The organism is uncultured Polaribacter sp. (assembly GCF_947503855.1).
In the GTDB taxonomy this organism is placed as follows: domain Bacteria; phylum Bacteroidota; class Bacteroidia; order Flavobacteriales; family Flavobacteriaceae; genus Polaribacter.
Genome location: NZ_CANNFF010000011.1, coordinates 57672 through 115342, shown reverse-complemented (window position 1 = coordinate 115342; position 57671 = coordinate 57672). Strand labels below are relative to the sequence as shown.

Below are 57671 nucleotides of genomic sequence, written 5' to 3'. Positions count from 1 at the left end.
AAAATTATCAATTTTTGTGGTATCTAAACCGATAAAACTAACATCTACATCAATTAAATCTTCAAAACGTTGTTTCTGTAAAATGGTATTAACTTTAATATTTACAGCAGAAAAAGCTTCAATGGTTTTATCTACTTGTACATTTACTTCTGTTGCTTTTATTGCAGGAATATCTTTTAAATCTGCCAACCTTAAGGTTTCATTATATAAAACATTTACTCTAGCCTTAAAAGACGCAATGTTAAATTTTTTTGGAATGCTATCATTTAAACTTTTTACCAAATCTTTTAATTCTACAGCATTATTTAAGGCTTCGTTAGGCGATATATTTCTGTAATTCACAAAAAAAGAATCTACCAATTTTAATTTTTGCCAACCTACAACATCGTTTAAGAACTTTGGAGCTACCGATTTTGTAGCATTGTGTTTGGTAACCAAACTCATTAAAGGCTTTGCAGTTTTAACCGCTACTTCTTTTTCTTGTTTATCTCCACAAGAAATTACAAGAAGTAATAACAATAAAATGTATAAATATTTCACAACTTTGTTTAAAAAAGTAAAAATACATAAATATCTTGCACCGTTTTCGTTTTTAAGAAAACCCTAACAAAACAAAAAAATAAAGCGTTAAAATTATTGAATGATTATTTATTTAAAATATAATTACGAATAATTAAATTAAGTACCTTTGTTTTTAATTTTAATTGAATTCAATATATGAACGAAACCATATTAGTTTTAGGTGCTAGTGGTCAAATAGGAACCGAGTTAACAGAAAAGCTACGTTCAGTGTATGGCAAAAAGCAAGTTATTGCCTCAGATATTAGAGGTGGAAATGCTGCTATAATGGCATCTGGCCCATTTGAAATTATAGATGCAACTGATAAAGAAACCATTTTAAAAACAGTTAAAAAATACAAAGTAACACAAGTATATTTATTAGCCGCAATGTTATCTGCAACTGCAGAAAAATATCCACAGAAAGCTTGGAACTTAAACATGAACTCTTTATTAGCTGTGTTAGATTTAGCAAAAGAAAACCACATAAAACAAGTATATTGGCCTAGTTCTATTGCGGTTTTTGGCCCAACAACTCCAAAAGAAAACACACCACAAAAAACAATTATGGAACCTTCTACAGTTTACGGTATTAGTAAACTTTCTGGAGAATTTTGGTGTAATTATTATCATAAAAAATATGGTGTAGATGTTAGAAGTTTACGCTTTCCTGGTATTATTTCTTGGAAATCAAAACCAGGAGGAGGTACTACAGATTATGCTGTAGATATTTATTTTAAAGCATTAGAAGATGGTAATTTTAATTGTTTTTTATCAGAAAATACACGTTTACCAATGATGTATATGGATGATGCTGTAAATGCAACCATCCAATTAATGCAAGCTAAATCAGAGGCTATTAAAGTTAGAACTTCTTACAATTTAGCTGCTATAGATTTTACACCAAAAGAAATTTTTGAAGAAATTAAAAAACATGTTCCAGATTTTACAATTACCTACAATCCAGATTTTAGACAGCAAATAGCAGATAGTTGGCCTTCTAACATTAACGATTCTGAAGCAAGAAAAGATTGGAATTGGAAACATCAATTTGATTTGGCAGCGATAACAAAAGATATTCTTATAAATCTTAAAAAATAAATTGTAAGAAATTAGTGTATATTTCGTCTTAATAAAAAACCCAATTGTAACAAAGGTTACCAAGAAAAATAAGTATAAAAATTACCTTTATTTAAAATAAAAAAGATGAAAAATAGTTTAGAAAAAAGTTTACAAAATGCTATTTCTTACGAAACTTACAGAACTTTAGTAAGTAATTTATTAGCAAATGGTAAAGCAACAGGTCCCCTACAATCAGAAGCCTTAACAAACTACAGCTTGTTAAACGATAGAAGAATGAAACGCCTAGATAAAACGCTTCAAATTTCTGAAGATACAATTACTACTATAAATAGCATAAAAGAACCACAAACTTGGTTAACAATAACAGAGGGTTGGTGTGGAGATGCCGCACAAAATTTACCTGTAATTAACAAAATTGCTGCTATAAACCCAAACATCAATTTAAAAGTAGTTTTAAGAGACGAAAATTTAGAACTCATGGATTTATTTTTAACCAACGGTGGTAGAGCAATTCCAAAATTAATTGCATTAGATACAGAACATAATGTGATATTTACTTGGGGACCAAGGCCTTCTGTAGCCACAAAAATGGTGGCAGACTACAAAGCAAAAAACGGTAATTTAGATGCTCAATTTAAGCAAGACCTACAAGTTTGGTACAATAAAGATAAAGGTAAAAGCGTACAAGAAGATATTGTTAGTTTGCTAATACATCGCTTTTCAGAAAAAAAAATAATCTTTTAAAACTCGACATTTATAAAACCGTAAGTTTATATAAGCTTACGGTTTTTCTTTTGGTTATATTTGTATTTTAAAAGAAACAAATGTTTGTAGAATTCCATTCCATTCCAGAAGATGCTAAAATTTGGATTTATCCATCTAGTAGAAAGTTTTATCCTAATGAAATAGAAGAAGTAACACAAAGTGTAAAAGATTTTGTAACACAATGGAAATCTGAAGATGAAGATTTTAAAGCATCTTTTAAAATACTTTACAACAGGTTTATAGTTTTAGCTGCAGATGATGTTTCTACAAAATTATTAAGTGTAGATATAGATGCTAGTGTTTCTTTTATATTAGAGTTACAACAAATTTATAAAGTAGCGCTTTTAGATAAAATGAATGTTTGCTTTAAACAAGGCGAATATGTACAATACAAAGATTTAAAAGACTTTAAAAAGTTATTAAAAAATAAAGCTGTTACTGCAAAAACCATTGTTTTTGACAACCTTATAACTACCAAACAAGATTTTGATAATTTTTGGGAAATTCCTATTGAAGACAGTTGGTATAGTAGATTTTTAAAATAAAATGAAAACATACGATTATATTATTGCAGGTTCTGGTTGTGCTGGTTTAAGCTTACTTTATGCTATTTTAAAAGAACCAACATTGCAAGATGCTACTATTTTAGTAATTGATAAAGACCACAAAAATAATAATGACAGAACTTGGTGTTACTGGGAAAAAGAAGCAGGTATTTTTGAAGAAATTGTATACGCAAAATGGAACACTTTAGAATTTTTATCTACCAATTTTGAAAAAAAATTAGACTTAGGTACTTATACCTACAAAATGATTCAAGGAATTGATTTTTATAATTTTGTAATCAGTTTTGCCAAAAATTTTAGCAATGTTACGTTTTTAAAAGAGACTGTTTTAGAGATAACTTCTACAAAGAATGAGGCCTCTGTAAAAACAGAAAAAAATAGTTATAGAGCTAAAACAGTATTTAACTCTACACCTATTTTTAACCCTAAAATTACTGAAGAAAACTCGCTTTTACAACATTTTAAAGGTTGGGTTATTAAAACAGAACAACCTTTTTTTAATACAAAAGTTGGTAGGTTGATGGATTTTAGGCTATCGCAAGAAAATGGAGCTACTTTTATGTATGTTTTACCCACATCTAGTACAGAAGCTTTAGTTGAATATACCTTATTTAGCCCAAAAATACTTCCAAAAGAAAAATATACTGCAGCACTTAAAAAATATATTTCAGACGAGTTACAACTAGAAAATTATACGATTGTACATAAAGAATTTGGTATTATACCAATGTCTTTAGCTGCATTTAAAAATTATCCATTAGAAAATGTAATCAACCTAGGCACTTCTGGAGGTTTTACCAAAGCTAGTAGTGGTTATACATTTCAGTTTATACAAAAAAATGTTTCAGAAATTGTAAATCAAATAAAATTGGGCAAAAAGCCCCATTTAAAAACAAGTTTTAGAGACAAGATTTATCATTGGTATGACAGAACCTTAATCGCAGTTATTTTATCAGAAAAACTTAGTGGAAAAGAAATTTTTACCAGAATGTTTCAAAAAATATCTGCCCAAAAAATCTTAGCATTTTTAGGCAACCAAAGTACTTTTCTAGAGGATATTTATATTATGAAAAGCTTGCCTATAAAAACTTTTTTTATTGCTGCTATTAGACAACTTTTTTATAAAAATAATGGATAAATTACCTTATAACAATCATTTACAAGTATATTTAATTTTTATTCAACATTGAGTTATTTGCAAGATTTTTCTACTGATATTTCTAAAATTAAACTTCCTAAAAAGTTTACATTTCCTTTTTATTACAAACCCCATAAATTGGCTAAAATTGCAACTTCTGAGCTTCAAGAATATTTAAAAACTCAAACCGATTTTACTCATAATTTTGGATTAGAAAACCAGAAGGAAAATGCAATCGGAAAAATGTTTGGTGTTTTAGTGGTTAAAAATAAAGAAGGGAAAATTGGTTATTTAGCTGCTTTTTCTGGGAAATTAAACGACCATAGTTTGCCAAAAAAATTTGTTCCTCCTGTATTTAATATGCGTGCAGAAAACAGTTTTTATGTAAAAGGTGAAGCTGAGTTAGATGCCATAAATTTAGCATTGGATCAATTGGTAAACAATGAAAATTACATTGCTTTAAAAAAATATTTTACAATTTTAACTACAAAGATTCAAAACGACTTAAAAGCACAAAAATTAAAATTAAAACAAGCTAAGCTTGCTAGAAAGCAGAAAAAACAAGAAGCAATAAAGGTTTTAAATAATGATGATTTTAAAAAACTAACTACTCAATTAAAACAAGAAAGTTACAATCAGCAATTTTTTTTAAAAGAATTACAGTTGTATTATGATGCGAAAATTGATAAAATTAAGCAACAAATTACTGTTTTTGAAGACGAAATTACATCACTAAAAAAAGAAAGAAAAGCAACATCTAACTATTTGCAACAAACCTTATTTAGCAAATACGCTTTTTTAAATGTTGCTAAAGAAGAAAAAAGTTTGTTAGATATTTTTAATAATCCTGCTGTAAAACCTCCTGCAGGTTCAGGTGAATGTGCTGCACCCAAATTATTGCAATATGCTTTTCTAAATAACTTAACACCAGTGACAATGGCAGAATTTTGGTGGGGAATTTCGCCTAACTCGGCTATTAGAAAACATAAAAATTACTATCCTGCTTGCCAAAGCAGATGTAAACCCATTTTAACACATATGTTACAGGGTTTAGATGTAGAAGAAAATTTGTTGATTAAAAACTTATCTAAAAATAAAGAATTAAAAATTATTTTTGAGGATGACGTGTTGCTTGTCGTAAATAAACCAGCAGAGTTTTTATCGGTACCAGGTAAAAGTATTTCAGACTCTGTATACACGAGAATACAACAACAATACCCAAATGCAACTGGGCCTTTAATTGTGCATAGATTAGACATGTCTACTTCTGGTATTTTAGTATTAACAAAAACGAAAGAAGCTAATAAAGCGTTACAAAGTCAGTTTATAAATAGGACTGTAAAAAAACGCTATATAGCCTTATTAGATGGTGTTTTAACTGACAAAAAAGGCTCTATACAATTGCCTTTACGTGTAGATTTAGATGACAGACCCAAACAATTAGTAGATTTTACATATGGTAAAAATGCAGAAACTAATTGGGAAGTTATTGATATTGAAAAAGACAAAACACGTGTCTATTTTTATCCTGTAACTGGTAGAACGCATCAATTAAGAGTGCATGCTGCTCATAAAAACGGACTAAACACACCTATTATTGGCGATGATTTGTATGGTAAAAAAGCAAACAGATTACATTTACATGCAGAATTTATCGAATTTTTACATCCGAAGACTAACGAGAAAATTAGTTTTTGTGTTCCTGCAGATTTTTAATAATGATAAGTTACCGATATAAATACGCAGATAAGGATAACCACACAAACTAACAGCGTTAAATAATTCACCTGAAACAAAAAGCTTAATTAATTATCTTTTAATTGTTGAATAAATTCCTCCACAGAAAGTGCATTATCCACAGAAAAATCACCAATTTTTGTTCTTCTAAGTGCAGATAAATGAGCTCCAGATTTTAGGGCATTTCCAAAATCGAAAGCTAAAGAACGAATATAAGTTCCCTTACTACAAACTACTCTAAAATCTACTTTTGGCAAATGGGTTTTTGTAATTTCAAATTCAAAAATAGTAACTGCTCTTGTTTTAATTTCTGTAGTTTCTCCTTTTCTTGCTAATTCGTATAAGCGTTTACCGTCTTTTTTAATTGCAGAAAAAATGGGTGGTTTTTGCTGAATTTCTCCAATAAATTGTTGGGTAGTTTCTTTTAAAAGCGATTCAGAAATATGCGCTGTTGGATATGTTTTATCTACTTCTGTTTCTAAATCGTAACTTGGTGTAGTTGCCCCAATTGTAAAAGTACCTGTATATTCTTTAATTTGCCCCTGATAGGTATTTATTTGTTTGGTTTGTTTGCCTGTACAAATAATTAATAAACCCGTTGCTAAAGGATCTAAAGTACCTGCATGACCCACTTTTATCTTTTTAAGATTAAATTGTTGTTTAATTTCCCAACGCAGTTTATTTACAACTTGAAAAGAGGTCCAAGTAAGTGGTTTATCAATTAATAAAACTTGTCCGTTTTTGTAGTCTTCTTCTGTCATTTATAAAATTCTTTCAGTAGGTTTAATTAAAGAGGCTGCTTAATAGTAGAGCTAGTTCAAACATCAATTTTAATACTATTAAAAATTGAATTTTATTAATTTAAAAGCGCATAACCTATAGCCATAGCACCAACAATACCACAGTAAATGGAAAAGTAAGAAAGTTTACTATTTTTTACTAATGAAATCATCCATTTACACGCTAATAAACCCGCTACAAAAGCAGCTACAAAGCCTGCCATAATTGGGGTAGTTTCTGACGCTTGGAAATTTAAATCGCCACTTAAAACATCTTTACCAATTTTACCAAAAATTAACGGAACCACCATTAAAAATGAAAAACGGGCTGCTTTAGTTCTATCAATACCTAATAAAACCGATGTAGAAATGGTAGCACCAGATCTAGAAATACCTGGTAGCATAGCAATGGCTTGAGAAATACCAATAATTACAGAATTACTAAATGAAACTTTTTTATTGGTATTTTTTGCTTTATCTGCTAGCAACAATAATAGTGCTGTAACCCACAACATGACACCTACTAATAATATTTTTCCGCCAAAAAAAGATTCTAATTCGTCTTCAAAAAGTAAGCCTATAATCACTGCAGGTATCATAGAAATGATAATTTTTAATGAAAACTTAAATTCATCATTCCATTTAAATTGAAACAAACCTTTTATAATGTCAAAAATTTCTTTTCTAAAAATTAGGATGGTACTTAATGCTGTTGCAAAATGTAAAACCACTGTAAATGTTAAACTTTCTTCTGGTAGAGAAGTATCGCCTAAAATGGCTTTTGCTAACTCTAAATGACCACTAGAGGAGACTGGTAAAAATTCTGTTACACCCTGAATAATACCAAGAATAATGGCTTCTAAAATATCCATATTTATTTTTTAGGATTTAGTAAAATAGCATAAATTTCTATACCTAAACCAACAATTACTAGGGTGGGTGCTAAACGTATTCTTTGCCAATTGTAAATTTCTTTATTAAAAAAATTGGGGTCGTTACTACCACCACCTGCCATAAAAATAAATCCTAAAGCAATACATAGGATACCAATAATCATGAAAATATAATTCTTTTTTCCAAAAATAAATGCTGGTTTTTGTAGTTGTTCTTCTTTCATGTTTTTAATAATAAAGTTCGTCTGTTCGTAAATTTAAAAAACGTTGTGTGGCAAAAAAGGTACTTAACCAAGTTATAATAAATGCTGTTAAAAGTACACCACCTGTTAAATATGCTAAAGAAATATAGTCTTTTAAAAAGCCTAAACTAGGTGCAAATTTATCTGCATAATAAATTACAACTGCTAAACCTAAAAGTGCAATAATTGCAGCAACCAACCCTAATTTTATACTTTGCCAAATAAAAGGTTTTCTAATAAAACCTTTTGTAGCACCAACCATTTGCATGGTTTTTATGTTAAATCTTTTAGAGTAAATAGATAACCTAATAGAGCTATTTATTAAAATAATGGCTATAAAACCCACAAAACCACTTAATATTAACAACCAAAAACTAATTTTTTTAATATTTTTTGTTAGTAAGTTTATCAATAATTTATCGTAAGATACATCTGCAACAAATGCATTTTTTAGAAATTTTGTTTCTAATTCTTCTATTTTTCCTGGAGTAACAAAATCTGCTTTTAAGTAAATATCTATTCCGTTTTTAAGCGGATTTTCTCCCAAAAAATTTAAAAAATCTTCGCCAATTTCTTTACTGTATTGTTTTGCTGCTTGTTTTTTAGAGGTGTAAATAATTCGTTTTGTAAAATTTTCTTTTTGTAAAGAAGCTTTAAAACCATTTATTTGTTTGCTAGTTACCTTATCTTTTAAAAATAAAGTAATGGCTACTTTTTCTTTTACTCTATTTGCTACCAAGGCAGATTTTAAAAGCATGAGTCCTAAAATACCTACCATAAAGAGCACCAAAGCAATACTAATTACAACAGAAATATAAGAAGATGCTAAACGTCTTTTTTGGTATGTTTCAAACTTTGAAGGCATTTTTATGGTAACTTTTAAACTGTTGGCAAGATAATAATAAGAAATTAGTTGACAGTGCGTCTTTGCAGTATTTTAACTAATTGATTTCTTGGCACAGCTCAATTAAAACACCATTAGTAGTTTTTGGATGTAAAAAAGCCACTAATTTATTATCGGCTCCTTTTTTTGGTTCTTCATTTAACACAACAAAACCTTCGTTTTTTAATCTTTTAATTTCAGTTTTAATATCAGAAACTGCAAAGGCAATATGATGAATGCCTTCTCCTTTTTTTTCTATAAATTTTGCAATGGGACTATCTACATTTGTAGCTTGTAATAATTCTATTTTATTAGGGCCTGTGTTAAAGAAAGAGGTTTTAACACCTTCTGAAGCCACTTCTTCTACTTTGTAATGTGTTTTACCAAATAATGATGCAAATAGCTTGTTAGATTCCTCTAAGTTTTTAACTGCAATACCAATGTGTTCTATTTTATCCATAGTGTAAAAATAGAAAAAACCAGTAAAGAAAAATCTTTACTGGTTTTAATAAGTTATTATTTTGCGTTAATTACTACATTATCTATCTCATAAGTTCCATCAAAATCTTCATCTCCACTCCCTATATATTTAAATGCGATGTAAACTGTACCTGTATAATTTGATAAATTAATGTAAGTTGAGTTAATAAAAGTTCTAAAGTCATCACTATTTGATGCTATTCTTGCAGGTAGTTTTTCCCAATTAGCACTCGTAATTGTTGTTTCTAAACCATCCCAGTTAGATGATATTAAAACCTCTAAAGTACTACTATCTGCAAAAGATGTAGAAGTATCAAAAGAAAAATATTCTTCTGATGTTGTATCTAAATCTATACCTTTTGTAATTAACCACGATATTGTTGAAGCATTTCCAGATCTAAAAGAACCAATATTTGCAGCTCTACTTTGTACATCATTATCAAAATAAGAACGCCAAAGTTTAGTGCCTTTTTCACTGTAATTTGTCCAACCAGCAATATTTATATCTCCAGAAGTTGTCTCAAAATTTTCATTTAATAAAATTGTTGAAAAATCTGATAGTGATTCAGGAGTACACTTTGTTCCGTTCATATTTACACCATCTGCTGAATTTAAAACTAGTACTGTAAAATCTCCAGGAAAATCTTTAGAAACAACCGCATTTAAAAAACCTCCTCCTTTTGGTAACGCTAAATTAGCAAAGTCTGCAAAAGAACTTGTTTCTACAAAAGCCTCTACAATGCCAGGACCTTGGCAAGTTTCTATAGTTCTTTTGGTATCAAAATCTTCTGTAGGATCTATATATGTCTTACCTTCTGTATTTCCAGCAAAATAAGCATTTTCTACACTAACATAGGTACAAAGATTTTCTGGATTGTTTATATCTCCTAGGGTTACAATTTTAGGAATAATTTCAGCTATAGTTTTTGATCTAAAAAATTGATTTAAAGATTTATTTACAGTAATATTATCTATCTCTCTATTATCTACTAATTTTACTTTACCCCCAATTGTAGTTACACCATCACCAGAATTTGTTTCTCCAATATATAAACCTTTTAATCTTACATAAACTTCCCTTCCAAAATTAAATTTGGTATTAATATTAGTTAAATTTATAGCTACTTTAATTCCAGAAGTTGGGTTTTCTGGTTGGTCTTGTATATAAAATTCTCTAAAGAAATTACCATTTTCATCTGAAGAAATAACATATCCTTTTACAGCGATATTAGACACTATTTCTATAGGGTTACTACCAGAAATATAGATTTTTTTTAAATCTTTTATAGACTTTAATTCTACGAAACCTTGATTTATGCTATCTAAAAGTGCATTTAAATTTTCATTTTCTTCTACTCCTAAATTTTGGGGTACTGTAAAGTATCCATCTTCTACACAAGAGGTAAAAGAAATGCTAGATACAAAGGCTAGTAATATGATGATTATTTTATTTGTTTTCATTTTAATTATTTTTTTTTAGAATGATATATTTAAATTTAAAAAGTAGGTTGTACCTCTTCCGTACCAATATTTATTACCAAAAACGGGTGTATCTAGTGCTTTGTCGTCTCTTAATTGTCTAAAGTTGGCATTTCTACCTTGTTCAAAACCACCAGACTTGTACTCTTCTCCTAATAAGTTATTTACTGTTGCAAATAGACTAATATATTTATCGCCTATTTTCCATGATTTACCACCAATTAAATTTACAACCGTATAATCGTCAAATTTTTCTTGTTGCAATAATTCTCTTGCTAAATCTGGATCGTAATCTGCAAATGGTAAACCATCTGCGTCTTCAAAAAAGTTTGAAGACCTATTTAATGGAGCAACATCAACATAAATATTTGAAAAGAAATTTGTGGTAGCACCAACCCACCAATAATCTGGATCTCTGTACTCGAAACCAACAGAATAAGCATTTTGTGGACCAGAAGCCAATTTGTAGTTTTTTAAATTTGACACATAATCTTTAGATCTAAAGTCTGCATCAAAACCACCATTATTAGCTACATCTGATGTTAAATATAAATCTGGATTATTGCTGTAAGTATGTTGCCCAATAGCTGCTGCACCTTTTAACTTTATAGTTGGTGTAACTTGCGCCTCTATACCTAGTTCTAAACCTATGTGTTGTTTGTTGATACCAGAAAGTATTTCTTGTACAAAAGCTGTATTATCGCCACCAATACCATCTGCAAAATAAAAAGATATTTCTGTTGCATCTTGTACATTGGTATAGTAACCAGTTAATCTAGAGGTAATTATTGGGCTTCTAACAATATAACTTATATCTGATGAAAATACTTTTTCGCTAACCAAATCATCTACCACAAAATTATTTTCTCTAGAATTTGCAAAAGAGTTTCTAATTGTAGGTGCATTGGTTACATAAGCTACATTTGCATCTATTAAATGGCGTCCTGTAATTTTATAAGTTGCACCTGCTTTTGCACCAAAGTTTATAAAGTCTAATTTTTTAGATTTTCCTAAAGAATTATTTTCAAATCTACCATTTTGGTATAAACCTTCTCTTTGATGTGTAGTATTGGAAACACTAAATGCGGTAAAAAAATCTACTTTTTTATACTTAAATTGTGCTTGTAAAAAAGCACTTGCCATATTTGAATTTAAATTGTAGTTGTATCTAAAAGCATCTCTTTCTCCAACAACTCTATTAGGATTTAAGATATCATTTTGTTGTTGGATTTCTGTATCTGCAAAAGGGTTGATATCTAAATAACCTTTACCACCTAATAAATCTATAACTTCTGCAAAACTATTAGAACGTAATCTTCTGTATTCTAATTTACCACTTAAAGTAATGTTGTTTGTAATGTCTGAGTTAAAAATAGTGTTTACTGTTAATTGCTTATCATCACTTCTATCTTCATAAAGTACATAAGCATTTTCTATACCTGCATTTGCATTTGTAATGTTTGCATCAAAAATTCTATTCCAATCTAATTGACCATCTTCTTGAAAATTTTCTCTTGATGTGTAAGCTCCTGCTAAATCCTCATTTCTAAGTTGAAAACTTGGTAAATATTGATAATAAGTTGGGCTTGGGTTTGCACCACCATTAAAATCTAAACGACTGTTACCTATTTTACCAAATTGATAAGATATATTAGTTTGCAATGTGCTATTATCAGATAAATCCCAATAATGGTTTAACATTAAAATTGGCTCTTTTACCTCTTTTATTCTAGAGTTTACCTTTCTTCCATTTAAATAGCCCCAATAATCATTATAAGCTATTCCTTTTAAATCAAATACTTCTTGGGTATTTGGAGAAGATTTACCTCTTCTGTTTGGTGTAAAAATAGATGTAAAGTTTATACTATGGTTTTCGTTAATCTTTTTTTCTACGGATGAAAATAATGAGTATGCATTGTAGGAAGTACCTTCGTTAAAACCTTCTAAGCCTGCTCTTCTACTTCCAGAAACTGTTATTGCCCAATCTCCTTCTAAAACACCTGTAGAGTGGGTTGCCATTAACCTATGCACATAACTTCTGTTAGATGATGAATATGAAATTCTGGTTCCTGGTCTTTGTTGAGAAGCTCTAGTATTAATGTTAGTAGAACCTAAAACACCGCCAAAAGTGTAGTTAGAAGGTGCTAATCCATTACTAAATTCTTGGTTTCGTAAAACATCATTTAAACCACCCCAATTACTCCATTGTGCTCTTCCATCATAAATTTTGTTCATTTCAATTCCGTTAATAAGTACTTTACCATTTCCAGAATCTAGCCCTTTAATTCTAAAAAAAGAAGAACTAAACTCGAACGCAGCAGACCTTAAAAAGACATCTTTTGTTGCTTGTAATAAACCCGATATGTTATCTGCAGCACTTGCATCGTCATTTAACTCATCATCTGTAATGGTTATAATACTTAAGTCTTGGTCTTCTGTAATATCTTTAAAAAGATAAATTGTACCTAAATTAATTGGTTTTCCATTAAGTTGAATTGGAAAAACTTGAGTTTCGTAACCATTAATAGAAATCTCTAAAAGATACTTTCCATTGGGAAGTTTATCAATAATAAAAACACCATTTAGTTGCGTTTTTTTGTTGATAATTGTATTTTTAACGTGTATGAGAACGTTAACTAAGGGGTTTTCTGTATTGTTATCTATAACAATACCTTTTACAATATTTTGTGCATTTGTTTCTATAAAAAATAGCATCACAAAAATTGTAGATAAAATAAATTTTACCATAACTTTCTCTTTTTTTCATTCAATTTAGCATTTAAATTTAGGTTATTTTCAACAATAAACCTATTTTATTAGTAAATTATAAATTATGTTTGATATTTTTACAGAAAGAAAAAGCACAAATGAAAAGAAAAGTAACCCTACTTATTGTATTTCTAATTTCTACAAATACAGTATTTTTTTCTCAGAAAAAAGAAAAAAAATACACAATTAGAACTATTGCTTTTTACAATTTAGAAAATCTTTTTGACACTATAAATGATACCTCTATCAATGATGGAGCAAGCCCAATAATGAAGCTAAAAACCAACAGATCAAAAGTCTATTGGGATAAGATAGATAAACTAGGAAGTACCATTGCTCAAATTGGACTGGATAAAGCAAAAACGAGTCCTGCAATAATTGGGGTTTCTGAAGTGGAAAACTTAAGTGTTTTAGAAGATTTAGTGAAATCTAAACATTTGACAAAACAGCATTATGGTATTATACATTATAATTCGTCTGATAAAAGAGGTATTGATGTAGCTTTATTATATCAAAAAAAATATTTTAAACCTGTGTATCACGAAGCTTTTAACCCAAATATTTATAGAGATGGTTACAAAGTTTATACTAGAGATCAACTATTAGTCTCTGGGTATTTAGATGACGAGTTAATTCATTTAATAGTCAACCACTGGCCCTCTAGAAGTGGTGGTGAAGCAAAAAGTAGACCTTTGCGTGAAAAAGCGGCTTACCAAAACACAAAAATTATAGAAAAAATTAGACAAAAAGACCCCAATGCTAAGATTTTAACTATGGGCGATTTTAATGATGATCCTATAAACTCTAGTTTTAAAAAAGTTTTAAAAACCAAAAGTAGAAAAAGAGATGTAAATGAAAACGATATTTACAACCCTTATGAAGACTTACATAGAAGAGGCTTTAACACATTAGCTTACAGAGATAATTTAAACCTCTTTGATATGATTTTAATTTCTGCCCCTTTACTAAACAAAAGAACAAAAGATTATACTACTTATAAAATGTATCAAGCAAACATTTTTAATAAACGTTTTTTAACTCAGAAAAAAGGTAGATACAAAGGCTATCCTTTTAGAAGCTTTTCTAAAGGAGGTTATACAGGGGGTTACTCAGATCATTTTCCTGTATATATGTATCTCATTAAAGAGAAAAAATAAAAATTTATTTTTAAAAATAAAAAAAACCCAAAACTTATAAGTTTTGGGTTTTTATTGATAATAAATTATTGCCTTCTACATGTATAAAAATTAATCTTTTACAGATTTAAATTTATAGTGTAAGTATGTGTAAGCATCTCTAGGTATAATAGTAATCCACTTTTTGTGTTTTAAATACCATTTAAAACGTATAGAATTTACGCCTTTTAGTAAATAAGCAGCGATAAAAGGATGCAAGTGTAATTGTATCTTTTTATTTTTTGGATTAGAAATAAATTTTTCTAAATCTGCTTCTATTTTGTCTAACAAGACAATGGGCGCTTCTACTTCTCCATTTTTATTTGGGTTGGTCTCGGTAGTTTTTATACTTAACTCTGGTCTAACCCTTTGTCTTGTAATTTGCACCAAACCAAATTTACTTGGAGGTAATATTTTGTGCTTTGTTCTATCCAAAGCCATTTGTTCTTTTAAATGCTGATAAAGTTTGTTTCTATTTTCAGCTTTATGCATGTCTATAAAATCTACAACGATTATACCACCCATATCACGTAATTGTAATTGACGTGCAATTTCTGTGGCAGAAATTAAATTAACTTCTAATGCTGTATCTTCTTGAGAACCTGCTTTATTAGAACGGTTTCCGCTATTTACATCAATAACGTGTAATGCTTCTGTGTGCTCTATTACCAAATAGGCACCTTTACTCATAGAAACTGTTTTACCAAACGATGTTTTTATTTGTCTTTCAATTCCATATTTTTCAAAAATTGGAATATCAGACCTATGCAACTTTACAATTTTTTCCTTTTCAGGGTAAATTTCTTGTAGATATTCTTTAATTTCTACTTTTAAAGTTTCATCATTGGTTATGATACTTGTAAAACTATCATTCATAACATCTCTTAGTATAGAAGATGCTCTGTTAAGTTCGCTTAAAATTTTAGTTGGTGTATTTGTGTTAGCAATACGCTTACACATGGTTTTCCAACGTTCTAAGGAGTTTTGCAAATCTTTATCTAATTCTGCTACTTTTTTACCTTCTGCAACAGTTCTTAAAATAACGCCAAAACCTTTTGGCTTTATGCTTTTTGCTAATCTTTTTAATCGTTCTTTTTCTTTTGGATCTGCAATCTTTTGAGATACAGATACTCTGTTAGAAAAAGGAACTAAAACCAAAAATCTACCTGCTATAGACAACTCAGAACTTAATCTTGGGCCTTTTGTAGAAATTGGTTCTTTAACAATTTGTACTAACAGGTTTTGCCCCGATTTTAGTACGTTGTTAATACTACCGTCTTTGTTAATGTCTTCCTCAAAACGGAAGTTTTTTAAAGTGAATTCTTTATACTTACCTGTGCTTACTTTCTTAATGAATGTATTTAATGAGTTTACTTGCGCACCTAAATCGTGATAATGTAAAAACCCATCTTTTGGGTATCCTACATTTACAAAGGCTGCATTTAAACCTGTTAACACTTTTCCTATTTTGGCTAAAAATATATCGCCAACAGAAAATTTGTTACCAGTTGTTTCATTATTTAATTCAATAAGTTTTCCATCTCTTAATAAGGCAAAATCAATATCAGATGAATTCGAACGAATTATTAATTCTGTTTTCATGCTGAATTTGGTTTTAACACTGCACTTCGTTGTGCAGATGGATTAATATTGTCAGGTATTTTGTAATACCGTTAGAAAATTTACTGCCTTACACAGCGTGTAAATTTTCAAATGTCAATGAACTTTTTTGGGGTTGGTTTTTCTTTTTCGTTAAACAATAAACGAAAAAGTAAGCAAATGCTTACTTTTTCTTATGTCTATTTGCTCTAGCTCTTTTCTTTCTTTTGTGTGTAGAGATCTTAGCTCTCTTTCTTTTTTTACCACTTGGCATAATGTCTGTTGTTTTTTAAACCAGTTAAGGTTTAGATTAGTATTTTGTTATTTAACAGCTACTTTACTTTTTACACCTTCTGTAAAAGTTTTTGCTGGTTTAAATGCTGGAATATTATGAGCCGGAATCTTAATAGTTGTATTTTTAGAAATATTTCTACCTGTTTTTTCTGCTCTAGTTTTGATAATAAAACTACCAAAACCTCTTAAATAAACGTTGTCGCCATTTTCTAATGCATCCTTTACTTCAGTCATAAATGCCTCTACAGTTGCTAAAACATCTGTTTTTTCGATTCCTGATTTATCTGAAATTTTTGATACGATATCTGCTTTCGTCATGTCTCTATTTTTACTATATTTTTATTAATTTAATTTCAAAAATGCGGATGCAAATATATGATAATTAATCAATTCCAAAAAAATTAAACCTTAAAATTATCTGAATTTTTAAATGTAATATTGCAAATCTATTTATAACAAATGAAATTTTCTAATACACTAATATACTGGTATTTACAAAATAAAAGAGCATTACCTTGGCGTAAAAGTAAGCATCCTTATTTTATTTGGTTAAGCGAAATCATGCTTCAGCAAACAAGAGTTGCTCAAGGTTTGGCCTATTATTTAAAATTTACGGAAGAATTTCCGACTGTTTTTGACCTTGCAAAAGCAGATGAAAGTACTGTTTTAAAAATGTGGCAAGGTCTAGGTTATTATTCTAGAGCAAGAAATTTACATTTTAGCGCCAAATACATTGCAAATGAGCTAAATGGCGAATTTCCATCAACCTATAAAGAAATTATTAAACTAAAAGGTGTTGGCGATTATACAGCCTCTGCAATTGCCTCTATTTGTTTTAACGAACCCACGGCTGTAGTAGATGGAAACGTTTACAGAGTACTTTCTCGCTATTTTGGCATTGCAACACCTATAAACTCATCTGCAGGGATTAAAGAGTTTAAAGCATTAGCGCAATCGCTTTTAGACACGAAGCAACCGGGGACTTATAATCAAGCTTTAATGGATTTTGGCGCAATGCATTGTAAACCCCAAAATACGCTTTGTGATACTTGCCCTTTTGCAAATAGTTGTGTTGCTTTAGAAAAAAAATTAACTAAAGAATTACCTGTAAAAGAAAAAAAAATAAAAATCACAAAACGATATTTTAATTTTTTGGTGATAAAAACGGATGATCATAAAACAATCTTAAAAGAAAGAAAAGGCAAAGGTATTTGGCAAGGTTTGTATCAATTTCCTTTAATAGAAACAAAAAACATCAGCAATCAAAAAGAAATTGTAGCTTCAGAGGAATTTCAAAATTTATTCCCAGCAGAAACTACCCTTTCATTATTTAACAAAAAAGAAATTATTCATAAATTATCTCATCAACATTTATACACTCAATTTTGGATTGTAGAAACCAGCTCATTAAAAGAGGCTTCTATTTCTTGGGAAAATATAGAAGATTATCCTGTACCTATTTTAATTGCGAATTTTCTAAAGGAATATCGACTAAAAAGTAATTGATATTTTTAGTACTTTTGATATCTAATTTAACAAGCTATGGCAGGAACAATAAACAAAGTAATTTTAATAGGTAATTTAGGCGATGATGTAAAAATGCATTATTTTGATGATCAAAATTGTGTAGGTCGTTTTCCTATTGCAACCTCAGAGAGTTATACCAACAAACAAAGTGGCGAAAAAGTAACCAATACAGATTGGCACAATATTGTTGTTAGAAATGGGTTGGCTAAAGTATGTGAAAAATACTTGGCAAAAGGAGATAAAGTATACGTAGAAGGCAAATTAAAAAACAGACAGTGGGAACAAGATGGTATTAAACGCTACTCAACAGAGGTTGTTGTAACAGAAATGACCATGTTAACAACAAAAAAGAATGCAGATACAAATACTGCTGCACCACAAGAAAGCAAGCCAACTAAAGCAGAGCAAACACCGTCTATTACATCTGAAGAAAATGACGATTTACCTTTTTAACCATTTAAACTCATAAATTTTGGATCCAGATCCCGAATCTTTATATTTTCTATTAGCCTCTTTCGATTTTATAACCACCATAAATGGAATTTTATTAATTGCGTTATTCATAAGTTCTGCGTTGGTTTCTGGAACAGAAGTTGCTTTTTTTTCTTTATCGCAAACAGATTTAAACGAACTTTCTAATAACGGAAAACAAGAAAACATTGTCGTTACTCTTTTAGAAAGCCCCAGAAAATTATTAGCAACCATATTAATTACAAACAATTTTATAAATATTTTAATTGTATTGTTATTCGCATCTATGGCAGAAACCCTTTTTGGCGATTTTAACTTAGATATAGACCTCTATTATTTTACAGTACCCGTTCGTTTTTTAATAGAAATTATATTAGTAACTTTTTTAATTTTATTATTTGGCGAAGTTTTACCAAAAGTGTATGCTTCTAGAAATGCGCTTACTTTTTCTAAAACCATGTCTAAATTTATCAATTTTGTAAGTGTATTATTAACTCCTTTTAGTTTGCCTTTAATTAGCCTAACAAAATGGATAGAAAAAAAACTAGGCAGCAAAGGCACAAACTTTTCTGTAGAAACCTTATCACAAGCGTTAGAACTTACATCACAAGGTGCTACAAGTAAAGACGAACAAAAAATTTTACAAGGAATTGTAAATTTTGGTAACACAGAAACCGTGCAAATAATGAAACCTAGAATAGATATTTTTGCCATTTCTGATGAAGAGCCTTATGAAGTAGTTTTAAAAAAAATATTAGAAAACGGGTATTCTAGAAACCCTGTTTATAAAGAAAATATCGACAATATTATTGGTATTTTATATGCTAAAGATTTATTAGAACACCTCAATAAAAAATCTTTTAAATGGCAAAACCTTTTAAGAGAGCCTTTTTTTGTTCCAGAAAACAAAAAATTAGACGATTTATTAAGCGATTTTAGAGCCATAAAAAATCACCTAGCCATTGTTGTTGATGAATATGGTGGTACAAGTGGTTTGGTTACTTTAGAAGATGTAATAGAAGAAATTGTTGGTGATATTAACGATGAATTTGATGACGATGATTTAACCTACTCTAAAATAGACGCCAACAACTTTATTTTTGAAGGAAAAACAAGCATAAAAGATTTTTGCCGAGTTTTAGATGATGAAAATGAAGAAATTTTTGAAGAAGAAAAAGGAGAAAGCGAAACCCTAGCAGGTTTTATTTTAGAAATTTCTAGGAAATTTCCAAAAAAGGGAGAGAAAATAAACTTTAAGAATTATACGTTTACCATAGAGGCGTTAGATAAAAAACGCATAAAACAAGTAAAAGCAACCAGAAATGCGTAACCTTTTTTTCTTTTTTTTTGTATTGATTTTTTTAGGATGTAAAGAAGATACTTTACCAAAACCAACAGCCTATTTAAGTCTAAAATATCCAAAAAAAAACTACCAAAAACTAAAGTTAAAAAGACCTTACAGTTTTGATGTTTTAAAAAATACCAAAGTAATTAATGAACCCAACAATTGGCTTACCATTAAGTACCCAAACTTAAAAGCATCAATAGATATTACTTATAGACCTGTAAATAATAACATAAAAGAGCTTTTAACAGAGGCAGAGAAACTGGTATTTAAACACGCTATAAAAGCAGAGCAAATAATTCCTAAAGATTATACAAATTCCCAAAAAAGAGTATTTGCTAGTATTTACGAAATTACGGGTAATGCAGCTTCTCATATACAATTTCACGCTACAGATAGCACTAAAAACTTCTTAAAAGGCTCTTTGTACTTTTATGCAAAACCCAATTATGATTCTATTCTACCTGCAATAGCATATCTTAAAAAAGATATTTTAAAGTTAATAGAAACGACCAAATGGATACCCTAAAAAGTCTTAATTGCTTTCTCTAAACAATCTCCATTTTCTTCAATAAAAAAGAAGCATTCATATTTTTACAAACACCGCTTTTTAGAGTGTAATCAAAATGTAATTCATTGTTTGTAATTTCTGCATCAAAATAATAGTTTTCTATGCTAGAAAACTCATTTTCTAATTCGCATAAACTTACATCGTGTGTTGCAATAATTCCTGTAGATTTTGATTTTGTTAGTTTTTCTACAAATTTTTTAGAGCCAATTGCCTTGTCTTTGCTATTGGTTCCTTTTAAAATTTCGTCTAAAATGATAAAGTAATCTTCTTGTGCAATTTCATCAACAATAAACTTTAATCGTTTTAACTCCGAGTAAAAATAACTCTCATCTTCTGTTAAAGAATCTGTAGTTCTCATACTTGTAATTAGTTTTATAGGATGATATTTAAAACTTGAAGCACAAACTGGCAAGCCACAATTTGCCATTACTATTGATAGGGAAACTGTTCTTAAAAACGTGCTTTTACCAGCCATATTTGCTCCTGTAACAATAAAAAATTGTGCTTTATCAATTGTAAAATTATTGTCTATTCTTTTTTTTGCATTCAATAATGGATGCCCTAAATTGGTAGCTTTTATAATTTGTTTTTGTGTAGTTATCTCTGGAAAAATAAATTTTGGATGATTAAAATGAAAATTAGCTAATGCGTTTTGTGTATCAAAAAAAGCAACTACTTCAAACCATTTTTTTACAGTATGTTTATAAGTTGCAATCCACTTTTCTACTTTGTGTGCGTTCGCAATTTCAGATAAGAATAAGCCATTGCCAAAAACAGCAATTATAATGTTATTTCTCTGGTCAAAAGCATCTAAAATTCTAGCAAATTTTTTAAAAATTGTAGAGGCATTTTTATGTTCTGATGTAATAATTTTTTGCTTTTGTAGAAGAATTTCTGAGGTAAATTCTTCGTTTTCGATCTCATTTAACAATTCGTAATATTGTTTAAATGTTTCTCTAACTTTATCTGTTTCTGCATATAATTTACTAGTCTTTTTTAAAAATATTCCGGTTATAAACAAGCCAAAGAAAAACCAGGCAAGCATATAATTGAAAGATAGAAAACCAACAGAAACCAAACCAATCAACAATACAGAAATAACAGAAAACACTTTTGTGAAAATGTTTAAAACATTGGGTAATGTTTGTTTGTAATTTACAATCCAATTTGTAATAAAATTAGAAGTATTTTTTACAGTTACCAAACTAGTTATGGCATTAAAATGTTGCCTCCATTTTGTTTTTTTTGATAGCTCTTTTACAACTTCTTGTTTGGCTAAAATTTCATCGGTTTTATTTGCTGTTAAAAGAGTTGCCAACTCTTTTTTACCATCTTTTGTTACGGTTCTATTTAGATATTGAAAAAAAGAACCTACACCAAACAAATCTATATCATTGCTGTAAAAATGTCTAGAATTTATAAATTCTTTACCTGTTTTTAAGTGATAAAACTCTCGATGTAAAACTTTAATTTCTGTAGTATTTATATCTATTTTTTTAGAGACTATATTTTGTTTCCTTTTTAAATCTAGATGTTTAACAACCAAAAAAGCAAACAAGACAACTCCTAAAAAAGCAATGATAAAAACATCTGGATAAGTCCCAAAAGTTAGGTAAACTAAAAAGCAAGTTCCTAAAAACACAGCAAACCTAAAAATACTTAAGTTTACAGACTTCTTTTTTAAATCGGCTGCTTTTTCTTCTAGTTTTTTTAGTCTTTTTGAGTAAAATTTTAAAGGGTTTTTCATGAGCTTACTTGTGTTTTGTATGTAGAAATTCCACCCGTTAAATTTAGTACTTTTAAATCTGGATATTTCTTTTTTAGCCTTTCTGTAGCTTTGTAACTGTTAAGCCCTCTTTGACAAATCATTACATAAGTTTTATTAAAATCTACCGCTATCTTTTCTGCATCAAAATCATTAATATGTATGGTTTTATCAACCTTAAAAGGCACATCTAAATTATTTAAAACTGCAATAATTTCTAAGTTTTTAGATGCTGATTGAATAGATAGTTGTTCTTTTAATTCTTGTGATGATATTTGCAAATCAGGATTTTGACCTACGCATAAAGCATCAACATAGGTTTGCATGTTAAAAATCTTGGCAATGTTAGCTTCTAAAACACTTGGTTTTAACTTTATTTTTAACTGTGTATTTTGTAGCGAATTATAAATTAACAACTCATTTGTTAAAGGTTTTCCTGTTTTTGTAACCAGTTTTAAAACCTCATTTACTTGTTGTATAGCAATCAAACCTACAATAGAGTTTAGTGTTCCTGCTTCTTCACAATTAGGAATTTCTGTTGCCATTTCTGGAAAAGCATCTCTTAAATTTGCTGAATAACTTTCATCTTTTTGCAACACATTAAAAGTTGCTACATAACCATCAAACTTATACAAAGAGCCATATACCAAAGGTTTGTTTTTGAGAACACAAGCATCGTTTAATAAATATTTTGTGGGCAAAGAATCTGTTCCATCTACTACAATATCTACATTTTCAATCAATTCGAAAACATTTTCTTTTGTAACTGGTTTATTGGTAAAACTAACTTCAGTAAAAGGTGCTCTTTGTTCTATAAACGTTCGTAAAATTGCTGCTTTTGGTTTGCCAACATCTTCTAAAGTATAAAAAACCTGCCTATGCAAATTGGTAATATCTACTGTATCAAAATCTACCAAATGTAGTTTTCCAATTCCGCTCGAAGCCAAATACACTGCAATAAGACTGCCCAAACCACCACAACCAACTACTAAAACTGATGCATTTTGTAATTTTTCTTGTCCAATTTCGCCTATCTCTGATAAAGTAATTTGACGTTTGAAAAGTTGGTTTTTGTTCATTACTTTACAATCTCTTTTATAGCCATTTCAAACTCTTCAGGTGTATTTACATTTCTAATCAAACCATCATCAATTTCTACGATTTCTACATCAGAATTGATAAGCATTTTACGCGCACATGAATAGCCTTGTGCTAAATATTGCAATAAAATAGGATACGCTTTTGGTTCGTAAATTGTAATTAATGGCTCTACAAATTGCTTAGTTTTTCCTTTAATTGCCGTGGCAACTTTACTTGGATTTCTATGGTTTAATAAGAACTCTATTACTTTATTATTTACAAAAGGTAAATCTGTTGCCAAAACAAACCAAGCCGAATTTGGATCTTTCTGAAACGCAGAACAAATGCCACCAAATGGACCTAAATTGTAGAATTTATCTGAAATTTCATTTACATTATTTGTGGCTTTTTCAACAGAATAAAACGTTTTTAAATTGTTGTTTTCCAATAATTCTTTAGCAACTTCTTTTTGAGGTTTTCCAAAATAATCAAGTTCAGATTTATCTTGTCCCATTCTGGTGCTTTTTCCACCTACCAAAACCAAACCTTTTATGGGGGCAATTTTTTCTTGAATCAAATTATGAATATGATGTGCTATTTGATCAACTTGATCAATGGTATAACAAATCTTGTTTTTTATGTTTGGATATTTTTCAACTAAAAAATCGAAAAACTCAGTTTCTTTTTTCAGTTTTACAATAAACTGTATACAATCTAATTGCTCTAATCTTTTTAACACAGAAGCTTCTTTTGCTTCATCTAAAACTAGAATTTGTTTTGCTGCTTGGTAATGGTTTCCATTGATAAACACAGAATCAAATTGTGCAAAATCTAAACGTTGTTGGTATTTATTTAGCTTTCCAGAAGTGGTTATTTGTACATTTCCTTTGTGGTGAAAAGTATATTCAGATAATATATTTTTTTCAACATCTTTTACATGAGAAGCATCAAAATAAGCTAATTTAAAATTGGATAATTTTTGTGAAACTTTAATTACTAAATTAGAAATTGTAGTACAATTTGTTCCTAAAATTGCAATTTCGTTAGGTGCAAAGTTATCATTATCTCTTCTTTTTAAATTTGTATGTTTTTTGTGGTTTTCCATTTTTGTGTTGCAGTTTTTTCTTTTAATCTAGCGACTGGGCTCGAGGAGACATTTTAATTCTTTATATCCGATTTTCCTCCTGTTTTCTCTATCAATTTTACTTCTTTAAACACCATTTGTTGACTGATACTTTTACACATATCATAAATAGTTAAACAGGTGATATTTACGCCTGTTAAAGCTTCCATTTCTACTCCTGTTTTCCCTTCAATAGTCACTTTACAAAACACCTCTATACATTCATCATCTGCAATATTTATGGTAATATCTACACCATTAATTAACAAAGGATGACACATAGGAATTAGCTCAGAAGTTTTTTTAACACCTTGTATTCCTGCTATAATTGCTGTTTGAAAAACGGGCCCCTTTTTGGTGTTTAATTCATTATTTGTAAAATTAGAAATAACCTCTTTTCCTAAAAACATAGTTGCTTTTGCCATAGCAGTTCTTTTGGTAATTTTCTTGTCAGAAACATTTACCATTTTAGGGTTTCCTTTTTTGTTGATGTGGGTAAAATTGCTCATTATCTATATCTTATAATTGGAAAATTATCACCTTGTCTAAAAAGTGACTTCTCTGTTTTTGGCAACTGAATAAAAGCATCTGCATTTACCAAACTTGCTAAATCTCCAGAACCATTTCCCTGAATGGGTGTTGCTAATAAATGCCCGAATTTATCACTTAATTGTACTTGTAAAAAGTAGGTTAAATTCGGTTTAAAAGTAACATCTTCCTTTAAAATGGCGGTTTCTTCTTGCACTTCTACCCCAACAGATTTGTAATACCATGGATAAAAATACGCTAAACAATTTACAAACGTTGAATTTGGATTCCCTGGAAATGCAAAAATTTTACAATTCTCAGTTTGCCCGAACCAAAATGGTTTTCCTGGTCTTTGTGTTACTTTATGAAATAATTTTTCTACCCCTAATTCTGTAAAAACTTCTGGTAAAAAATCAAATTTTCCTTTGCTAACTGCCCCACTAAAAAGCAACACATCAAATTGTTTTAAATAGTTTACGATTTTTTGTTTTAAAATGGGTTTATCATCTGTAATATGATCTGTTTCTGAAGAAATATTCAATCGCTCTAATAAAGAAACTAAAGTAAACACATTAGATCTTCTAATTTGATGTGGCAAAGGATTTGCTGTAACTTTTACCAATTCATCTCCAGTAGAAATAATTATAACTTTGGGTAGTTTTGCAACTTTTATGTTTGATTTGCCAACGGTTGCTAACACCCCAATTTCTGCTGCAGAAATAACTTTATTTTTGTTGATTAAAACATCTCCAGACTTTCTATCTTTTCCTTTTTGATGAATATTTTGTAATTCTTTAACCTCGTTAACTTGAATTGATGCAACTCCATTTTTGATAACTACATCTTCATATCTAATAACCACATTTGTATTATTGGGCAATACTGCACCTGTCATTACTTCTAAACAGTTTTCTTTGTTTTGTAGTGTAATTTGTGGACTTCCTGCAGGTTGAATTGCTTGAATTTTAAAGGCTCTTTGTCCGTTTTGGAAAACATTAAAATCAATCGCAATACCATCCATAGAAACTCTATTGAATGGTGGAAAATCTCTGTCTGCAACAATAGTTTCTTTTAAAATTCTACCTACAGATTTTATAAATGGAATTTCTTCAACTCCAAAATTTTGAGTTGCGTTTAAAATGATATTTTTTGCCTCTTCTACTGAAATCATTGGCTACTGGTTTATAAAATTAAACATTTATACGATTACACTTTTCTAACCTCCAATTGTACTCATACTCTCAGAAACATCGCCTTTTTTACGATTTACTTCTGCTATAAAACCATTTTCTGGTTTTTCTTTTACTAAAGATAAAAAAAGCTCTTTTAAATCGTTGTTGCTAGCGCCATTTCTTATAAAATCTCTCAAATTAAAAACGCCATCATCAAACAAACAGTTTTTAAAAGTGCCTGTGCTTGTTATCCGAATTCGGTTGCAATCATTACAAATAGTTCTTGTAAATGCAGGTATTATCCCTACAGTGCCTAGATGATTTTCTATTTTATAATTTCTAGAAGTTGATGATTTTTCTGATTGAATTTCATCAACTATAAACTCGGTTTTTATTTCTTCTAGGATTTTTTTAAACGTCCAATTTTCTTGCATTTCACGTTGACCTTTTCCGTTAAAAGGCATTTCTTCAATAAAACGAACCGCTACATTTTTATCTTTTGTGAGTCTTACAAAATCTACAATTTCATCGGTATTAAAGCCTGACTGTACTACTACATTCAACTTTAAATTTAAGTTGCTTTTTTCTAGCAATTCAAAAGTTTTATATACTTCTGGAAACACATCTCTTCTGGTTATTTTCAAAAATTTATCTCGTTGTAAACTATCAATACTTAAATTGATGTTTTTTACATTTTTTAGTTGCTCAATTTTATCTAGGTGATGTGAGATTAAAGCGCCATTTGTAGTAATATTAATGGCATCTAACAAATCGTTGTAAGACAACATTTCTAAAAAACCCACAAAATCTTTACGAACAAAAGGTTCGCCACCAGTTAAACGTACTTTTTTAACGCCTAATTCTGTTAAAACACGAATTAAACGATACATTTCTTTAAAGGTGAGTAACTCTTGCCTAGGTAAAATTTCTATTCCGTGAGCAGGCATACAATATTGGCAACGCAAATTACAACGATCTGTAACAGCAAGACGAACATATTCTATCTGTCTACCAAAATTGTCTGTTAATTTACTCATTAATTAAGTAGCTTTTTACTTACTAGTCCAAATACAAATGCACCTAAAATTGCACCAATTAAAACTATGAATGCTGGTAAAAAACTATAGCCTAAAAGTGCAAATAATGGGGCTGCACAAGCACCTGATAATGCCCACCCTAAACCAAAAATTGTTCCTCCAAAAAAAGTTCTTTTAAAGTCTTTTTCTTTTTCTTGTATTTTAATTTTATTTCCAGCTTCATCTTTTATAATTCCTTTTTTAAATAATTGCATTAAAAAAAATGAAATTACAACAGCACTTCCAATAATGCCATACATATGAAAAGATTGAAATTTAAACATTTCGTAAATTCTATACCAAGATATAATTTCTGCTTTGCTTAAGACGATTCCGAATAAAATTCCTAAAATTAGTAGTTTGATATTTTTCATTTAAATATTTTTTTAGTTATGATATTTTATAAAATCTTAATTATAGTCTAAAAAATTAAAGGAATTAAAAACCAGGTCATAATTAATCCGCCTACAAAAAAACCAATTGTAGCAATTAAAGAAGGCATTTGTAAACTACTTAAGCCAGTTATAGAGTGCCCAGAAGTACAACCACCTGCATAACGTGACCCAAAACCGATTAAAAAACCAGCACCAATTAAAATTAAAAAACCTTTCACGGATAAGAGTGCTTCTAAACTAAATATTTCTTTTGGTAAAAAAGTTTTTCCTCCATCTGCAAAACCTAAACTTGCCATTTCTAGTACTGTATCTGGGTTTAAATTTACAGACTGATTTGGAGTTAAAAAATTTGCAGCAATAACACCACCTAAAAAGATGCCAGCTGCAAAAAACAAGCGCCATTTTTGTGTTTTTAAATCATTTTTAAAATAGTTTGATAATTTGTTTGCCCCACTTAAAGTACAAAAGGTTTCTAAGGTTGTAGAAACCCCAAATTTTTTACCAAAATAAAACATTAAAAATAGTACAAGTGCTATTAACGGGCCTGCAACATACCAAGGCCAAGGTTGTAATATAAAATCCATAGTTATTTGTTTTTTTGAGTGCTAGAATGCGTTTTACCTAACATTGTTAAATGATTATTTATATAATTCATAATTAATTTTGTGGCACCTAAATTATCTGCAATATATTTTTTGTTGATGGTGCCTGTTAACTTTCTAAAATTTGCATCATTTTTAAGATGCTCTAAATTTTCTGTAAACTCTTGTTGATTTTTAATAGAAATGCAACCTCCAATATTTACCAAATCTACAGCCTCTTTAAATTTTTCGTATTTATAGCCAATCATAACAGGAATACCAAAAGTTGCAGGTTCTAAAATATTATGCAACCCTGTTTTTAAACCTCCACCAACATAAGCCAAATCTGCAGCAGCGTATATTTTGGTTAAAATTCCTATGGTATCAATGATAAATACTTGCGTTTCTTTTAATTCTAAAAAATTATCAACTGAGCTCGAAATAACATCAGAATAAAGAATACTTTTTTTATTAATAGCTTTTTGTAAAGCTTCAATAGAGTCACTTTTAATAGTATGAGGTGCAATGATAAATTTCTCGTTTTCTGAGGCTTTATTATTGATATAATGTACTAATAATTCTTCATCTTCTTGCCAGGTACTACCTGCTACAATCGTGTATTTATTGTCTTTAAATGCTGAAATAAAATCTAAATGATTGTCTTGTTTTAAAATTTTAGAAACCCTATCAAAACGAGAATCACCTGCAACTGTAACATTTTTAAAATTGATGGAATTTAGTAATTTTTCTGAATTTACATCTTGCACAAAAAAGTGATGAAAAGCGTTTAAAGATTTTCGCATAAAACCACCATAACTTTTAAAGAACAGTTGTTTTTCTCTTAAAATACCAGATACTAAAATGGTAGGAATCTCCTTATTTTTAAGTTCGTTTAACAAATTTGGCCAAAATTCATATTTTATAAAAACGGCTAGTTTTGGATTTACTTCTTTGATGAATCTTTTAGCGTTTTTTTTAGTGTCTAATGGTAAATAACAAACTACATCTGCTAATGGATAATCTTTACGAATCTCATACCCTGAGGGCGAGAAAAAAGTAACTACTATTTTATAATTTTTTCCCTTATTTTTAAGTTGTTCTATGATAGGTCTTGCTTGCTCAAATTCGCCTAAAGAAGCTGCATGAAACCAAATAACTTTTTTATTTTTTAAGGTCTCTATTTTAGAAAAAGTTTGCTTTCTACCTTCTACAAAAAGTTTTAATTTTTTACTAAAAATTGCTACAATGGGTAGTAAAATAGAGGTTAAAAAAATTGCAAGGTTGTACAAGAATTTCATGCCTGTAAAAGTACAAAACATATTATTTATAAAAGCAAAAGCCCAAACATTAAAAATGTTTGGGCTTTACTATTTTTTTAAAATTTATTTCTTAAGCCTCAAATGGAGTAACAGATACATAAGATCTGTTATTTCTTTTCTTTTCGAATTCTACAATTCCATCAACCTTTGCATGTAAAGTATGATCTTTACCCATGTAAACGTTTTCTCCTGGATTGTGTGTTGTACCTCTTTGACGAACTATAATGTTACCTGCAATTGCAGCTTGTCCTCCAAATATTTTTACTCCAAGTCGTTTCGATTCTGATTCTCTACCGTTTTTCGAACTACCTACTCCTTTTTTATGTGCCATGATAATATGGTTTTAAAATTGAAATTTTTATTTAGTTAAAGCTTCAATTAATTCTGCTTTCTTTAAAGAAGTATATCCTTTGATACCTGCTTCTTTTGCAGCAACTTTTAATTGAGCAACAGTCATAGAACTATAATCTGTTGTTGCAGCTTCTTTTACCTCAGCTTTAGGAGCAACTTCCTTTTTTGGAGCAGCTACCTTTTTAGAAGCAACTTCTTTTTTAGGAGCAGCTTCTTTTTTTGCTGATTTTTTTGCACCGCTTGTAGCAATAGATTCTATCTGAATCTCACTTAAAGCTTGTCTGTGTCCATTTTTCTTTCTGTAACCTTTTCTTCTTTTCTTTTTGAAAACGATTACTTTATCACCTTTTAAGTGACCTAAAATTTTGGCCGTTACTGCGGCTCCTTCTATAGCTGGGGCGCCAATAGATATTGTTCCATTATCATCAGTTAAAAGAACGTTATCAAAAGTTACTTTTGATCCTTCTTCTCCTGGTAAACGATGAACGTATACTTTTTGGTCTTTTGCTACTTTAAACTGCTGCCCTGCTATCTCTACGATTGCGTACATACTATTTGTTTTGCGTATTTATACTTATTAGTTGCATTTTTTTGATTAAAATGCGGGTGCAAATATACATTTTTTTTGCAATCCTACAACACTGATTAAAAAAATAATAGCATTAAAATCAGCCAAATAAATACTATTAATTTTCTAGCTTACTAATATTCTTACTATTTTTGATAAAATCAAACAATATGTTTCCAAATTGTAACAAATTCATTTTGGTGGCGTCAAATAAATCAACAAGTATTAATTAAATAAAAAATAAATGAAAAAAAGTATTTTAACTCTTGCTTTTGCTGTGTTAATTGCATTGTCTGCAAATGCACAGAAAGTAGAATTTGAGGAGTATGATTTAGATAATGGTATGCATGTAATTTTGCACAAAGACACTTCTGCACCAGTAGTTGTAACCTCTGTAATGTATCATGTTGGTGCAAAAGACGAGCAATCGGATAGAACTGGAATGGCTCACTTTTTTGAACACCTTCTTTTTGAAGGAACTAAAAATATTAAAAAAGGAGAATGGTTTAAAATAGTTTCCTCCAATGGTGGTAGAAATAATGCAAATACTACAGACGATAGAACGTATTATTATGAGATTTTCCCATCTAATAAACTAGAATTAGGTTTGTGGATGGAGTCTGAGCGTTTGTTACACCCAATTATAAAAAAAGAGGGTGTAGATACACAGAATGAAGTTGTAAAAGAAGAAAAAAGGTTACGTGTAGACAATCAACCTTATTCTCGTTTTTTAGAATATGTTAAAGAAAACATCTTTAAAAAACATCCTTATAAAGGGACTACTATTGGTAAAATGGAGCATTTAGATGCTGCCACTCTAGATGAATTTTTAGCTTTTAATAAAAAGTTTTATGTACCAAACAACGCAACTTTAGTTGTTGCTGGAGATATAGATTTTACTACCACAAAAAAAATGGTAGAAGATTATTTTGGTCCAATACCAAGAGGTGCAGAGGTTACAAAGAACTTCCCTAAAGAAGATCCTATTACAGAGCCAATGACGGCTAAAGGATATGACCCAAATATTCAAATACCAGCAATTATGGCTGCTTATAGAACACCTTCTATGAAAACTAGAGACTCTAGAGTTTTAGATATGATTTCTTCTTATTTAAGTTCTGGTAGAAGTTCTGTTTTGTACAAAAAATTAGTAGATGATAAAAAAATGGCATTGCAAGCAGGTGCAATTAACGCGAGTCAAGAGGATTATGGAACTTATATTTTATATGGTTTACCACAAGGTGAAACTAAATTAGCAGATATTATAAAAGAAATCGACGAAGAAATTGTAAAGATGCAAACAGATTTAATTTCAGAAAAAGATTATCAAAAATTACAAAATCAGTTCGAAAATAATTTTGTAAACTCTAATTCTAGTGTAGAAGGTATTGCAAACTCTTTGGCACGTTACAATGTTTTGTATGGTGATACAAATCTAATAAACACAGAGATTGATATTTTTAGATCTATTACTAGAGAAGAAATAAGAGATGTTGCAAAAAAATATTTAAATCCTAATCAGAGATTAACGTTAGAATATTTACCAAAAGAAAAATAAAATCGATTACTGATTTATAACACAAAGACATAAATTATGAAAACAAAAATAATATATTTTATAACACTATGTATGCTGTCTTTAACTGTACAGGCACAAATAGATAGAAGTAAAATGCCAGAAGCTGGTCCAGATCCTGTAATAAAATTAGGAAAACCAAAAACTTTTACCTTAAAAAATGGTTTAAAAGTAATTATGGTAGAAAACAACAAACTACCAAGAGCTTCTGCAAGTTTAACTATAGACAATAAACCTTATTTAGAAGGAGAAATTGCTGGAGTTTCTAGCATGATGGGTAGTTTATTGGGAAGAGGAACTTCTAATATTACTAAAGATGAGTTTAATGAAAAAGTAGACTTTTTAGGAGCTAACGTTTCTTTTTTTAGTTCTGGTGCTTTTGCATCTTCTCTAAAAAAATATTTCCCAGAGATCTTAGAGTTAATGGCAGATGGTGTAAAAAACTCTCAATTTACAAAAGAAGAGTTTGATAAAGAGGTGCAAGTTACTTTAGATGGCTTAAAATCTAGCGAAAAAAGTGTAACTGCTGCAGCTAGGCGCGTAGAAAATGTATTAACATATGGTAGAAATCATCCTTTGGGAGAATTTACATCTAAAGAAAGTGTGAAAAAAATTACCTTAAAAGACATTAAAAACAACTACAATACTTATTACAGACCCAACAATGCGTATTTAGTAATTGAAGGGGATATTGATACCAAAAAAATAAAAAAATTAGTAAAATCTCTATTTGCAGATTGGGAAAAAGGAACAATTCCTGCGTACACTATGCCAGTAACCAAAAATGTTGCTACTACAGAAATTAATTTTGTAAATATGGACAATGCTGTTCAATCTGAAATTGCAATTATTAACAATGTCGATTTAACTTTAGGAGATAAAGATTACTATGCTGCTTTAATAGCTAACAACATACTTGGTGGTGGTGGTACTGCACGTTTATTTATGAATTTACGAGAAGATAAAGGATACACTTATGGCTCTTATTCTAGTTTAAGACAAAGCAGATATGCTGGTACTTTTAGAGCAACTGCTAGTGTTAGAAATATGGTTACAGATAGTTCTGTGGTAGAATTACAAAAAGAAATTAACAGAATACGTTACCAAAAAGTTACTGCAGAAGAATTAGAAAATTCTAAAGAAGAATATATTGGTGGTTTTGTAATGGATGTTCAAAAACCAAGAACGGTAGCTAATTTTGCATTAAATATTGCACGTTACAACTTACCAAAAGATTTTTATGCAAACTACATAAAAAATGTAAAAGCCGTAACTTTAGACGATGTACAAAATGCTGCAATTAAATACTTTAGAGGAGATAAAGCAAGAATTGTAGTTACAGGAAAGGGAATTGAAGTTCTTAAAAATCTTGAAAAAACAGATTATGTAATTAATTATTTTGACAAAGAAGGAAACCCAACAGAAAAACCTGCAATGACAATGCCAATTCCTGAAGGAATGACTGCTGAAACTGTAGTAAATAAGTATTTTGAAGCCATTGGTGGTAAAGACAAAGTTATGGCTGTAAAAACTAAGATGACTTTAGCAAACGCAACCATTCAAGGTACTCCAATTGTTATGACTACAAAGGCTGCAGAACCAAACAAAACATCTTTAGTTATTTCTGTAATGGGAAACACAATGCAGAAAATGGTTTTTAATGGCGAAAATGGTTATCAAGAAGCTAGAGGACAAAAAATAGACATGCAACCAGCACAAATTGCAGAAGCTAAAGCGTCTAATACATTGTTTAGCGACTTACATTACAATGCAGGAGAATTGCTTAGAATAGAGCCAATTGAAGGTGAAAATGCTATCGTTTTAAAATATAACGATACAGAAATTTTTTATGATATGGCTTCTGGTTTAAAAATAAAGGAAGTTAAAATAACAAAAACTCCTGATGGAAAAGAGGGGAAAACACCAACCAACTTTTCTGATTATAAAGAAGTAAGTGGAATTCTGTTTCCACATACTATTTCAACCAAAATGGGACCAGTAGACCTAAATCTTACTGTGAAAGAAATAAAAGTAAATGAAGGGGTTTCTGATGCTGATTTTGAATAATCAAAATTAGAAATCAAAATAAATACAGAGAGTCAAAAATTAATTTTTGGCTCTTTTTTTGTTTTTAATTTTTAAAAAATAAACTTTGATCTTTGAACGTTGAACTTAAAATTACTTCTTCTTATTTACCAAATAAACACCCACCAAAATAATTACACCCGAAAATATCTGAATTAAACTTAGCTTTTCGCCATCTAAAAGACCCCAAAAAATAGCCACTAAAGGAATTAAATAAGTTACAGAAGATGAAAAAACAGGATCTGAAATATGTACTAACTTATTATAAATAGTTTTTGCTATTCCTGTACCAACCACAGAGAGAATTACTAAATATCCTAAAGACTGCATTAAAACTTTATTTTGAAAATGAAAAGTGGTAAAAAAATCTGTAAAAAATAGTACTATAAATGCTGGTACAAGCAACAATAAAAAATTACCTGTTACGATAGATAATGCATTTAAATCGTACAAATACTTTTTAACCATGTTGGCATTTAAAGCATAACCAAAAGAGGCTATAATAATTAATACAGCATACCAATAATTCTGATTTGGATTTAATTCAGCTCCTTTTAAAATCAAAATTAAAGTCCCTACCAAACCAATTAAAATACCTAATAACTGATTTCTTTTAAATGCAAAACCAAATAATATGGCTCCAAAAATGAGTGTAAAAAATGGTGTTAAAGAATTTAAAATAGAAACAATAGAACTATCTATAGTTGTAATGGCAAAAGCAAACAAAAAACCAGGTATAAACGTTCCTGTAAGCGAAGTATAAAAGATATATTTATAATGCTTTTTTTGAATTTTCTTTAACGATCTTGGTGCAATAGAAAGCAAAAAAATGGCTGTAAACAACATTCTTAAAGCACCTAATTGTATGGGAGTTACGCCTAACAATGCTTTTTTCATCAAAATAAAAGAACTACCCCAAACCAATGAAAGTAAGATAAGGTATAGCCATTTTTGCTGTTGCTTGTTCATGATTTTTATTATAACTGCAAAAATGTTACAATTATTGAAATATAAAGGCGATTATTAATAAATTTGCAATATAATTTAATCACTAAATATTATGATGTCAAAAAAAATATTTTACGCTTTTGCAATTGCCTTGTTTGTAATAACAGCTTGCAAAGAAAACAAAACAGTTAAAAAAGAAAGTATAGCTCTTGCTATTTCTGGTATGACTTGTGAAATTGGTTGTGCAAAAACCATTCAATCTAAATTATCTAAAAAAGAAGGTGTTTTAGACGCTAAAGTTATTTTTACAGATAGTATTGCAAATATTGAGTTTGATGCTAATACAACCTCTAAAAAGGATTTAATTGCATTTGTAGAGGGTATTGCAGGTGGAGATATGTATAAAGCTTTAGAAAGTTCTAAAGTAACTTCTACTTCAACTAAAACAGCTCATGCTTGTACTGAAGATTGTAAAAAAGATTGCGAAAACAAAATGGCTTCTAAAAAAGAATGTAAAGAAGACTGTAAAATGGCTTGTTGCGCTACAGAAGGCACAAAATAATTTTTTATTAAAAACAAAAAAAGCAGGCTTAAAGCCTGCTTTTTTAATTAAATTTAATTCTTAAAACTGGTAACCTGTCCAAGCGAATACAGTAGCATCTGCACCACCAGTTGTTCCTGCAGAAAGATTTATTGTAGCTCCACCAGATGTTGTATTTTTAACATCTGTAATATCTAAACCGTTAGCAGTATTAGCAACAGCTGTTACTGAAGTAGCATCAGTTGAATCTGTTTTACTATCTTGTAAATCGATCACATCACCAAAAATAGCTCCAGCACCTAATGCTAAATATGCATTTGTAATTGTTGCAGTAGCATCTCTTCTTACTTTGATACCATCAGACATTTCTACACCATCTGCATTATTAATAATAGTTACACCATTAACTGTAAAGTTAGATTCGTTAATATCAGAAGGTGAATTACCATCTAAATTACCATCTGCTTCAATACCTCTTGGGTCAGAAGTTACGGCTGTATAACCATTCTCTCTTACACCATATAAGTTTGTACAAGTACCTGCATAACCTTGAGAAAAATCGAACATATCATCTTTAGCATTTACTACTAATATGTTTTCAGTATTTACAGTTCCACCAAAAAACTCAATTGCATCATCATCACCATAAAAAATAGCGATGTTAGAAATTGTTGTTCCTGTGCCTACTCCATTTAAAGTTAAACCATTATGTTCTGCTTCATCATCAATTCTTGCTCCAGAATATTCTATAATTACATAGTCTAAAATCCCTGAATCATCAGCAGAATTAGAGCCTCCAAAGAAAATACCATTGTTTACTTCTGTTGCAGCATTACTATCTGTACCAGATTGACGACTTAAAGGTGCATTACCGTTAATGATAATTCCACCCCAATCTCCAGGTTTAGGAACAGTTGCGTTAGATGTAAATTTTATTGGGTTATCTGCAGTACCATCAGCAATAATTTTACCTCCTCTTTCTACTAGAATATAAACATCTGTACCACCTGCTAAAGCATTTATAGTTGTACCAGCTTCTATAGTTAATGTTGATCCAGATTTCACTAATAATGTACCAATTAAGTTATGTGCAACTCCAGATCTTAACGTTAAATCTGTTGTTAAGTTACCAGCTAAATTTTGAGAAGTAACTTGTCCACCATTATTTCCAGTTCCAATGTTATCATCATCACTTAAAGAACATCCTGTAAATATTAAAGCAGAAATGGCTACGATTGTTAAAATTGTTTTTTTCATTTTTTTTAAATTTGATTAGATTTTATTGTTATTATCTGTAACAAAGCTAATTTTATACTGTTTTTTTTACTTTATCTAAATCTTAAAGAATTGTTATGGTTTTTGTTACTTTATTAGAAATTATACGTAAACCCTAAACTAAGGTTAACACCTTTTTTATAATTTCTTAACACAACATTATCTCCTCCATTAAAACCTGCTCTTGTTAATTGGAAATCAGGATTTAATAAATTTGTTGCTTTTAGTTTTACACTATAATTTTTATTAAATTGATAAGAGGAAACTAAATCTAAAGTTGGAATTCCTTTTTCTAATACATTTTCAAACCCTCTTGTTCCTACAGAGTAAACTCTTTCACTGAAATAATTAAATACTAAGGAAGAAATTAAAGTGTTATCGTTAATTTTTTTATTTAAAGAAATATCTGCATTTAATAAGAAAGGTGTAGCACCTTCTAAATCACTTGTTGCGTTTGTAAATTGAGCTACAGAACCACTATCTAAATTTACATTTGATACTAAGAAAGATGTATTTAAACCTGCAAAAACTTCTAAATCTTGTTCTTCTTTTTCAACAACTTTTCTTCTTGCCTCTAGTTCAATACCATACACACTAGCATCATTACCAACATTCAAATAAGTAAGTGTATTACCTCCAGATGGTATTTCACTTCTAGAAATTGGGTCTTTTATAAATTTATAAAATCCTGTAAATGTAATTAATTCTGATGATGAGAAATAATACTCGTATTTAGCATCTAAATTATAAGTATCAGAGGGTTTTAAATTAGCATTACCCTGACTTGAAAAAGTAACATCTTGATATTTAAAAGGTGCTGTTTCTTTAAACTGAGGGAATGTATAGGTCTGACTACCTGCTAATCTAAAAATACTATTTTCATTAAAGTTATACTTTATATTAAAACTTGGTAAAACATAAATTCTATCTAAAAAAGAGGGTCCTTCTACAGAAGATTGTGCAATGTTTGTATTAAAAGTAACTCTTTGTTGAATTTTCTCAAATCTTAATCCAGCTGAAGCTATTAAATTATCACTTATCTGATAAACGGCATTACCAAAAGCACCAAATATTTGTCTTTTACCTCTATATGTAAAAGGTACAAAAGCATTTGGATTACTTCCATTACCTCTACCAGTTTCTAATTCGAAAATATTATTATCAATAGAAGATTGGTTAAAAACAGCATCTGGATTTTCGATATCTATTGCTACCCTTGTAGAAAAATCATGATTAAAAATTGTTGCAGAAAATAAACGTTCTGTATATCTGTAATCTCCACCAAATTCTAAAACACTAATATCTTCTTCATCGTCTTTTAATTTATAACTAAATTTTCCTTTAGCAGCATAATCATTCTCTTCTAATTTAGAATAGAAACGTTCATTTTCTCCTGCAGAACTAGTTTGTGGACTATAAAAACCGTCTCTTAATAAATATTTATTTGTTCTTCTATCTGGCTCATTTCCTCTAATAAAGTTTAAAGAACCCTTTGCTTCAAAATTGAATCTATCAGAAAATTTGTAGTTTGCTAAAAACTGGTTTACATAGACCTCATTATTATTTGTTTGTTGTCTTCTTTGAAACTCCAAATCGCCATCTTGTTCTGGATTTACTCCTCCAAAATAATCTCCAATAGATTGTTTATTGTTATGAATAAATAAGTGGTTGTAGGCAATGCTATGACCGGCATCAAACTTATATTTTAAGTTTGCCATTACTACTTGAGAAACATTGTATTCGTATTTAGAAAAATCTTGATCCTGAAAAATAGCTCCTGCACTTGTAGTTTGTTTAATATTACCTTCTAAGAAGTTATAACCGGCATCAAAAGCACCAACAACAAAAAAGCTAAAACTATCATCTTTAATGTCATACTTTTTTCCTCCAGCAAAAGAGAAGCTATTATTCATTTGAAAGTTTTGACTGTTTGGCTTGAAAGAATTTCCAAAAGAATAGTTTCCTAAATCATTTACTGGTATAGATAAATTTTGAGTTCCAAACCTGTTGGTACCATCAATTGTTAAAAATTCTTTTGATACTGATTGTGTATTTATACCTGCAGAAACACCAACATTTAATAAACTTTTTTTAATTAATTCTTTTGATACAATATCTACATTTGCACCACCAACATCACCAGCAATTTCAGAAGTAAACACCTTGTTAATACCTATGTTTTTAATGATACTTGTATCAAAAAAATCTAAAGAAATATTTTTGTATTCAGGGTCATCAGAAGGTAATGGTAAACCATTTAACGTTGTAGAGTTGTATCTATCTCCTAAACCTCTAACTACGATATTTTTAGAACCTTTAGAAACACCTGCTGTCTTTGTAACAGCACCCTCAGCATCAGAAACACCTTTTACAGATAATTCTTGAGCTCCTATACTTGTTTTAATTGAAACTGCTTTCTTTTGCTCTAAAATTAAAGCACTTGTTTTTTCTTTACTTGTAGAAGATTTTACAACAATCTCATCTAAAGAAACACCTTCTGATGCAGACATTAATTGATTAATTACAATTGTTTCATCTGCTTTTATGGTAAACGTTTTTTCTATGGTTTTATACCCTAAAAAACTAAATTGTACTACATGTGTACCTGCTGGTACTTTAATAGAATAGTTACCATCAAAATCTGTAGTAGCGCCAATTGTAGTCCCTTTAATTACTACGTTTGCAAAAGGTAATGGCTCATTATTGGTTTCTTTATCTGTTAATAAACCTTTTAAAGTACCCTTGTTTTGCGCTGTTAAAACTTGACTTAATGCTATTAAAGCAATAAATAGAATTTTCTTCATTTTTATGTTTTATTTACTGGTGCAAAAGTCTATTAGCTTTGTAAAGTCTATGTTAGTTGTAAATTATGCTTTAGTTATTAGGTTGTTAAGTTAATGTTATGAAGGCGTGTTTTAATGTTAAGAAAAGATTTACATTCTTTAAAAGTTATAAGATTTATTTTTGATATGTTTGCTAAAAGATATATAGTGCATATTATAACGTTAAGATAACATTATGCATCTTTTGAGTCTTTAAATTTGCCTGATTAAAAATTTTTAATAAAAATGGGAGATCCATATATTTTAATGCTAATTGCATTAGCTGTTTTAGCCATTGTAGATTTAGTTGTTGGTGTTAGTAATGATGCTGTTAACTTTTTAAACTCAGCCATTGGTTCTAAAGCAATTTCTGTAAAAAACATCATGATTATTGCCAGTGTTGGCGTGTTTTTTGGCGCAGTTACTTCTAGTGGTATGATGGAAGTTGCACGTAAAGGAATTTTTAACCCAAGTATGTTTGTGTTTCAAGATGTAATGTTCATTTTTATGGCAGTTATGATTACTGATATTTTATTGTTAGATATTTTTAACTCTTTAGGAATGCCAACCTCTACCACAGTTTCTATTGTTTTTGAATTGTTAGGTTCTGCAGTTGTAATTGCATTAATTAAAATTACTAATAACGATGCAGAAAGCCTTTCTGCTATATGGAACTATATTAATTACGAAACTGCCACAGACATTATTTTAGGCATACTACTCTCTGTAGTAGTTGCTTTTACAGTTGGTGCTATTGTACAATACTTTTCTAGATTAATTTATTCTTTTAATTTTGAAAATAGAGCTACTTATATTAACGCTCTTTTTGGTGGTTTTGCAATAACCTCTATCACTTACTTTATTATTATTAAAGGTTTAAAAGGAACTGATTTTTACGGAAATATAGCAAGCCTTTTAGAGGGCAATACTGCACAAATTATTGGTATTAGCTTTTTAATTTGGACCGCTTTGTGCTACCTAATTATCCGTTTTTTAAAAGTAAATATTTTAGTTTTAATAATTGGTGTAGGTACGTTTTCTTTAGCCATGGCTTTTGCTGGTAACGATTTGGTTAACTTTATTGGGGTGCCTATTGCTGCTTTAAATTCTTACGAAGCTTGGAGTATTTCTGGAGTTGAACCAGTGCTATTTTCTATGGGTAGTTTGGCTAAAAAAGTACCTTCTAACATTTGGCTGTTACTTTTAGCAGGTGCAATTATGGTAGTTACTTTATGGACATCTTCTAAAGCAAAATCTGTCATAGAAACTGGTATTAATCTTTCTAGACAAGGAGAAGGGCATGAAAAATTTCAACCCAATAATATTTCTAGAGTTGTTGTAAGAGTTTCTATGTTTTTAAATCAAGGAATTACTTTTTTAATTCCAAAAAAAACGCAGAATTATATAAATACTAAGTTTGAAAAACCTGTTTTAAAATTACCAAAAGACAAAACTTATGAAATGCCCGCTTTTGATTTGGTTAGAGCTTCTGTAAACTTAATAATGGCAAGTGTTTTAATTTCTATTGCAACTTCTATGAAACTACCACTTTCTACAACCTATGTTACTTTTATGGTGGCTATGGGTACTTCTTTAGCAGATAGAGCTTGGGGTCGTGAAAGTGCAGTATATAGAGTTGCTGGTGTGTTAAACGTAATTGGTGGCTGGTTTTTAACAGCTATTATTGCTTTTACTGCTGCTGGTATTATAGCTTATTTAATTAGTTTGCATATTGCTGCTATACCTGCATTATTAATTTTAGTTGCAGTTTTAATTGGTAGAAACACTTTAAAACACAGAAAAAAATCAAAAGAAGTTAAAAAGAAAACATATTTAGAAAGAGCCGAGTTAATTACTATAAATGGTGTTATAGAAGAAAGTGCAGACCATATCTCTCAAGTAATTTATCGTGTAAGTAAATTGTATACGCACGTTGTTAACGATCTAGCAAATCACGATTTAAATAAACTACGCAAAACAGAAAAACACGTTAAAAAGTTAAATGATGAAATTGATGATTTAAAAGATGGTGTGTTCTATTTTATAAAATCTTTAGACGAAACCTCTGTACAAGCAAGTAGGTTTTATATTATGGTATTGGGTTATTTACAAGATGCTGCACAGTCTATAAGTTATATTTCTAGAGCAAGTTACAAGCACGTAAACAACAACCATAAAAATTTAAAAAAAGGACAAATAAAAGACTTAAAAACGATTGATGAAGAACTTACTGAACTTCTAGAAAAAGAATCTAAAATATTTGAAAATAGACAGTTAGACGACTTGAACGCACTAATCATAGAAAAAAATACACTTTTAATAAATGTTTCCACTTCTATTGAAAAACAAGTTTCTAGAATTAGAACCGATGAAACAAGTCCTAAAAACACAACCTTGTATTTTAGTGTATTATTAGAAACTAAAGATTTAGTGAGTGCTTTAATGAACTTATTACAGACTTACGAAGAGTTTCATTTAACCACAAAACAATAAAACTTTAGTATATATCTTTATAAAAGCCAGTAAATTATTTTACTGGTTTTTTTATTAGAACCAAAATCCTAAATTAAATAAAAGTACGCTTTTATTAATGTCTGGTGTCCATGCATATTTAAGTTCTATAGGCCCAATAAAAGAATTGTAACTGTAACCAATTGCATAGCCAGATTTAACGTTTTTAAACAAGTCTATATCTTTAAAAACATTGTCTTCTAACCTTGCATAATTGGCAATCACAGAAAAATAATGTTTTGGGTAAAACTGGTATCTTAAATTAAATTCTGATTTTAGAAAAGAAGCACCAGACAATTCTGCAAACTCATAACCATAAAGAGACACAAAATTATTAATGTAATTTTGATTGTTTCCTCCTAGAAAAAAATCGAAAGTAGAAGAAGCTACTTGTTTGAAAGAAAAACCAGCTTCATTTGTAGTATGTAAGGTTAAATTGTCTGTAAAAGAAGTTGCAAAACCAAGGGTACCTTTTGCCTGCGGATACATTTCGAAATCGTTATTAAAATCTGAAGACCATAAATAATATTTAAACGCTAAGTCTGCATAAAATCCTTTGGTTACAAAATAGCTTTTATCATAGGTATCTAGTTTTAAATAACCTGAAACGTTAAAATAATTACTATTGTCTGATATATTTTTATCGTCTAAATCTGTAATATTATCTGTTGCTGCTTTTATTCTTTTTAATTCGGTTTTTAATCCTACAGCAAATTTTCTGTTAAAGGTAGTTTGCACAAAAAATTGATTTGTTAAATCAGAATATCGTAAACTTATACTGTTTATATCTGGTGATGAAGCCTCTTTAAAAGGTACTTGAGATTTAAAATGATTGTAGCTTGACCTAAAGCCATAACTAAAGTAAAATCCATTATCTACAAAATAGTTTAAATCATAGCGTAAATTATCACCTAAAATTAAATTTAGAGAAAACAAATCGTTTTTACCCAACAACCATTTATGATTGTAGTTTGCCAATAAACTAGACTTGTACAAATAATCGTAATGTAGGCCTAATTTTATGTTGGCAGTTTCGTTAGACTCTTTCAATTTAAAGTTAAGTAAATAACTACCATCTATTCTTTTTATTAAGTTGTAGTCTATTTTATTGTAGTTTCTAGTTGCAGAAAGTAAATGTATTTTTTTTGTTAAGTCTTGCTTAGAAAGGCTGTCTCCTTCTATAATATTTAATTTACCTAATACATATGCTCTTGTATAATTTTTTATGCCCTCTATACCAATGTAAGAAATAAGCATTTTTTTTGTATTAATCTCTATCGGTTTTCTTGCTATTTTTACGGTTTGTTTTGCAGCAATTTCTTCAAAAACTTTTGAGTATTTTTTAGCTTCTAGAATTCCTTTTTCTAAAATTTCATTTTTTTTATCAAAATCTACTACAGAATATTTGTAGATATCTGGGTGAATATAAACATCTAGTTTTTTTATTTCTTGGTCTGTATTTTGATACATTTGATAACTCATAATTTGGTTCAAGAGTGCCACAACAGAGTTAATTTTATCTTTTTCAAACAACCTCCCTTCTACATCTGCACCAATAACGATGTCTATGCCTTTGTCTTTCATAATACTTACAGGAAAGTTATTGGCAACACCACCATCTACCAACAATTTACCTTTATATTCCACAGGGTTTAAGAGTGATGGAAAAGAAGCACTTGCTCTTAAAGCCATGGGTAAAGTACCCTTTTCTAAAATAACGGAAGAACCATCTTCTACATCTGTAGCAATACAAAAAAATGGCGTAGGTAACTTTGTAAAATCTTGATTTCCATCTAAAGGATCGAATAATTCTAATAATAAATTTAACACATTTTGTCCTTTAGAAACACCTCTAGGCAAACCAATTTTACCTTTATTTACAGGTAAGGTAACAAAAGTATTTTCGCCAAATTCTTTTTCAAAAAAAGTTGCGGATTTTCTAGGAAGTACATCTCTTAGAACTTTTAAAAAATCTGTTTTTAAAATAATTTCTTCTATTTGCTTTGCAGAATAACCCGCAGCATATAAACCACCAATAACAGCACCCATACTTGTGCCTCCTATATAATCTAAATGTATACCCGCTTTGTCTATCTCTTTTAATACACCAATATGCGCAAAACCTTTTGCACCACCACCACTTAACACCAAACCTACTTTTGGTTGTTTTTGTTGAGAAAAAAGAACTATGGGTATGGTTAGCAGTAATAATATTAATTTTTTCATAGCAGTTTATTTTTTGTCGGGATGATAAAACTGATACAATTTTACAGCTCTAGAATGCCCAATTGCTTCTTTTAAGTCTTTTAGACTGGCTTCTTTTACTCTTTTTGCCGATTTAAATTTACGCAATAAAGTTGTAATCGTCTGTTTACCAATATCTGGTATTTGTTCTAACTCACTTTGAATGGCAGATTTACTGCGTTTATTTCTATGAAAAGTAATACCAAATCTATGGGCTTCGTTTCGTAAATATTGGGTTATTTTTAAAGTTTCAGATTTTTTATCTAAATACAAAGGAACAGGATCTCCAGGATAATAAATTTCTTCTAATCTTTTCGCAATACCAATAATGGCAATTTTACCACGTAAACCCAATCTCTCTAGGGCTTTTAAACCAGATGATAATTGGCCTTTACCACCATCTACAATAATTAATTGTGGCAAAGGTTGATCTTCTGCCAATAAACGTTTGTAACGCCTGTACACTACCTCTTCCATAGAACCAAAATCATCTGGTCCCACTACAGTTTTTATATTAAAATGTCTGTAATCTTTTTTACTGGGTTTGGCATCTTTAAAAACCACACAAGCAGCTACTGGGTTGGTACCTTGTATGTTCGAGTTATCAAAACACTCTATATGCCTTGGCTCTGCAGACAAACGCAAATCTTTTTTCATCTGTGCCATAATGCGTTTTACATGTCTGTCTGGATCTACAATTTTTATTTGTTTAAATTGTTCTTGTCTGTAATATTTTGCATTTCTTTCAGATAGTTCTACAATTCGTTTTTTATCGCCCAATTTTGGGATGGTTACTTTTACATCATCACCCAAATTTACTTTAAAAGGCACATAAATTTCTGGCGATTGTGAGTTGAATCGTTGTCTAATTTCAACAATAAATAAGGCTAATAATTCTTGATCGGTTTCGTCTAATTTTTTCTTAATTTCTGTAGTATGAGACTGAATGATGCTTCCATTAGAAATTTTTAAAAAGTTGGCATAACCATGGGTTTCATCAGAAATAATAGAAAACACATCTACATTATTTATAGACGGATTTACAATGGTACTTTTTGCTTGATAATTGTTTAGTCTGTCGAGTTTTTCTTTAATTTTCTGTGCTTTTTCAAACTCCATGTTTTCAGAAAACGCAAACATCATTTTTTTAAAACGGTCTAAACTTTCTTTAAAATTACCTTTAATAATGTTTTTTATTTCTTTGATAGAGTTATTGTAATGTGCCTCTGTTTCTAATCCTTCACAAGGACCATTACAATTGCCTAAATGATGCTCTAAACAAATTTTATATTTGCCTTCGTTAATTTTTTGCGCACTTAAATCGTACTTACAAGTTCTTAACGGATAGAGTTCTTTAATTAAGTCTAATAAAGTTCTTACAGTTCTTACAGAAGTATAAGGCCCAAAATATTCAGAGCCATCTTTAATAACCCTACGAGTTAAAAAAACTCTTGGAAAACGTTCGTTTTTTATACACAACCAAGGGTATGTTTTATCATCTTTTAACAACACATTGTAACGTGGCTTGTACTTTTTTATCAAATTATTTTCTAATAAAAGCGCATCTGTTTCTGTGTTAACTACAATGTGTTTTATGTTGGCTATGTTTTTTACTAAAACTCTGGTTTTGCCACTATCGTGTTTTTTAGTAAAATAAGACGAAACACGTTTTTTTAAATTTTTGGCTTTTCCAACATAAATAATTACATCATTTTTATCAAAATATTGGTAAACACCAGGTGTATTGGGTAAGGTTTGTATTTGGATTTCTAAAGATGGTGTCATACCCAAAAGTACTTATTTTTGATTGATAAATTAATCTAATTGCAATTCAAAATCTGTTAAAAAATTGGAATTAGAATTATTTACAACCTCAAAAGCGAAAATAGTAGCGAATTAAAAAAATTTAGAAAGCTTATTAAACTGATTTAGTGCACATCAAAATATTTTACATCTGGATAAATTTTTATCTCAGTTTCTGATATCTTATGGATATTTATTTTTTTAGAAAGTGAATCTTTAAAAACTTCTTTAATGGTCCTAAAAAGTTTATGCAATTTCTTTTTTTTCTTCCTTTGGAAAAGCTTGTTTGCTAAAAATAAAAAGCAAGGCTACACCGATAGTTATATAGGCGTCTGCTGGGTTAAAAATATATTGAAAAAAAGTATATTGTTCTCCACCCTTAAAAGGAATCCATTCTGGTAAAACACCTTGCCAAATTGGAAAATAAAACATATCTACCACTTTACCATGAAACAGCGTTCCATAAGGTTGGTCTGCAAACAAGGTTGCTACTTTGTGGTAAGAATCGTCAAAAATAACACCGTAAAAAACAGAATCTATAATATTACCTACGGCACCTGCTAAAATTAAAGCAATTCCTACTACAACTGCACTAGGTACCTTTCTTTTAATAGTACCTACTAGCCAATAAACAATACCTGCAACTGCAACAATTCTAAATAACGTTAAAAAAAGTTTTCCTGCTTTACCACCAAACTCAATACCCATTGCCATTCCGTTATTTTCTGTAAAATGAATTTGAAACCAACTAAAAACCGTTACACTTTCGTTTAAAGAAAAATTAGTTTTTACGTAAATTTTAATTACTTGATCTAAAATTATAGCAATTAATACCGTAAATATGGCAAGTGTCTTTTTTGACATTTTGTAAGTTTTTATGGACACAAAAATAACAATATTATTGTGTAGTTAGATAAATATTTGCTTTTTGAGAAATAATTGTGAGTTTAGCCTCTACACCTAACGCTCTATTTTTATGCTTACTATTATAAGAAGTATTATCAATTTTAATTTTTCCGTTTTTAGAAACAAGGTCTAAGCTATTTTTTTGTGTTTTTGCATATACATTCCCAGAGTATAATTTTAAGAGCGTTTTCTCCCTTACGGTTCCTAATTTTACAATACCATTTTCTATATAAATGGCTAAGTTATTTTTATAGCTTTTAGACTCTATATCTACATTTTCTCCAAAAATAATTGTTTTTTTATTGCTAGGTATTTTTATAATAGCTGTAGCCCTTTGCAATCTTTTGGTGATAAACTTTCTAAAAATTACTTCTCTAGTTTCTGCACCTTCAAAATCGAACTTTATATTTACAAGTTGTTCTTTGTTGTCTATTTTAATTACTTGTTCATCGTAATTTTGGGCATACAGATATACCTCTACAAAATTGGTGTTAGAGTTTTTTAAAACTATATTATCTAAACCAGTGGTATAAATAGTTATTTCTGAGGCTTCTGTTTCAAATTTTTTTAGGACTTTTTTTTGAGAAAAACCCACAGAAAAAAAACAGAGTAATATGATTGTAAATAAATTTTTCATAAAAAAAGCTTCTTAAAAAAAGAAGCTTTGTATAGTATTTGATTATTTATTGCTTACGTTTAGCCTCTATACTTAAAGTTGCGTGTGGTACAAGTTTTAAACGTTCTTTTTGAATTAATTTACCAGTAACTCTGCAAATACCATAGGTTTTATTTTCTATACGTAAAAGTGCGTTTTTTAAGTCTCTGATAAACTTTTCTTGTCTTATTGCTAATTGTACATTCGCTTCTTTGTTCATAACATCAGAACCTTCATCAAAAGATTTAAAAGTTGGTGATGTATCATCTGTACCATTATTAGCATCATTTTTGTAAGAAGCTTCTAGCAAAGCCAAATCTTCTTGCGCTCTTGCAATTTTTTTATCTATAATTGCTTTAAATTCTTGTAAATCTTCGTCTGAATATTTTAATTTATCTTCTCCTGACATAGTCTTAGATTTTTTCTATTAATATTTTACTTTTTATATTGTCAAACTCAATATCTGTTCCATTTTCTAGCGTGTCTACAAATGCCAAATTATTGGTAAGTGTTTCGCTCATGATATAGTTTTTGTTTGCAGCTATCGCGTTTTCTAAATTGGGGTCTTTTACAACCAATAATTTAATTTTATCTGTAACTTCTAAACCTGTATCTTTTCTTGCATTCTGAATTCTATTAATCAATTCTCTAGCAATACCTTCTTTACGCAATTCTTCTGTAATGGTAACGTCTAAAGCCACTGTTAATGCGCCTTCATTTGCAACTAACCAACCTTCTATATCTTTAGATGATATTTCTACATCTGACAATTCTAAAGTAATATTTTTTCCGTTAACTATTATAGAAATGTTTTTATCTTTCTCTATTTTGTTAATATCTTCTTGTGTAAACTTTTGTACCTCTGCTGCAATAAAACGCATATCTTTTCCAAATTTAGGACCTAAGGCTTTAAAATTTGGTTTTATTTGCTTTATTAAGATGTCTGAAGCATCTTCCATTAACTGGATTTGTTTAATATTAACCTCGTGCTTAATTAAGTTGGCAACTGCTAGTATTTCTTCTTTTTGTTGAATGTTATCAACAGGAATCATTATTTTTTGCAGTGGCTGACGTACTTTTATTTTTTCTTTGGCTCTTAATGATAATACCAATGAAGAAATTATTTGTGCATTTTCCATTTTACGCTCTAAACTTTTATCTACAAAGTTTTTATCAAAAACAGGGAAATCTGCTAAATGAATACTTTCTGAGGTTTCTTTTTGTGTTACAGAATTTAAATCTTGATACAATCTATCTGTAAAAAATGGCGCAATTGGCGATGCTAATTTTGCAATGGTTAGCATACAAGTGTACAAGGTTTGATAGGCAGATATTTTGTCTGTTTCATACGTTCCTTTCCAAAAACGTCTTCTACTTAAACGTACATACCAGTTACTTAAATACTCTTGTGTAAAGTCTGATATAGCTCTTGCAGCTCTTGTTGGTTCGTAATCTGCGTAAAATGTATCTACTTTTTCTATTAAAGTATGTAGTTCAGATAAAATCCATCTGTCTAATTCTGGTCTTTCATGTAAAGCAATGTCTGCTTCTTTGTAAGCAAAACCATCAATATTTGTATATAGAGAGAAAAACGAGTATGTGTTGTATAAAGTTCCAAAAAACTTACGTTTTACTTCTTCTATCCCTTCTAAATCGAATTTTAAATTGTCCCAAGGGTTTGCATTAGAAATCATATACCATCTTGTGGCATCTGCCCCATAGGTAGATAAGGTTGTAAACGGATCTACAGCATTGCCCAAACGTTTAGACATTTTATGTCCGTTTTTATCTAAAACCAATCCGTTAGAAACTACATTTTTATAGGCAACAGAATCAAAAACCATTGTTGCAATTGCGTGTAAAGTATAAAACCAACCACGTGTTTGGTCTACTCCTTCTGCAATAAAATCTGCAGGAAACGATTCGTTACCATCAACTTTGTTCTTATTTTCAAATGGATAATGCCATTGTGCATAGGGCATAGAACCAGAATCGAACCAAACATCTATTAAATCGCTCTCGCGTTTCATTGGTTTTCCTGATGCTGAAACTAGCACAATTTCATCAACAATATTTTTATGTAAATCTATTTTTGCATAGTTTTCATCTGAGTTGTTACCCACCTCAAAGCTTGCAAAAATGTCTTCTCTCATTATTCCTGCTTCTACGGCACGTAACATTTCTTCTTTTAGTTCTTTTATAGAACCAATACAGATTTCTTCTTTACCATCTTCTGTTCGCCAAATCGGTAATGGAATACCCCAATAACGAGAACGTGATAAATTCCAGTCGTTTGCATTTGCTAACCAGTTACCAAAACGACCAGTTCCTGTAGATTCTGGTTTCCAATTTATGGTTTTGTTTAAGCTGTGCATTCTATCTTTTACATCTGTTACTTTAATAAACCACGAATCTAATGGATAGTATAAAATAGGTTTGTCTGTTCTCCAACAATTTGGATAACTATGCTTGTATTTTTCTACTTTAAAAGCTTTGTTTTCGGTTTTTAGTTTGATGGCTAATTCTACATCTACCGATTTTTCTGGTGCTTCACCTTCTGCATAGTATTCATTCTTTACGTATTTACCGGAAAACTCGCCCATTTCTGGTCTAAATTTACCTTGTAAATCTACTAAAGGCACCAAATTATCATTTTCATCTTTTACCAATAAAGGTGGTATTTCTGGTGTTGCTTGTTTACAAACCAACGCATCGTCTGCACCAAAAGTTGGTGCTGTGTGTACAATACCTGTACCATCTTCTGTAGTTACAAAATCGCCAGCAATTACTCTAAAGGCATTTTGTGGATTGTCGTTTGGTAAAACATAGTCTAATATTTGTTCGTATTGTATCCCTACTAAATCTTTACCCACAAATTCTTTTACTAGGTAAAAGGGTATTTTTTTATCACCTGCAGTGTATTCTTTTAATGCTTCAGCATTATCAACTTGAACATTATTTTTACCTCCAAATTGTTTACTTACTAAATTTTTAGCCAATACTACTTTTGTAGGTTCAAATGTATATTGATTAAACGTATCTACTAAAACATATTCTATTTTTGGACCAACAGTTAAGGCTGTATTACTTGGCAAAGTCCAAGGTGTGGTTGTCCAAGCAAGGAAATATATAGTTTCTTCATTTTTTAAAAAATCTGGCAAACTCTTATGAATTGCTTTAAACTGTGCAACTACTGTTGTATCTGTTACATCTTGGTAGGTACCAGGTTGATTTAACTCATGAGAGCTTAACCCTGTACCTGCTTTTGGTGAATATGGCTGAATTGTATAGCCTTTATATATTAAGTTTTTTGTATAGATCTGTTTTAATAACCACCAAACAGATTCCATGTATTTGGGTTCATAAGTAATGTATGGATCATCCATATCTACCCAATAACCCATTTTTTGGGTTAAATCGTTCCAAATATCTGTGTAACGCATTACTGCTTTTCTACAAGCTGCATTGTAATCTTCTACAGAGATTTTTTTACCAATATCTTCTTTGGTGATGCCTAGTTCTTTTTCTACACCTAGTTCTATTGGTAAACCATGGGTATCCCAACCAGCTTTACGCTTTACTTGGTATCCTTTCATGGTTTTGTATCTAGGAAAAATATCTTTTATTGCACGTGCTAAAACATGGTGTACACCTGGTAAACCATTTGCAGAAGGTGGTCCTTCAAAAAAAACATAAGGTTCTTTGCCTTCTCTTGAGCTAACACTTTTTTCGAAAATGTTATTTTCTTCCCAGTAGTTTCGTATTTCTTCTGCTACTTTTGGTAAGTCAAGTCCTTTATATTCAGTAAATTTCGCGCTCATCTTTTCTCTTTTCTGATCAGATTGCGAAATTAATCAATTTATTGAAAATAGCTACTTATGAACCTAAAAAAAAGAGGCTTTACAATGGCTCTTAAATAAATTCTTATTAAAGAAGTAAAATATTGTAAGAAAAATTAAATCTTTACAAACTCTTTAACCTAAAGATCTCTTTCTTGCTTTATTTGTTCATAAGCATCTTGTATGCTTTGAAATTTTTCTTTAGCGCCTTTTAAATGTTCTTCTCCTAAATCTTGTAGTTTATCTGGATGGTATTTTTTTACCATTTTTCTGTAGGCTGATTTTACCTCGTTGTTAGAGACAGATTTTGTAATTTCTAGAATTTTGTAAGCATTGCCAGAAGCATCATAAAACATGGCTTTTATAGATTCAAAATCGCGCTGATTGATGTATAAATAACCTGCAATTTTTCTTATTTCTTCAACTTCTACTTCGCTTACAAATTGGTCTGCTTTTGCAATACCAAACAAGAAATGCAAAAGTTGCAAACGAGATGCATGAGACGTGTGTTCTCTGATTTGAATACATACTTGTCTTGCAGAAATTTGTTTTTTTACAATCCCTTTAAATAATTTAAATGCATTGTTGGCTCTTTCTTTACCATACATGCTTAAAAACTGTGTTCGTACAAAATCTAATTCGCGTTTATCTATATTTCCGTCAGATTTTATAACTATTGATGCCAAGACCAATAAACTCATTTCAAAATCGCCAGATTGTGTGTTTACTTGTTTTCTGGTGCTTGTTTGTTGTTGATAATTGTCTTGCTCTAAAAGTAGGTCTTTTTCTGAAAACCCATCTACAAAACTACCTATTGCAAAACCAATGGCTGCACCTATTGGACCTCCTAAAGTAAACCCTAAACCGGCGCCTAACCACCTTGTAAAATTTCCCATTTTTATTTTTTAACAAGTGACAAATTTACAAAGTTTCAAAGAAACCGGGTTTATAGTCATAAACTTTGTAAGTACGATTTACTTATAAGTGATAAAAAAGTATCAATTTTATTGATATTTCTATTAGAACTACCTCTTTAAAATGGGTTGAGTTTTGCAAAACAAATATGTATCTTTGCATTTTAAAATAAATAATTATGTATCCAGAAGAATTAGTAAAACCAATGCGTGATGAGTTAATTAACGCAGGTTTTGAAGCATTATATACAAGCGAAGATGTTGAAAAAGCATTGGCAAAAGAAGGAACAACTTTAGTAATGGTAAACTCGGTTTGTGGTTGTGCAGCTGGTACTGCTAGACCTGGAGCTATTGCATCTTTAGGAGCAGAAAAAACACCTACAAACTTAACAACTGTTTTTGCAGGTGTAGAAAAAGAATCTACACAAAAAGCACGTGAATTTATGATTCCTTTTCCACCAAGTTCTCCAGCAATTGCCTTGTTTAAAGATGGTAATTTAGTGCATATGTTAGAAAGACATCATATAGAAGGACGTTCTGCACAAATGATTGCACAAAATTTAGCGCAAGCTTACGATGAATATTGTTAAAAAACAATGTAAATAAATTATAAAATCCATTCTTTTAAGAGTGGATTTTTTATTTTTATAAAATTTAAAAAAAGTCTTTATCTGCTCATAATAAAAAAGAGCTTTAAAAAAATATTCTAAAAAGTGAATAAAGAAAAAGTGATTACAAACTGTATTTCTTTTGTAAAAAAAGAGCTTCAAAATGCAGAAGGTGGGCATGATTGGTTTCATATAGAACGCGTATTTAAAAATACTATTCTAATTGCTAAAGCTGAAAAAGTAGATGTTTTTGTGGTTTCTTTGGCAGCACTTTTACATGATATTGCAGACCCAAAATTTAATAATGGAGATGAAAAAATTGGTCCTAAAAAAGCTACACAATTTTTAATTGACGAAAATGTACCTAAAAAAATTAGCAAACATGTAATAAACATTATTAAATACATGTCTTTTAAAAATTCTTTTGATAAAAACTTGCAAAATTTTAAAACAAAAGAGTTTGAAGTTGTACAAGATGCAGACAGGTTAGATGCCATTGGTGCAATTGGTATTGCACGTTGTTTTAATTATGGAGGCTTTAAAAATAGGCCATTGTATAACCCAGAAATTATACCTAATCTTACGATGACAAAAGAGGAATATAAAAATTCTACAGCACCAACTATCAATCATTTTTATGAAAAACTTTTGTTGTTAAAAGATAAAATGAATACTGAAACTGGCAAACAAATTGCTACAGATAGACATTTATTTATGGAAAAATATTTAGAACAATTTTATAATGAGTTGAATGGTATTAAATAATAAAACCTATAACTGTCTTTAAATAATAATTATAGGGAATAAAAAAAGGCTTAAAAAATTAATGTAAAGCCCTTTTTATGTTTAACTAATTTTCTTTTGCAACCTCTAAAGCTGTAATTTTATATTCCAAAATAGATAATTCATTACTTTTTTCTAAAATATCATCTATAGTTAAATTGTTGTTTTTATTTATATAATTTAAAATCTCTTTACTTTTAAAATTATAGTATTCTAATGCTTTGTCTATTTTTGTATTCATCTTAAATATATTATTGTATAAAATTAGACATTTCTCTTCTGTACTTAGAAGCAGGCTTACCAGTAAATTCTTTAAACAGTTTGTTAAAGTGAGAAAAATTATTAAAACCACACTCGTAACAAATATCTGTAATACTAGTTTGGCTTTCAGATAATAGTTTAGTAGCGTGTACAACTCTATACTCGTTAACTAATTTTGTAAATGTTTTGTTGGTTGTTTTTTTAAAAAACCTACAAAAAGCAGGTACAGTCATGCTTACTAAGTCAGCTACTTCTTCTAATGATATATGCCTCTTAAAGTTCTCATTAATGTGTTTAAAAACAAGATCTATTTTTTCGTTATCTTTTGGTATGGTTTCAAAAGCAAAACCGTCTGCATTTAAAATGGTGTAATCGTCTGTGTTTGCTAACTCTTTTAAAATTTCTAAAAAAGATATTATTCTATTGGCACCTTCTAAATCTATCAACTTTTCAATTTTTGCACCAATTCTTTTTTTAATTTCTATATTAAAACGAATTCCTTTTTTTGCACGTTCAAAAAGCTGATCTATAGCAGTCATCTCTGGTATTTTAAAAAATTCTTTCCCTAAAAAATCTGGTTTAAACTGTATTAACGTTTCAGAACCATTGGTTGTTAAACGATCTACAAACCCTAAATGCGGTAAATTAGAACCTATTAATACTAGCTGACTATTATTAAAATAACTTATGTGATTTCCAATATGTCTTTTTCCTTTTCCTTTATTAACATAAACAATTTCTATTTCTGGATGAAAGTGCCAAAAGGCATTTGTTCTTTTTAAAAATTGTTCATGTTTTTTTACCAACATAGAACTACCAAAACTAGGGGTAATTTTTTCTAGTGTAGGTTTAGTCTTCATATTATACTTATTATATAGATGCAAAATTACGAATCTAAAACCACATAAAATATATAATTTTATCAAAAATATATGCTATTTTAACTTAACATAGAATTAACATTATTTAATGTGATAATTTAGCATATATATTCGCCAATTATGATGTTTTCATCATCTAGCATCTGCCATACTTTTGTAGTGTTAATAATCATTAAATGAAAAAAATGAAAAATTTAAAAAAATGCTTAGTAGTAGTTATGATGTTGGGAACATTAATAAACTACGCAAATGACAAAAAGAATACTACTTACGTAGTAGAGGGGAAAAAAGTTAAAGTTGAATTTAACGCAGTTAAAAAAGGAAACAAATTAACAATAAGAGATAGTTATGATGTAATTATATTTAGTCAGGAAATAGAAAATTCTGGTAATTACTCTAAAATATTTAATTTGTCTAATTTATTAAAAGGAGATTATACTGCAGAGCTAGAGAAAGACTTTGAAATTGTAATTAAAAACTTTTCTGTTTTAGAAGGCAAAGTATCTTTTAACGGAGAAAAAAGGGTTTTTAAACCTGTTATTAGAACAGAAAAAAATAAGGTTTTAATATCTAAAATAGATTTTAATAAAGAACCTTTAAAAGTAGCTCTTTATTTTAATGGTGAAGTAATTTACTCTGAAACTGTTAAGGATAATAGCAACGTTTTAAATAGGGTTTACAAATTATCTAAAGAAGAAAGAGGTAATTATACTGTTGTAATTAATACCAACGACAGAAATTACGTACAAAATTTTAATTTTTAATCATATAGTTAATTGTTGCATCAAAATACTGCTATGTTTTGATGTTAAAAGCGAGCCAGAGGGCTCGCTTTTTATTTGTTTCATTAATAGCTATTCTCCAGAAAAATTAGGTTTTCTTTTTTCTAAAAAGGCAGTTGTACCTTCTTTAAAGTCTTCGGTTTCAAAACAATTACCAAAGTTTTCTATTTCTACATGGTAACCATTAACACCCTCTTTATAATTTGCATTTACAGCTTCAATAGCTTCAGAAATTGCTACTGAGGAATTTCTTGCAATTTTACCTGCTAATTTTTCTGCCAAAGGCAATAAACCTTCTAAAGTGGTTACATAATTTACCAAACCAGCATCTTTAGCTTCATCTGCAGAAATCATGCCAGCGGTAAGAATCATTTCCATAGCTTTACCTTTGCCTACTAATTGAGGTAAACGTTGTGTACCACCATAACCTGGTATGACTCCTAAAGACACTTCTGGCAATCCCATTTTTGCATTGTCTGAGGCAATTCTAAAATGACAAGCCATTGCCAACTCTAAACCACCACCTAACGCAAAACCATTTACAGCTGCAATTACAGGTGTAGATAAATTCTCTATAAAATCGAATAATTTTTCTTGACCTTCTCTAGCTAAATTTGCCCCCTCTTTTCCAGAAAAATGTGCAAATTCAGAAATATCTGCTCCCGCTACAAATGCTTTTTCTCCACTACCTATTAAAATAACCGTTTTTATATCTGTATAAGATTGTATTTCTTTAAAAGCAATGTGTAACTCTTGAATTGTATCTTTATTAAGAGCGTTTAACTTTTTAGGTCTGTTAATTGTTATTTTGGCAATTGTATCTTGTATATCTACTAAAATGTTTTTAAACTTCATTTTTATGTATTTAAAATGTTATTAGAAAATTCTATGTTATTTTTTGGGTAAAATTACTGTAAAAGCAGTTCCTTCTCCTTCTTTAGATGTAAACGAAATGCTCCCTTTATAAGCTTCAATTATATTTCTAATCATACCTAAACCTAATCCCATTCCACTTGTTTTGGTGGTAAATTTAGGTTCAAAAATTAAATCTTTAACCTCTTTTGGTATGCCTTTGCCATTATCTGAAACTACAATTTTTATATTATTATTTTCGGATATAACTATTACATCTATTTTTGGATTTTCTTCTTTTTCTGTAGCTTGTAATGCATTTTTTACCAAATTAGTTACAATTCTTATTAATTGTGTTTTATCTAAATAAGCAAAAAGTTCTTTTTCTTTAGGTTGATAAATAATCGACTTTTGGTTAAAAATATCTAAAGCAAATTTTAAAACGCTAATTACTTCTATTTCTTCTTTGTTTTGTGTAGGCATTTTTGCAAAATCAGAAAAAGCAGAGGCAATAGAGCTCATTACATCTATTTGCTGTATTAAGGTTTGGCTATATTCTGCTAATTTTTCTCTAATATTTTCATCTAAAGGATCAAATTTTCTCTCGAAACTTTGCACAGATAAACGCATAGGTGTTAGCGGATTTTTAATTTCGTGCGCTACTTGTTTTGCCATTTCTCTCCAAGCTTGCTCACGCTCACTTCTGGCCAATTTTACAGCACTTTCCTCTAACTGATCTATCATATTATTGTAGGCAGCTACCAAAACTTCTATTTCTGAACTTGCTTTATTTAAAATAATTTTTTCATTACGCTCATTTAAGCGAGTTTGCTGCATTTTGTCTGAAATAGTTTTTATAGAACGTGTAATGTAACTAGATAAAAAATAAGCAAATGAAATAGCAATGATAAACATTAACAAATACACCAAACTTAACCTATAAATAAACTCTTCTAACTCTTGTTCTATCTCTGAATTGTCTTGAGTAAATTGCAATTCTAAAATACCAATTCTTTTAAATTTTGGGTCGTGAATGTATGTGTAAGATGTTTGATAACTGGTGTCATCTATTT

At 29.6% G+C, this 57671-nt stretch carries 52 protein-coding genes (2 of these 52 cut by a window edge); 17 read left to right on the top strand and 35 right to left on the bottom strand.

Annotated features, from left to right (window positions below; all coding sequences use genetic code 11):
• Positions 1–540: the 5' portion of a hypothetical protein gene (locus Q0662_RS10630; RefSeq protein ID WP_298949552.1), read on the bottom strand. 84 nt of this gene lie to the left of the window's left edge; the window shows 540 of its 624 coding nt (coding positions 1–540); its start codon is at positions 538–540; the stop codon falls past the left edge of the window.
• A gap of 177 nt (positions 541–717) precedes the next feature.
• Between Q0662_RS10630 and Q0662_RS10625 the strand changes: the two genes are divergently transcribed.
• From Q0662_RS10625 to Q0662_RS10605, 5 genes are all read left to right on the top strand, one after another.
• On the top strand, positions 718–1659 hold the full coding sequence (locus Q0662_RS10625; protein WP_298949551.1) for an NAD-dependent epimerase/dehydratase family protein: 942 nt from the start codon (positions 718–720) through the stop codon (positions 1657–1659).
• 105 nt (positions 1660–1764) lie between these two features.
• Positions 1765–2385 carry a thioredoxin family protein gene (locus tag Q0662_RS10620; protein WP_298949547.1) on the top strand — a complete coding sequence of 207 codons (621 nt, stop codon included), beginning with the start codon at positions 1765–1767 and terminating at the stop codon, positions 2383–2385.
• An 80-nt stretch (positions 2386–2465) separates the two neighbouring features.
• Positions 2466–2951, top strand: a complete 486-nt coding sequence (locus Q0662_RS10615; RefSeq protein WP_298949545.1) for an ABC transporter ATPase — start codon at positions 2466–2468, stop codon at positions 2949–2951.
• 1 nt (position 2952) lies between these two features.
• Complete coding sequence (locus Q0662_RS10610) at positions 2953–4110, top strand: lycopene cyclase family protein (protein WP_298949544.1); 1158 nt, start codon at positions 2953–2955, stop codon at positions 4108–4110.
• 57 nt (positions 4111–4167) lie between these two features.
• The gene (locus Q0662_RS10605; RefSeq protein WP_298949542.1) at positions 4168–5826 is read left to right on the top strand and encodes a pseudouridine synthase; all 1659 of its coding nucleotides are present in this window, start codon (positions 4168–4170) and stop codon (positions 5824–5826) included.
• An 89-nt stretch (positions 5827–5915) separates the two neighbouring features.
• Here the strand turns inward: Q0662_RS10605 and truB are convergent, their stop codons facing one another.
• The 7 genes from truB to Q0662_RS10570 form a co-directional block, all read right to left on the bottom strand.
• Positions 5916–6608 carry a tRNA pseudouridine(55) synthase TruB gene (gene truB, locus Q0662_RS10600; RefSeq protein ID WP_298949540.1) on the bottom strand — a complete coding sequence of 231 codons (693 nt, stop codon included), beginning with the start codon at positions 6606–6608 and terminating at the stop codon, positions 5916–5918.
• Positions 6609–6703: 95 nt separating this feature from the next.
• Positions 6704–7498 (bottom strand): undecaprenyl-diphosphate phosphatase, encoded by a 795-nt coding sequence (locus tag Q0662_RS10595; RefSeq protein ID WP_298949538.1) that lies wholly within the window; start codon positions 7496–7498, stop codon positions 6704–6706.
• 2 nt (positions 7499–7500) lie between these two features.
• Positions 7501–7743 (bottom strand): DUF3098 domain-containing protein, encoded by a 243-nt coding sequence (locus Q0662_RS10590; RefSeq protein ID WP_298949536.1) that lies wholly within the window; start codon positions 7741–7743, stop codon positions 7501–7503.
• A 4-nt stretch (positions 7744–7747) separates the two neighbouring features.
• Complete coding sequence (locus tag Q0662_RS10585; protein WP_298949534.1) at positions 7748–8626, bottom strand: permease-like cell division protein FtsX; 879 nt, start codon at positions 8624–8626, stop codon at positions 7748–7750.
• 76 nt (positions 8627–8702) lie between these two features.
• On the bottom strand, positions 8703–9104 hold the full coding sequence (gene mce / locus Q0662_RS10580; protein ID WP_298949532.1) for a methylmalonyl-CoA epimerase: 402 nt from the start codon (positions 9102–9104) through the stop codon (positions 8703–8705).
• Positions 9105–9160: 56 nt separating this feature from the next.
• Positions 9161–10585 carry a DUF5689 domain-containing protein gene (locus tag Q0662_RS10575; protein ID WP_298949530.1) on the bottom strand — a complete coding sequence of 475 codons (1425 nt, stop codon included), beginning with the start codon at positions 10583–10585 and terminating at the stop codon, positions 9161–9163.
• Between the two features lie 15 nt (positions 10586–10600).
• Complete coding sequence (locus Q0662_RS10570; RefSeq protein ID WP_298949528.1) at positions 10601–13351, bottom strand: carboxypeptidase-like regulatory domain-containing protein; 2751 nt, start codon at positions 13349–13351, stop codon at positions 10601–10603.
• 119 nt (positions 13352–13470) lie between these two features.
• Between Q0662_RS10570 and Q0662_RS10565 the strand changes: the two genes are divergently transcribed.
• Entirely contained in the window at positions 13471–14529 is a 1059-nt protein-coding gene (locus tag Q0662_RS10565) for an endonuclease/exonuclease/phosphatase family protein (protein WP_298949526.1), read from the top strand.
• Between the two features lie 90 nt (positions 14530–14619).
• On the opposite strand, the gene Q0662_RS10560 is transcribed toward Q0662_RS10565, so the two are convergent.
• Positions 14620–16149 carry a ribonuclease E/G gene (locus Q0662_RS10560; protein ID WP_298949524.1) on the bottom strand — a complete coding sequence of 510 codons (1530 nt, stop codon included), beginning with the start codon at positions 16147–16149 and terminating at the stop codon, positions 14620–14622.
• A 318-nt stretch (positions 16150–16467) separates the two neighbouring features.
• The gene (locus Q0662_RS10555; RefSeq protein ID WP_087521132.1) at positions 16468–16758 is read right to left on the bottom strand and encodes an HU family DNA-binding protein; all 291 of its coding nucleotides are present in this window, start codon (positions 16756–16758) and stop codon (positions 16468–16470) included.
• Positions 16759–16899: 141 nt separating this feature from the next.
• On the opposite strand from Q0662_RS10555, the gene mutY reads away from it, so the two are divergent.
• The 4 genes from mutY to gldD are packed head-to-tail and all read left to right on the top strand — an operon-like array spanning position 16900 to position 20312.
• Complete coding sequence (mutY, locus tag Q0662_RS10550; RefSeq protein WP_298949522.1) at positions 16900–17946, top strand: A/G-specific adenine glycosylase; 1047 nt, start codon at positions 16900–16902, stop codon at positions 17944–17946.
• A gap of 36 nt (positions 17947–17982) precedes the next feature.
• A complete protein-coding gene (locus tag Q0662_RS10545; RefSeq protein WP_298949520.1) occupies positions 17983–18420 on the top strand; it encodes a single-stranded DNA-binding protein in 438 nt (145 codons plus the stop codon).
• Between the two features lie 19 nt (positions 18421–18439).
• Positions 18440–19768 (top strand): gliding motility-associated protein GldE, encoded by a 1329-nt coding sequence (gldE, locus tag Q0662_RS10540; protein ID WP_298949519.1) that lies wholly within the window; start codon positions 18440–18442, stop codon positions 19766–19768.
• Complete coding sequence (gene gldD / locus Q0662_RS10535) at positions 19761–20312, top strand: gliding motility lipoprotein GldD (protein WP_298949517.1); 552 nt, start codon at positions 19761–19763, stop codon at positions 20310–20312. Before gldE ends, gldD begins: the two co-directional genes overlap by 8 nt.
• 19 nt (positions 20313–20331) lie before the next feature.
• On the opposite strand, the gene Q0662_RS10530 is transcribed toward gldD, so the two are convergent.
• The 11 genes from Q0662_RS10530 to rplU all read right to left on the bottom strand — a co-directional run bounded on the left by Q0662_RS10530 (position 20332) and on the right by rplU (position 30294).
• Entirely contained in the window at positions 20332–22101 is a 1770-nt protein-coding gene (locus Q0662_RS10530) for a DNA mismatch repair protein MutS (RefSeq protein ID WP_298949515.1), read from the bottom strand.
• Positions 22098–23198 (bottom strand): HesA/MoeB/ThiF family protein, encoded by a 1101-nt coding sequence (locus Q0662_RS10525; RefSeq protein ID WP_298949513.1) that lies wholly within the window; start codon positions 23196–23198, stop codon positions 22098–22100. The genes Q0662_RS10530 and Q0662_RS10525 overlap by 4 nt, the downstream gene beginning before the upstream one ends.
• Complete coding sequence (locus Q0662_RS10520) at positions 23198–24304, bottom strand: molybdenum cofactor guanylyltransferase (protein ID WP_298949511.1); 1107 nt, start codon at positions 24302–24304, stop codon at positions 23198–23200. The genes Q0662_RS10525 and Q0662_RS10520 overlap by 1 nt, the downstream gene beginning before the upstream one ends.
• Positions 24305–24357: 53 nt before the next feature.
• Positions 24358–24831 (bottom strand): cyclic pyranopterin monophosphate synthase MoaC, encoded by a 474-nt coding sequence (moaC, locus tag Q0662_RS10515; RefSeq protein WP_298949509.1) that lies wholly within the window; start codon positions 24829–24831, stop codon positions 24358–24360.
• Entirely contained in the window at positions 24831–26021 is a 1191-nt protein-coding gene (locus tag Q0662_RS10510; RefSeq protein WP_298949507.1) for a molybdopterin molybdotransferase MoeA, read from the bottom strand. Before Q0662_RS10510 ends, moaC begins: the two co-directional genes overlap by 1 nt.
• Before the next feature lie 45 nt (positions 26022–26066).
• The gene (gene moaA, locus Q0662_RS10505) at positions 26067–27059 is read right to left on the bottom strand and encodes a GTP 3',8-cyclase MoaA (protein ID WP_298949505.1); all 993 of its coding nucleotides are present in this window, start codon (positions 27057–27059) and stop codon (positions 26067–26069) included.
• Complete coding sequence (locus tag Q0662_RS10500) at positions 27059–27472, bottom strand: YeeE/YedE thiosulfate transporter family protein (protein WP_298949502.1); 414 nt, start codon at positions 27470–27472, stop codon at positions 27059–27061. Before Q0662_RS10500 ends, moaA begins: the two co-directional genes overlap by 1 nt.
• 47 nt (positions 27473–27519) lie before the next feature.
• Positions 27520–28077, bottom strand: a complete 558-nt coding sequence (locus tag Q0662_RS10495) for a YeeE/YedE thiosulfate transporter family protein (protein WP_298949500.1) — start codon at positions 28075–28077, stop codon at positions 27520–27522.
• Positions 28078–28079: 2 nt separating this feature from the next.
• A complete protein-coding gene (locus Q0662_RS10490) occupies positions 28080–29372 on the bottom strand; it encodes a glycosyltransferase N-terminal domain-containing protein (protein ID WP_298949499.1) in 1293 nt (430 codons plus the stop codon).
• A 91-nt stretch (positions 29373–29463) separates the two neighbouring features.
• Positions 29464–29724, bottom strand: coding sequence for a 50S ribosomal protein L27 (rpmA, locus tag Q0662_RS10485; protein ID WP_298949498.1), 261 nt, complete (start codon positions 29722–29724; stop codon positions 29464–29466).
• A gap of 27 nt (positions 29725–29751) precedes the next feature.
• Positions 29752–30294 (bottom strand): 50S ribosomal protein L21, encoded by a 543-nt coding sequence (gene rplU, locus Q0662_RS10480; RefSeq protein WP_298949497.1) that lies wholly within the window; start codon positions 30292–30294, stop codon positions 29752–29754.
• A gap of 262 nt (positions 30295–30556) precedes the next feature.
• Here rplU and Q0662_RS10475 point away from each other — a divergent pair, with 262 nt between their 5' ends.
• Positions 30557–31870: a pitrilysin family protein gene (locus Q0662_RS10475; RefSeq protein ID WP_298949495.1), complete on the top strand. Its 1314-nt coding sequence runs from the start codon at positions 30557–30559 to the stop codon at positions 31868–31870.
• A gap of 36 nt (positions 31871–31906) precedes the next feature.
• Complete coding sequence (locus Q0662_RS10470) at positions 31907–33955, top strand: pitrilysin family protein (protein WP_298949493.1); 2049 nt, start codon at positions 31907–31909, stop codon at positions 33953–33955.
• Between the two features lie 111 nt (positions 33956–34066).
• On the opposite strand, the gene Q0662_RS10465 is transcribed toward Q0662_RS10470, so the two are convergent.
• Complete coding sequence (locus Q0662_RS10465) at positions 34067–34942, bottom strand: DMT family transporter (protein WP_298949491.1); 876 nt, start codon at positions 34940–34942, stop codon at positions 34067–34069.
• Positions 34943–35036: 94 nt separating this feature from the next.
• On the opposite strand from Q0662_RS10465, the gene Q0662_RS10460 reads away from it, so the two are divergent.
• Positions 35037–35483 carry a heavy metal-associated domain-containing protein gene (locus tag Q0662_RS10460; protein ID WP_298949489.1) on the top strand — a complete coding sequence of 149 codons (447 nt, stop codon included), beginning with the start codon at positions 35037–35039 and terminating at the stop codon, positions 35481–35483.
• A gap of 60 nt (positions 35484–35543) precedes the next feature.
• On the opposite strand, the gene Q0662_RS10455 is transcribed toward Q0662_RS10460, so the two are convergent.
• Positions 35544–36719, bottom strand: a complete 1176-nt coding sequence (locus Q0662_RS10455) for a hypothetical protein (protein ID WP_298949487.1) — start codon at positions 36717–36719, stop codon at positions 35544–35546.
• Positions 36720–36832: 113 nt separating this feature from the next.
• Positions 36833–39541 (bottom strand): TonB-dependent receptor, encoded by a 2709-nt coding sequence (locus tag Q0662_RS10450; RefSeq protein WP_298949485.1) that lies wholly within the window; start codon positions 39539–39541, stop codon positions 36833–36835.
• Positions 39542–39805: 264 nt separating this feature from the next.
• Between Q0662_RS10450 and Q0662_RS10445 the strand changes: the two genes are divergently transcribed.
• On the top strand, positions 39806–42052 hold the full coding sequence (locus Q0662_RS10445; RefSeq protein ID WP_298949484.1) for an inorganic phosphate transporter: 2247 nt from the start codon (positions 39806–39808) through the stop codon (positions 42050–42052).
• 54 nt (positions 42053–42106) lie between these two features.
• On the opposite strand, the gene Q0662_RS10440 is transcribed toward Q0662_RS10445, so the two are convergent.
• From Q0662_RS10440 to Q0662_RS10410, 7 genes are all read right to left on the bottom strand, one after another.
• Positions 42107–44296, bottom strand: coding sequence for a patatin-like phospholipase family protein (locus Q0662_RS10440; protein ID WP_298949482.1), 2190 nt, complete (start codon positions 44294–44296; stop codon positions 42107–42109).
• Positions 44297–44302: 6 nt separating this feature from the next.
• The gene (gene uvrC / locus Q0662_RS10435) at positions 44303–46099 is read right to left on the bottom strand and encodes an excinuclease ABC subunit UvrC (RefSeq protein ID WP_298949594.1); all 1797 of its coding nucleotides are present in this window, start codon (positions 46097–46099) and stop codon (positions 44303–44305) included.
• Positions 46100–46363: 264 nt separating this feature from the next.
• Entirely contained in the window at positions 46364–46981 is a 618-nt protein-coding gene (locus Q0662_RS10430) for a lipoprotein signal peptidase (protein WP_298949481.1), read from the bottom strand.
• 34 nt (positions 46982–47015) lie between these two features.
• Positions 47016–47660 carry a hypothetical protein gene (locus tag Q0662_RS10425; RefSeq protein ID WP_298949480.1) on the bottom strand — a complete coding sequence of 215 codons (645 nt, stop codon included), beginning with the start codon at positions 47658–47660 and terminating at the stop codon, positions 47016–47018.
• A 46-nt stretch (positions 47661–47706) separates the two neighbouring features.
• Positions 47707–48087 carry a TraR/DksA C4-type zinc finger protein gene (locus Q0662_RS10420; RefSeq protein WP_298949478.1) on the bottom strand — a complete coding sequence of 127 codons (381 nt, stop codon included), beginning with the start codon at positions 48085–48087 and terminating at the stop codon, positions 47707–47709.
• Between the two features lie 4 nt (positions 48088–48091).
• Positions 48092–51499, bottom strand: a complete 3408-nt coding sequence (ileS, locus tag Q0662_RS10415; protein ID WP_298949476.1) for an isoleucine--tRNA ligase — start codon at positions 51497–51499, stop codon at positions 48092–48094.
• Between the two features lie 158 nt (positions 51500–51657).
• Entirely contained in the window at positions 51658–52413 is a 756-nt protein-coding gene (locus Q0662_RS10410; RefSeq protein ID WP_298949474.1) for a TerB family tellurite resistance protein, read from the bottom strand.
• A gap of 197 nt (positions 52414–52610) precedes the next feature.
• On the opposite strand from Q0662_RS10410, the gene Q0662_RS10405 reads away from it, so the two are divergent.
• Positions 52611–53021: a BrxA/BrxB family bacilliredoxin gene (locus Q0662_RS10405; RefSeq protein ID WP_298949472.1), complete on the top strand. Its 411-nt coding sequence runs from the start codon at positions 52611–52613 to the stop codon at positions 53019–53021.
• A 123-nt stretch (positions 53022–53144) separates the two neighbouring features.
• Entirely contained in the window at positions 53145–53804 is a 660-nt protein-coding gene (locus Q0662_RS10400; RefSeq protein ID WP_298949471.1) for an HD domain-containing protein, read from the top strand.
• Positions 53805–53889: 85 nt separating this feature from the next.
• On the opposite strand, the gene Q0662_RS10395 is transcribed toward Q0662_RS10400, so the two are convergent.
• Both Q0662_RS10395 and Q0662_RS10390 read right to left on the bottom strand, forming a co-directional pair.
• Positions 53890–54063, bottom strand: a complete 174-nt coding sequence (locus tag Q0662_RS10395) for a hypothetical protein (protein WP_298949469.1) — start codon at positions 54061–54063, stop codon at positions 53890–53892.
• Between the two features lie 10 nt (positions 54064–54073).
• Positions 54074–54943, bottom strand: coding sequence for an AraC family transcriptional regulator (locus Q0662_RS10390; protein WP_298949467.1), 870 nt, complete (start codon positions 54941–54943; stop codon positions 54074–54076).
• Between the two features lie 206 nt (positions 54944–55149).
• On the opposite strand from Q0662_RS10390, the gene Q0662_RS10385 reads away from it, so the two are divergent.
• A complete protein-coding gene (locus tag Q0662_RS10385; RefSeq protein WP_298949465.1) occupies positions 55150–55728 on the top strand; it encodes a hypothetical protein in 579 nt (192 codons plus the stop codon).
• 90 nt (positions 55729–55818) lie between these two features.
• Here the strand turns inward: Q0662_RS10385 and Q0662_RS10380 are convergent, their stop codons facing one another.
• Both Q0662_RS10380 and Q0662_RS10375 read right to left on the bottom strand, forming a co-directional pair.
• The gene (locus tag Q0662_RS10380; protein WP_298949462.1) at positions 55819–56601 is read right to left on the bottom strand and encodes an enoyl-CoA hydratase-related protein; all 783 of its coding nucleotides are present in this window, start codon (positions 56599–56601) and stop codon (positions 55819–55821) included.
• Between the two features lie 36 nt (positions 56602–56637).
• A protein-coding gene (locus Q0662_RS10375; RefSeq protein WP_298949592.1) for a HAMP domain-containing sensor histidine kinase crosses the window boundary here: on the bottom strand, positions 56638–57671 show its 3' portion. 376 nt of this gene lie beyond the right edge of the window; the window shows 1034 of its 1410 coding nt (coding positions 377–1410); the start codon falls outside the window, past its right edge — the gene reads right to left on this strand; its stop codon occupies positions 56638–56640.

Coding starts and splice junctions, on each gene's coding strand:
- Q0662_RS10625 (WP_298949551.1), top strand. CDS start 718: ATGAACGAAACCATATTAGTTTTAGGTGCTAGTGGTCAAATAGGAACC.
- Q0662_RS10620 (WP_298949547.1), top strand. CDS start 1,765: ATGAAAAATAGTTTAGAAAAAAGTTTACAAAATGCTATTTCTTACGAA.
- Q0662_RS10615 (WP_298949545.1), top strand. CDS start 2,466: ATGTTTGTAGAATTCCATTCCATTCCAGAAGATGCTAAAATTTGGATT.
- Q0662_RS10610 (WP_298949544.1), top strand. CDS start 2,953: ATGAAAACATACGATTATATTATTGCAGGTTCTGGTTGTGCTGGTTTA.
- truB (WP_298949540.1), bottom strand. CDS start 6,608: ATGACAGAAGAAGACTACAAAAACGGACAAGTTTTATTAATTGATAAA.
- Q0662_RS10595 (WP_298949538.1), bottom strand. CDS start 7,498: ATGGATATTTTAGAAGCCATTATTCTTGGTATTATTCAGGGTGTAACA.
- Q0662_RS10590 (WP_298949536.1), bottom strand. CDS start 7,743: ATGAAAGAAGAACAACTACAAAAACCAGCATTTATTTTTGGAAAAAAG.
- Q0662_RS10585 (WP_298949534.1), bottom strand. CDS start 8,626: ATGCCTTCAAAGTTTGAAACATACCAAAAAAGACGTTTAGCATCTTCT.
- mce (WP_298949532.1), bottom strand. CDS start 9,104: ATGGATAAAATAGAACACATTGGTATTGCAGTTAAAAACTTAGAGGAA.
- Q0662_RS10575 (WP_298949530.1), bottom strand. CDS start 10,585: ATGAAAACAAATAAAATAATCATCATATTACTAGCCTTTGTATCTAGC.
- Q0662_RS10570 (WP_298949528.1), bottom strand. CDS start 13,351: ATGGTAAAATTTATTTTATCTACAATTTTTGTGATGCTATTTTTTATA.
- Q0662_RS10565 (WP_298949526.1), top strand. CDS start 13,471: ATGAAAAGAAAAGTAACCCTACTTATTGTATTTCTAATTTCTACAAAT.
- Q0662_RS10560 (WP_298949524.1), bottom strand. CDS start 16,149: ATGAAAACAGAATTAATAATTCGTTCGAATTCATCTGATATTGATTTT.
- Q0662_RS10555 (WP_087521132.1), bottom strand. CDS start 16,758: ATGACGAAAGCAGATATCGTATCAAAAATTTCAGATAAATCAGGAATC.
- mutY (WP_298949522.1), top strand. CDS start 16,900: ATGAAATTTTCTAATACACTAATATACTGGTATTTACAAAATAAAAGA.
- Q0662_RS10545 (WP_298949520.1), top strand. CDS start 17,983: ATGGCAGGAACAATAAACAAAGTAATTTTAATAGGTAATTTAGGCGAT.
- gldD (WP_298949517.1), top strand. CDS start 19,761: ATGCGTAACCTTTTTTTCTTTTTTTTTGTATTGATTTTTTTAGGATGT.
- Q0662_RS10530 (WP_298949515.1), bottom strand. CDS start 22,101: ATGAAAAACCCTTTAAAATTTTACTCAAAAAGACTAAAAAAACTAGAA.
- Q0662_RS10525 (WP_298949513.1), bottom strand. CDS start 23,198: ATGAACAAAAACCAACTTTTCAAACGTCAAATTACTTTATCAGAGATA.
- Q0662_RS10520 (WP_298949511.1), bottom strand. CDS start 24,304: ATGGAAAACCACAAAAAACATACAAATTTAAAAAGAAGAGATAATGAT.
- moaC (WP_298949509.1), bottom strand. CDS start 24,831: ATGAGCAATTTTACCCACATCAACAAAAAAGGAAACCCTAAAATGGTA.
- Q0662_RS10510 (WP_298949507.1), bottom strand. CDS start 26,021: ATGATTTCAGTAGAAGAGGCAAAAAATATCATTTTAAACGCAACTCAA.
- moaA (WP_298949505.1), bottom strand. CDS start 27,059: ATGAGTAAATTAACAGACAATTTTGGTAGACAGATAGAATATGTTCGT.
- Q0662_RS10500 (WP_298949502.1), bottom strand. CDS start 27,472: ATGAAAAATATCAAACTACTAATTTTAGGAATTTTATTCGGAATCGTC.
- Q0662_RS10495 (WP_298949500.1), bottom strand. CDS start 28,077: ATGGATTTTATATTACAACCTTGGCCTTGGTATGTTGCAGGCCCGTTA.
- Q0662_RS10490 (WP_298949499.1), bottom strand. CDS start 29,372: ATGAAATTCTTGTACAACCTTGCAATTTTTTTAACCTCTATTTTACTA.
- rpmA (WP_298949498.1), bottom strand. CDS start 29,724: ATGGCACATAAAAAAGGAGTAGGTAGTTCGAAAAACGGTAGAGAATCA.
- rplU (WP_298949497.1), bottom strand. CDS start 30,294: ATGTACGCAATCGTAGAGATAGCAGGGCAGCAGTTTAAAGTAGCAAAA.
- Q0662_RS10475 (WP_298949495.1), top strand. CDS start 30,557: ATGAAAAAAAGTATTTTAACTCTTGCTTTTGCTGTGTTAATTGCATTG.
- Q0662_RS10470 (WP_298949493.1), top strand. CDS start 31,907: ATGAAAACAAAAATAATATATTTTATAACACTATGTATGCTGTCTTTA.
- Q0662_RS10465 (WP_298949491.1), bottom strand. CDS start 34,942: ATGAACAAGCAACAGCAAAAATGGCTATACCTTATCTTACTTTCATTG.
- Q0662_RS10460 (WP_298949489.1), top strand. CDS start 35,037: ATGTCAAAAAAAATATTTTACGCTTTTGCAATTGCCTTGTTTGTAATA.
- Q0662_RS10455 (WP_298949487.1), bottom strand. CDS start 36,719: ATGAAAAAAACAATTTTAACAATCGTAGCCATTTCTGCTTTAATATTT.
- Q0662_RS10450 (WP_298949485.1), bottom strand. CDS start 39,541: ATGAAGAAAATTCTATTTATTGCTTTAATAGCATTAAGTCAAGTTTTA.
- Q0662_RS10445 (WP_298949484.1), top strand. CDS start 39,806: ATGGGAGATCCATATATTTTAATGCTAATTGCATTAGCTGTTTTAGCC.
- Q0662_RS10440 (WP_298949482.1), bottom strand. CDS start 44,296: ATGAAAAAATTAATATTATTACTGCTAACCATACCCATAGTTCTTTTT.
- uvrC (WP_298949594.1), bottom strand. CDS start 46,099: ATGACACCATCTTTAGAAATCCAAATACAAACCTTACCCAATACACCT.
- Q0662_RS10430 (WP_298949481.1), bottom strand. CDS start 46,981: ATGTCAAAAAAGACACTTGCCATATTTACGGTATTAATTGCTATAATT.
- Q0662_RS10425 (WP_298949480.1), bottom strand. CDS start 47,660: ATGAAAAATTTATTTACAATCATATTACTCTGTTTTTTTTCTGTGGGT.
- Q0662_RS10420 (WP_298949478.1), bottom strand. CDS start 48,087: ATGTCAGGAGAAGATAAATTAAAATATTCAGACGAAGATTTACAAGAA.
- ileS (WP_298949476.1), bottom strand. CDS start 51,499: ATGAGCGCGAAATTTACTGAATATAAAGGACTTGACTTACCAAAAGTA.
- Q0662_RS10410 (WP_298949474.1), bottom strand. CDS start 52,413: ATGGGAAATTTTACAAGGTGGTTAGGCGCCGGTTTAGGGTTTACTTTA.
- Q0662_RS10405 (WP_298949472.1), top strand. CDS start 52,611: ATGTATCCAGAAGAATTAGTAAAACCAATGCGTGATGAGTTAATTAAC.
- Q0662_RS10395 (WP_298949469.1), bottom strand. CDS start 54,063: ATGAATACAAAAATAGACAAAGCATTAGAATACTATAATTTTAAAAGT.
- Q0662_RS10390 (WP_298949467.1), bottom strand. CDS start 54,943: ATGAAGACTAAACCTACACTAGAAAAAATTACCCCTAGTTTTGGTAGT.
- Q0662_RS10385 (WP_298949465.1), top strand. CDS start 55,150: ATGAAAAATTTAAAAAAATGCTTAGTAGTAGTTATGATGTTGGGAACA.
- Q0662_RS10380 (WP_298949462.1), bottom strand. CDS start 56,601: ATGAAGTTTAAAAACATTTTAGTAGATATACAAGATACAATTGCCAAA.